General features: G+C 60.0%; 55 protein-coding genes and 1 pseudogene. 36 read left to right on the top strand and 20 right to left on the bottom strand.

All coding sequences use genetic code 11. The features are described 5' to 3' along the window. Positions 1-53: 53 nt before the first annotated feature. Positions 54-623 carry an MFS transporter gene (locus VNZ65_RS06260; RefSeq protein WP_325667145.1) on the top strand — a complete coding sequence of 190 codons (570 nt, stop codon included), beginning with the start codon at positions 54-56 and terminating at the stop codon, positions 621-623. A gap of 78 nt (positions 624-701) precedes the next feature. Beyond that, complete coding sequence (gene lpdA / locus VNZ65_RS06255; protein WP_325667143.1) at positions 702-2,798, top strand: dihydrolipoyl dehydrogenase; 2,097 nt, start codon at positions 702-704, stop codon at positions 2,796-2,798. Positions 2,799-2,952: 154 nt separating this feature from the next. On the opposite strand, the gene VNZ65_RS06250 is transcribed toward lpdA, so the two are convergent. Both VNZ65_RS06250 and VNZ65_RS06245 read right to left on the bottom strand, forming a co-directional pair. Next, on the bottom strand, positions 2,953-3,435 hold the full coding sequence (locus VNZ65_RS06250) for a C40 family peptidase (RefSeq protein ID WP_325667141.1): 483 nt from the start codon (positions 3,433-3,435) through the stop codon (positions 2,953-2,955). A gap of 23 nt (positions 3,436-3,458) precedes the next feature. Next, positions 3,459-4,670 carry an acetylornithine transaminase gene (locus VNZ65_RS06245; RefSeq protein WP_325667139.1) on the bottom strand — a complete coding sequence of 404 codons (1,212 nt, stop codon included), beginning with the start codon at positions 4,668-4,670 and terminating at the stop codon, positions 3,459-3,461. Between the two features lie 388 nt (positions 4,671-5,058). Between VNZ65_RS06245 and VNZ65_RS06240 the strand changes: the two genes are divergently transcribed. Together VNZ65_RS06240 and VNZ65_RS06235 are read left to right on the top strand one after the other, a co-directional pair. Further along, positions 5,059-6,153, top strand: coding sequence for a hypothetical protein (locus tag VNZ65_RS06240; RefSeq protein ID WP_325667137.1), 1,095 nt, complete (start codon positions 5,059-5,061; stop codon positions 6,151-6,153). Next, positions 6,150-6,704 carry a hypothetical protein gene (locus VNZ65_RS06235; RefSeq protein ID WP_325667135.1) on the top strand — a complete coding sequence of 185 codons (555 nt, stop codon included), beginning with the start codon at positions 6,150-6,152 and terminating at the stop codon, positions 6,702-6,704. Before VNZ65_RS06240 ends, VNZ65_RS06235 begins: the two co-directional genes overlap by 4 nt. A 16-nt stretch (positions 6,705-6,720) precedes the next feature. Here the strand turns inward: VNZ65_RS06235 and VNZ65_RS06230 are convergent, their stop codons facing one another. Beyond that, complete coding sequence (locus tag VNZ65_RS06230) at positions 6,721-7,746, bottom strand: CDP-6-deoxy-delta-3,4-glucoseen reductase (protein ID WP_325667133.1); 1,026 nt, start codon at positions 7,744-7,746, stop codon at positions 6,721-6,723. 11 nt (positions 7,747-7,757) lie between these two features. On the opposite strand from VNZ65_RS06230, the gene VNZ65_RS06225 reads away from it, so the two are divergent. The 9 genes from VNZ65_RS06225 to VNZ65_RS06185 all read left to right on the top strand — a co-directional run bounded on the left by VNZ65_RS06225 (position 7,758) and on the right by VNZ65_RS06185 (position 16,315). After that, positions 7,758-8,672 (top strand): sugar nucleotide-binding protein, encoded by a 915-nt coding sequence (locus tag VNZ65_RS06225; RefSeq protein WP_325667131.1) that lies wholly within the window; start codon positions 7,758-7,760, stop codon positions 8,670-8,672. 180 nt (positions 8,673-8,852) lie between these two features. After that, positions 8,853-9,626, top strand: a complete 774-nt coding sequence (locus VNZ65_RS06220) for an ABC transporter ATP-binding protein (protein WP_325667130.1) — start codon at positions 8,853-8,855, stop codon at positions 9,624-9,626. Next, positions 9,623-10,642 carry an ABC transporter substrate-binding protein gene (locus VNZ65_RS06215; RefSeq protein ID WP_325667128.1) on the top strand — a complete coding sequence of 340 codons (1,020 nt, stop codon included), beginning with the start codon at positions 9,623-9,625 and terminating at the stop codon, positions 10,640-10,642. The genes VNZ65_RS06220 and VNZ65_RS06215 overlap by 4 nt, the downstream gene beginning before the upstream one ends. Before the next feature lie 55 nt (positions 10,643-10,697). Next, positions 10,698-11,471 (top strand): ABC transporter permease, encoded by a 774-nt coding sequence (locus VNZ65_RS06210; protein ID WP_325667126.1) that lies wholly within the window; start codon positions 10,698-10,700, stop codon positions 11,469-11,471. Positions 11,472-11,541: 70 nt separating this feature from the next. Continuing rightward, positions 11,542-12,369 (top strand): transporter substrate-binding domain-containing protein, encoded by an 828-nt coding sequence (locus tag VNZ65_RS06205; RefSeq protein WP_325667124.1) that lies wholly within the window; start codon positions 11,542-11,544, stop codon positions 12,367-12,369. A 184-nt stretch (positions 12,370-12,553) separates the two neighbouring features. Continuing rightward, positions 12,554-13,681 (top strand): branched-chain amino acid ABC transporter substrate-binding protein, encoded by a 1,128-nt coding sequence (locus tag VNZ65_RS06200; protein ID WP_061943281.1) that lies wholly within the window; start codon positions 12,554-12,556, stop codon positions 13,679-13,681. A 107-nt stretch (positions 13,682-13,788) separates the two neighbouring features. Next, a complete protein-coding gene (gene lhpH / locus VNZ65_RS06195; RefSeq protein WP_325667120.1) occupies positions 13,789-14,799 on the top strand; it encodes a trans-3-hydroxy-L-proline dehydratase in 1,011 nt (336 codons plus the stop codon). A 27-nt stretch (positions 14,800-14,826) separates the two neighbouring features. After that, a complete protein-coding gene (locus tag VNZ65_RS06190; RefSeq protein WP_325667118.1) occupies positions 14,827-15,744 on the top strand; it encodes a delta(1)-pyrroline-2-carboxylate reductase family protein in 918 nt (305 codons plus the stop codon). A gap of 76 nt (positions 15,745-15,820) precedes the next feature. Then, positions 15,821-16,315, top strand: coding sequence for a GNAT family N-acetyltransferase (locus VNZ65_RS06185; RefSeq protein ID WP_325667116.1), 495 nt, complete (start codon positions 15,821-15,823; stop codon positions 16,313-16,315). A 25-nt stretch (positions 16,316-16,340) separates the two neighbouring features. Here the strand turns inward: VNZ65_RS06185 and VNZ65_RS06180 are convergent, their stop codons facing one another. Further along, entirely contained in the window at positions 16,341-16,805 is a 465-nt protein-coding gene (locus tag VNZ65_RS06180) for a rhodanese-like domain-containing protein (protein ID WP_325667114.1), read from the bottom strand. A 425-nt stretch (positions 16,806-17,230) separates the two neighbouring features. On the opposite strand from VNZ65_RS06180, the gene glnA reads away from it, so the two are divergent. The 4 genes from glnA to ntrC all read left to right on the top strand — a co-directional run bounded on the left by glnA (position 17,231) and on the right by ntrC (position 22,330). After that, complete coding sequence (glnA, locus tag VNZ65_RS06175; RefSeq protein ID WP_061943267.1) at positions 17,231-18,646, top strand: type I glutamate--ammonia ligase; 1,416 nt, start codon at positions 17,231-17,233, stop codon at positions 18,644-18,646. Between the two features lie 210 nt (positions 18,647-18,856). Continuing rightward, on the top strand, positions 18,857-19,360 hold the full coding sequence (locus tag VNZ65_RS06170) for a DUF4124 domain-containing protein (protein ID WP_325667111.1): 504 nt from the start codon (positions 18,857-18,859) through the stop codon (positions 19,358-19,360). Positions 19,361-19,644: 284 nt separating this feature from the next. Continuing rightward, positions 19,645-20,727, top strand: a complete 1,083-nt coding sequence (glnL, locus tag VNZ65_RS06165) for a nitrogen regulation protein NR(II) (protein WP_325667109.1) — start codon at positions 19,645-19,647, stop codon at positions 20,725-20,727. 70 nt (positions 20,728-20,797) lie between these two features. Next, positions 20,798-22,330 carry a nitrogen regulation protein NR(I) gene (ntrC, locus tag VNZ65_RS06160; RefSeq protein ID WP_325667107.1) on the top strand — a complete coding sequence of 511 codons (1,533 nt, stop codon included), beginning with the start codon at positions 20,798-20,800 and terminating at the stop codon, positions 22,328-22,330. A 30-nt stretch (positions 22,331-22,360) separates the two neighbouring features. Here ntrC and VNZ65_RS06155 read toward each other — a convergent pair whose 3' ends face one another. Continuing rightward, positions 22,361-22,678, bottom strand: coding sequence for a helix-turn-helix domain-containing protein (locus VNZ65_RS06155; RefSeq protein ID WP_325667105.1), 318 nt, complete (start codon positions 22,676-22,678; stop codon positions 22,361-22,363). Continuing rightward, complete coding sequence (locus tag VNZ65_RS06150) at positions 22,675-23,016, bottom strand: type II toxin-antitoxin system RelE/ParE family toxin (RefSeq protein ID WP_325667103.1); 342 nt, start codon at positions 23,014-23,016, stop codon at positions 22,675-22,677. The genes VNZ65_RS06155 and VNZ65_RS06150 overlap by 4 nt, the downstream gene beginning before the upstream one ends. Positions 23,017-23,480: 464 nt before the next feature. Here VNZ65_RS06150 and VNZ65_RS06145 point away from each other — a divergent pair, with 464 nt between their 5' ends. From VNZ65_RS06145 to VNZ65_RS06115, 7 genes are all read left to right on the top strand, one after another. Then, on the top strand, positions 23,481-23,885 hold the full coding sequence (locus VNZ65_RS06145; RefSeq protein ID WP_325667101.1) for a hypothetical protein: 405 nt from the start codon (positions 23,481-23,483) through the stop codon (positions 23,883-23,885). Positions 23,886-23,978: 93 nt separating this feature from the next. Next, a complete protein-coding gene (locus VNZ65_RS06140) occupies positions 23,979-25,430 on the top strand; it encodes a bifunctional 2-methylcitrate dehydratase/aconitate hydratase (protein ID WP_325667099.1) in 1,452 nt (483 codons plus the stop codon). Positions 25,431-25,586: 156 nt separating this feature from the next. Then, entirely contained in the window at positions 25,587-27,479 is a 1,893-nt protein-coding gene (locus VNZ65_RS06135) for a propionate--CoA ligase (RefSeq protein WP_325667097.1), read from the top strand. 106 nt (positions 27,480-27,585) lie between these two features. Further along, positions 27,586-28,080: an arsinothricin resistance N-acetyltransferase ArsN1 family B gene (locus VNZ65_RS06130; protein ID WP_325667096.1), complete on the top strand. Its 495-nt coding sequence runs from the start codon at positions 27,586-27,588 to the stop codon at positions 28,078-28,080. Then, positions 28,077-28,979, top strand: coding sequence for an RluA family pseudouridine synthase (locus VNZ65_RS06125; protein ID WP_325667094.1), 903 nt, complete (start codon positions 28,077-28,079; stop codon positions 28,977-28,979). The genes VNZ65_RS06130 and VNZ65_RS06125 overlap by 4 nt, the downstream gene beginning before the upstream one ends. A gap of 47 nt (positions 28,980-29,026) precedes the next feature. Continuing rightward, positions 29,027-29,284 (top strand): hypothetical protein, encoded by a 258-nt coding sequence (locus VNZ65_RS06120; protein WP_325667093.1) that lies wholly within the window; start codon positions 29,027-29,029, stop codon positions 29,282-29,284. A 7-nt stretch (positions 29,285-29,291) separates the two neighbouring features. After that, positions 29,292-29,921: an esterase/lipase family protein gene (locus tag VNZ65_RS06115; RefSeq protein ID WP_325667092.1), complete on the top strand. Its 630-nt coding sequence runs from the start codon at positions 29,292-29,294 to the stop codon at positions 29,919-29,921. Between the two features lie 18 nt (positions 29,922-29,939). Here VNZ65_RS06115 and VNZ65_RS06110 read toward each other — a convergent pair whose 3' ends face one another. Together VNZ65_RS06110 and VNZ65_RS06105 are read right to left on the bottom strand one after the other, a co-directional pair. Next, the gene (locus tag VNZ65_RS06110; protein ID WP_325667091.1) at positions 29,940-31,247 is read right to left on the bottom strand and encodes an MFS transporter; all 1,308 of its coding nucleotides are present in this window, start codon (positions 31,245-31,247) and stop codon (positions 29,940-29,942) included. Beyond that, entirely contained in the window at positions 31,244-31,693 is a 450-nt protein-coding gene (locus VNZ65_RS06105; RefSeq protein WP_325667089.1) for a MarR family winged helix-turn-helix transcriptional regulator, read from the bottom strand. The genes VNZ65_RS06110 and VNZ65_RS06105 overlap by 4 nt, the downstream gene beginning before the upstream one ends. Positions 31,694-32,019: 326 nt before the next feature. On the opposite strand from VNZ65_RS06105, the gene VNZ65_RS06100 reads away from it, so the two are divergent. Further along, a complete protein-coding gene (locus VNZ65_RS06100; protein ID WP_325667087.1) occupies positions 32,020-33,579 on the top strand; it encodes a hypothetical protein in 1,560 nt (519 codons plus the stop codon). Positions 33,580-33,806: 227 nt separating this feature from the next. Beyond that, positions 33,807-34,574 (top strand): exodeoxyribonuclease III, encoded by a 768-nt coding sequence (xth, locus tag VNZ65_RS06095; RefSeq protein ID WP_325667086.1) that lies wholly within the window; start codon positions 33,807-33,809, stop codon positions 34,572-34,574. Between the two features lie 205 nt (positions 34,575-34,779). Here xth and VNZ65_RS06090 read toward each other — a convergent pair whose 3' ends face one another. After that, positions 34,780-36,303 carry a leucyl aminopeptidase gene (locus VNZ65_RS06090; RefSeq protein ID WP_325667084.1) on the bottom strand — a complete coding sequence of 508 codons (1,524 nt, stop codon included), beginning with the start codon at positions 36,301-36,303 and terminating at the stop codon, positions 34,780-34,782. A gap of 38 nt (positions 36,304-36,341) precedes the next feature. On the opposite strand from VNZ65_RS06090, the gene lptF reads away from it, so the two are divergent. Genes lptF through VNZ65_RS06075 form a run of 3 tightly spaced genes read left to right on the top strand, consistent with a single transcriptional unit; the run spans position 36,342 to position 39,025 of the window. Then, positions 36,342-37,481, top strand: a complete 1,140-nt coding sequence (gene lptF / locus VNZ65_RS06085) for an LPS export ABC transporter permease LptF (protein WP_325667082.1) — start codon at positions 36,342-36,344, stop codon at positions 37,479-37,481. Continuing rightward, positions 37,478-38,611 carry an LPS export ABC transporter permease LptG gene (gene lptG / locus VNZ65_RS06080; protein ID WP_325667080.1) on the top strand — a complete coding sequence of 378 codons (1,134 nt, stop codon included), beginning with the start codon at positions 37,478-37,480 and terminating at the stop codon, positions 38,609-38,611. Before lptF ends, lptG begins: the two co-directional genes overlap by 4 nt. Before the next feature lie 18 nt (positions 38,612-38,629). Next, a complete protein-coding gene (locus VNZ65_RS06075) occupies positions 38,630-39,025 on the top strand; it encodes a CbiX/SirB N-terminal domain-containing protein (RefSeq protein WP_325667078.1) in 396 nt (131 codons plus the stop codon). Positions 39,026-39,186: 161 nt separating this feature from the next. On the opposite strand, the gene VNZ65_RS06070 is transcribed toward VNZ65_RS06075, so the two are convergent. Continuing rightward, positions 39,187-40,086 carry a LysR substrate-binding domain-containing protein gene (locus tag VNZ65_RS06070; RefSeq protein ID WP_325667076.1) on the bottom strand — a complete coding sequence of 300 codons (900 nt, stop codon included), beginning with the start codon at positions 40,084-40,086 and terminating at the stop codon, positions 39,187-39,189. Between the two features lie 132 nt (positions 40,087-40,218). Between VNZ65_RS06070 and VNZ65_RS06065 the strand changes: the two genes are divergently transcribed. The 4 genes from VNZ65_RS06065 (at position 40,219) to VNZ65_RS06050 (ending at position 42,257) form a co-directional block, all read left to right on the top strand. Continuing rightward, positions 40,219-40,425 carry a DUF3563 family protein gene (locus VNZ65_RS06065; RefSeq protein ID WP_325667074.1) on the top strand — a complete coding sequence of 69 codons (207 nt, stop codon included), beginning with the start codon at positions 40,219-40,221 and terminating at the stop codon, positions 40,423-40,425. Between the two features lie 553 nt (positions 40,426-40,978). Next, positions 40,979-41,383 carry a hypothetical protein gene (locus VNZ65_RS06060; protein WP_325667072.1) on the top strand — a complete coding sequence of 135 codons (405 nt, stop codon included), beginning with the start codon at positions 40,979-40,981 and terminating at the stop codon, positions 41,381-41,383. 325 nt (positions 41,384-41,708) lie between these two features. Next, positions 41,709-41,915 carry a hypothetical protein gene (locus tag VNZ65_RS06055; protein ID WP_325667071.1) on the top strand — a complete coding sequence of 69 codons (207 nt, stop codon included), beginning with the start codon at positions 41,709-41,711 and terminating at the stop codon, positions 41,913-41,915. Between the two features lie 204 nt (positions 41,916-42,119). Further along, entirely contained in the window at positions 42,120-42,257 is a 138-nt protein-coding gene (locus VNZ65_RS06050) for a hypothetical protein (protein ID WP_325667069.1), read from the top strand. Positions 42,258-42,281: 24 nt separating this feature from the next. On the opposite strand, the gene cobA is transcribed toward VNZ65_RS06050, so the two are convergent. From cobA to VNZ65_RS06015, 7 genes are all read right to left on the bottom strand, one after another. Beyond that, the gene (cobA, locus tag VNZ65_RS06045; protein WP_325667067.1) at positions 42,282-43,067 is read right to left on the bottom strand and encodes a uroporphyrinogen-III C-methyltransferase; all 786 of its coding nucleotides are present in this window, start codon (positions 43,065-43,067) and stop codon (positions 42,282-42,284) included. 37 nt (positions 43,068-43,104) lie between these two features. Further along, positions 43,105-44,457, bottom strand: a complete 1,353-nt coding sequence (locus tag VNZ65_RS06040; protein WP_325667066.1) for a sulfate adenylyltransferase subunit 1 — start codon at positions 44,455-44,457, stop codon at positions 43,105-43,107. After that, entirely contained in the window at positions 44,457-45,392 is a 936-nt protein-coding gene (cysD, locus tag VNZ65_RS06035) for a sulfate adenylyltransferase subunit CysD (RefSeq protein WP_325667064.1), read from the bottom strand. The genes VNZ65_RS06040 and cysD overlap by 1 nt, the downstream gene beginning before the upstream one ends. Positions 45,393-45,439: 47 nt before the next feature. Then, positions 45,440-46,183, bottom strand: a complete 744-nt coding sequence (locus VNZ65_RS06030; protein ID WP_325667062.1) for a phosphoadenylyl-sulfate reductase — start codon at positions 46,181-46,183, stop codon at positions 45,440-45,442. Between the two features lie 2 nt (positions 46,184-46,185). Further along, positions 46,186-46,722: a DUF934 domain-containing protein gene (locus VNZ65_RS06025; protein WP_325667060.1), complete on the bottom strand. Its 537-nt coding sequence runs from the start codon at positions 46,720-46,722 to the stop codon at positions 46,186-46,188. Further along, positions 46,706-48,403, bottom strand: a complete 1,698-nt coding sequence (locus VNZ65_RS06020; protein ID WP_325667058.1) for a nitrite/sulfite reductase — start codon at positions 48,401-48,403, stop codon at positions 46,706-46,708. Before VNZ65_RS06020 ends, VNZ65_RS06025 begins: the two co-directional genes overlap by 17 nt. Positions 48,404-48,489: 86 nt before the next feature. Continuing rightward, positions 48,490-49,263, bottom strand: coding sequence for a sulfite exporter TauE/SafE family protein (locus VNZ65_RS06015; RefSeq protein ID WP_325667056.1), 774 nt, complete (start codon positions 49,261-49,263; stop codon positions 48,490-48,492). 244 nt (positions 49,264-49,507) lie between these two features. Here VNZ65_RS06015 and VNZ65_RS06010 point away from each other — a divergent pair, with 244 nt between their 5' ends. Beyond that, positions 49,508-50,449 (top strand): CysB family HTH-type transcriptional regulator, encoded by a 942-nt coding sequence (locus VNZ65_RS06010; protein WP_061943221.1) that lies wholly within the window; start codon positions 49,508-49,510, stop codon positions 50,447-50,449. 261 nt (positions 50,450-50,710) lie between these two features. Beyond that, positions 50,711-52,987, top strand: coding sequence for a CocE/NonD family hydrolase (locus tag VNZ65_RS06005; RefSeq protein ID WP_325667053.1), 2,277 nt, complete (start codon positions 50,711-50,713; stop codon positions 52,985-52,987). Between the two features lie 172 nt (positions 52,988-53,159). On the opposite strand, the gene VNZ65_RS06000 is transcribed toward VNZ65_RS06005, so the two are convergent. From VNZ65_RS06000 to VNZ65_RS05990, 3 genes are all read right to left on the bottom strand, one after another. Beyond that, positions 53,160-53,618, bottom strand: coding sequence for a hypothetical protein (locus VNZ65_RS06000; RefSeq protein WP_325667051.1), 459 nt, complete (start codon positions 53,616-53,618; stop codon positions 53,160-53,162). A gap of 133 nt (positions 53,619-53,751) precedes the next feature. Beyond that, the gene (locus VNZ65_RS05995) at positions 53,752-53,880 is read right to left on the bottom strand and encodes a hypothetical protein (protein WP_041742347.1); all 129 of its coding nucleotides are present in this window, start codon (positions 53,878-53,880) and stop codon (positions 53,752-53,754) included. A 151-nt stretch (positions 53,881-54,031) separates the two neighbouring features. Next, positions 54,032-55,627, bottom strand: coding sequence for an MFS transporter (locus tag VNZ65_RS05990; protein WP_325667047.1), 1,596 nt, complete (start codon positions 55,625-55,627; stop codon positions 54,032-54,034). Positions 55,628-55,820: 193 nt separating this feature from the next. On the opposite strand from VNZ65_RS05990, the pseudogene VNZ65_RS05985 reads away from it, so the two are divergent. Continuing rightward, positions 55,821-56,291: pseudogene (locus VNZ65_RS05985) on the top strand (hypothetical protein); the annotation flags it as partial.

Genomic DNA, 56,291 nt, shown 5'->3' with positions numbered 1-56,291 from the left:
GGGCACATTGTGCCCACCCTACCGGTCGTTTGGCAAACCGATGGAGAACAACTATGACTACCTGTGTCGTCGTTAAGAAAAATGGGCAGATCGCGATTGCGTCGGACTCGCTGGTGACATTCGGCGATACCCGCTTGTCGCACGCCTATGAAGTCAACAACAAGATCTTCCAGGTCGGCGAATCGTATATCACCCTGGCCGGCACTGCCGCCCATTTTCCGGTGATGCGCAAGCTGCTGACCGGCATGGGCGAAGACTGCAAGCTGACTAACCGCGAAGAGGTGTTTGAAACTTTTTCCAAGGTGCACGGGATCCTCAAGGACCAGTATTTCCTGAACACCAAGGAAGACGAGGACGATCCTTACGAGTCGTCGCAGATCACCGCGCTGATTGCCAATCCGTACGGTATTTTCGGCGTGTATTCATATCGCGAGGTGTTCAGTTTCGATCGTTTCTGGGGCATAGGCAGCGGCCGCAATTTTGCCCTGGGCGCGATGTATGCGGTCTACGAGCAGGATCTCAGCGCCCAGCGGATTGCCGAGATCGGCGTGCACGCCGGCGTCGAGTTCGATAAGAGTTCTGCCACGCCGCTGCGCATTCACAGTTTTGCAATGAAATCCTGAGCGGCGCACAAGGCATCGCCACATCACATACCACACACATATCTTCTTCCCGCGGGAAGAGAGCACGGAGCAAACGCTATGAGCATGGTTGAAGTCAAGGTCCCGGATATCGGCGACGTCAAAGAAGTTGAAGTTATCGAGCTGATGGTCAAGGTCGGCGATACGGTCAAGGTCGACCAGTCGCTGATCACGGTCGAATCCGACAAGGCCAGCATGGAAATCCCGTCGAACCAGGCTGGCGTCATCAAGGAAATCAAGGTCAAGGTTGGCGACAAGGTCAGCGAAGGTTCGCTGGTGCTGGTGCTGGAAGCCGCGGCTGCCGCAGCTCCTGCGGCAGCGCCGGTCGCAGCTGCCGCTCCGGCTGCTGCCGCGCCTGCGCCGGTCGCAGCCCCCGCAGCGCCTGCTGCGGCCGGCGTCGCCAGCACGATCGAAATCAAGGTGCCGGATATCGGCGACGTCAAGGAAGTCGACGTCATCGAACTGATGGTCAAGGCCGGCGATACGGTCAAGGTCGACCAGTCGCTGATCACGGTCGAATCCGACAAGGCCAGCATGGAAATCCCATCCAGCCAGGCCGGCGTCATCAAGGAAGTCAAGGTCAAGGTCGGCGACAAGGTCAGCGAAGGTTCCGTGGTGGTGCTGCTGGAAACCACCAGTGCTGCTGCACCTGCCGCTTCTGCTCCCGCCGCGCCAGCGCCGGCAGCAGCGGCCGTTGCCGCTCCGGCGGCCGCCAGTTTCGGCGGCAAGGTCGATGTCGAGTGCGATACCGTGGTGCTGGGCGCCGGTCCCGGCGGCTATACCGCGGCGTTCCGCGCAGCCGACCTGGGCCAGAGCGTGGTCATGATCGAGCGTTATCCTAGCCTCGGCGGCGTGTGCCTGAACGTTGGCTGCATCCCGTCCAAGGCCTTGCTGCACGCTGCCAAGGTCATCACCGAAGCGGAAGAAATGGCGCATTTCGGCGTCAAGATGTCGGCCCCGGAAATCGATATCGATGCGCTGCGCGGCTGGAAAGAAAGCGTCATCAAGAAACTGACCGGCGGCTTGAACGGGCTGGCCAAGGCGCGCAAGGTGCAGGTACTGACCGGCAAGGGCGCATTCAGCTCGGCTAACACGATCACCGTGGAAACCGCGGACGGTCCGAAGGTGGTCGGCTTCAAGAACGCCATCATTGCAGCCGGTTCCTCGGTCGCCAAAATCCCTGGCTTCCCGTACGACGATCCGCGCCTGATCGACTCCACCGGCGCGCTGGAACTGCGCAAGATTCCTAAGAAACTGCTGGTCATCGGCGGCGGCATCATCGGCCTCGAAATGGCTTGCGTGTATGACGCGCTGGGTTCCAAGGTCACCGTGGTCGAATTCGCCGACGGCCTGATCCCCGCCGCCGATCGCGATGTCGTCAAGCCGCTGCAGAAACGCATCGAGAAGCGCTACGAAGCGATCCACCTGAAGACCAAGGTGACCAAGCTGGAAGCCTTGAAAGAAGGTCTGCGCGCGACCTTTGAAGGCGCCGACAGCAACTCGCCTGCAGCACCGGAACCGCAACTCTACGATATGGTGCTGGTGGCAGTGGGCCGCCGTCCTAACGGCAAGGAAATCGCCGCCGAGAAGGCTGGCGTCATCGTCAACGAGCGCGGCTTCATCCCGGCCAACAAGCAGCAGCGCACCAACGTCGCGCACATTTTTGCCATCGGCGACATCTGCGGCGATCCGATGCTGGCGCACAAGGCCACCAACGAAGCCAAGGTAGCGGCGGAAGTGATCGCCGGCCACAAGGTGGAATTCGACGCCATGACGATTCCTTCGGTGGCATACACCGATCCGGAAATCGCATGGATGGGCCTGACCGAAACCGAAGCCAAGGCCAAGGGCATTCCGTTTGAAAAAGCCAATTTCCCGTGGGCGGCAAGCGGCCGCGCGCTGGCGATGGGACGCGACGACGGCATGACCAAGCTGTTGTGGGATCCGACCACCAAACGCATCATTGGCGCCGGCATCGTTGGCGTGAATGCCGGCGAACTGCTGGCGGAAACAGTGTTGGCGATGGAAATGGGCGCCGACCTGGAAGACCTGGCGCTGACCATCCATGCCCATCCGACCTTGTCGGAAACGCCGATGTTCGCGGCGGAAATGGGCCTGGGTACGATTACCGACCTGTTCATTCCAAAGAAAAAATAAGCAGGTGGCAGGGTGGGCACTCCGTGCCCACGCGGATCGCAAATTTTGCTGGTGTCATCTATCAGCATTCAGGATGGGCAGGGAAACCTGCCCATCCTACAAAAAAACGCCGCTCCGGTTTGCATCGGAGCGGCGTTTTATTGCTGGAAGTCGATCAGTCGAAATATCTGCGGACAGCTTCAAAGCGCGCCGCGTAATAGCTGTTGTCGAGCCGGTCGATGCGCACCTTGCCGTTGGTCGAGGGCGCATTGATGAAACGGCCGTCGCCAATGTAGATGCCGACATGCGAAAACGCCCTATGCATGGTGTTGAAGAACACCAGGTCGCCCGGCCGCAGTTCGGCCTTGGTGATGGGACGGCCCTGGCGCGCAATGTCGGCCGCGCTGCCGCTGACCTTGAGGCCCGCCGCCTGGCGGTAGACATAGCTGACCATGCCGCTGCAATCGAGTCCGGCTTCCGGATTCTTGCCGCCGAAGCGATAATTGGTGTCGATCAGGCCCAGCGAGTAGATGACGATATCATTCCCCTTATCGCTGATCGGCGTGTTGTCCTCAGAGCCGGGACGGACCGAACCGGTGCCGCCGCAGGCTGCCAGCAACAAAGCCAGGCAACAGATAAAGAGATTTCTGATCGTCATCAAGCACTCGCCTTTATTCAAACTTACTTCTTGATCTGGCTGATCACATCCGACAGCATGGCGATCATCTGGTCGATTTCCTCGATCGTTACATTCAACGAAGGCATGAAACGCAGCAGGTTTGGCCGCGGCGAATTCAGCAGCAGGCCGACCGGATTCAGGTCGCGCGCGATATCGACGATCTGCGGGCCGATGTCGCTGCCCAGTTTCAACGCCCGCAGCAAGCCTTCGCCGCGTTCGCCTTCGAGTCCGTGCTTCTCGGTCAGTTTCAGCAACTCGGCGCTCAGGTAAGCGCCCTTGTCTTTCACCGACTGCAGGAAGCCCGGCGCCAGCATGGTTTGCAGGACCGCGACGCCGACCGCCGTCATCAGCGGATTGCCATTGTAGGTGCCGCCCTGGTCGCCGGCTTCAAACACGGCAATCTCTTCGCGTGCCAGCAGAGCCGCCAGCGGCACGCCGCCGCCGATGCCTTTGCCGAGCGTCATGATGTCCGGTTCGATGCCCGACAGCTGATAGGCAAACAGTTCGCCGGTGCGGCCCATGCCCGATTGCACTTCGTCGACGATCAGCAGGATGCCGCGCTTCTTGGTCAGTTCGCGCAAGCCTTGCATGAACTCGCGGGTCGCCGGGATCACGCCGCTTTCGCCTTGCACCGGCTCCAGCATGACAGCCACGGTCTTGTCATTGATCAGCAGTTCGACGCTGGCGAGGTCGTTCAGTTCCGCTTTCGGGAATCCAGGCACCTGCGGCGCGAAAATCGTATCCCAGCCCGGCTTGCCGCTGGCCGACATGGTAGCCAGGGTACGGCCGTGGAAGCTGTGGTTGAAAGTGATGATTTCAAAGCGGTTCTGGCCGGCCGGGTTCGGATTCTTCTTGCCCCATTTGCGCGCCAGCTTGATCGCGCCTTCGTTGGCTTCAGCGCCGCTGTTGGCGAAAAACACGCGGTCGAAGCAGGAGTTGGCGGTCAGCAGCTCAGCCAGTTCTATCGATGGCGCATTGTAGAAAGCGGGCGAAGGATTGAGAATCTTCTTCGATTGCGCGACCAGAGCGTCCTGGATGCATTGCGGCGAATGGCCCAGTGCATTGACTGCCCAGCCTTGCAGGTAATCCAGATAGCGCTTGCCGGTATGGTCCGTCATCCACATGCCGGCGCCTTCGGTAAACACCAGCGGCGGGCGGTTGGTGATGTACATCAGGTCATTGACTGAATACTGCTTGAATTCCCGCTGTTCCATTCGATGGACTCCTAAAAAGGGCAAAAAAAAACCACAGGCATCGCCTGTGGCTTCGTGATCAGACAGCGTTCACGCGCACGGCTTACCTGGCAAAGGTAATGAAATATGGCGTCGCAAGAAGGTCTGGATCATGTTCATGACGCAAATATTAGGACTTTTTGTGTGGTGCGTCAAAAAGAATTTACAGACTTGTTGCAGGGCGTCGGCAGGGATGTCTCGAGCATCGCCTTCGACGCCGTTCTGGCTAGGATAGCAAGATTCTCAAAATAGTTCTTAAAAGCAATCAAATCTGATATCTTGCATTATTATGACTTTGATCATGGCGCTGCTGCATGCAGAAGTTCAAGGTGCAACGCCGCCGCTGTGACCCTATCCGAGGAGGTGCGATGTGACATTTCCACCTAGTAAAACATTGAAGTCCTCGCGGCCGCTGGCGATGCACCACCTGATGCTGCTGCAGGGGACGCAGTTCGCCTGGATAGGCCGCTCGGCCCTGGCGCTTGAGCGCAATGTCTGGAGCGGCGAGCCGAAGCCAGAATCAGCCGCACGTTCCGATCCTTTGTTTGCCATCGCCGACCTGTTCGAGCGCACTCCGCGCGGTCGCCTGAAAAGGGCAGACAAGCTGACCGTGCTGCTGGGTTATCCCTACGTGAAGCACGCGCTTTTGCCATGGCAAGCGGGCTTGGCCCAGTCTGCCGATTGGCAACGCTATGCCAACCAGGTGTTTGATGCGCAGGATGGCATTGCCAACCCGCGGCGCCAGGTGGTGGTCGATCCGGCGCCGTTTGGCCAGCCCCGGCTGGCGGCGGCGGCCGATGGCGCGCTGATAGAAGGCTTGCAGGCGCTAGCCAGGCTGCATAAATTGCGCCTGGTTTCTTGCGCCTCATTGCTGAGCTCCGCCGTGCAGCAGCACTGGGCCTTGCTGGAAGACGATTGCGTACTGAGTCTGCCGCAGCCGGATGCGCTCGAATGCCTGTTCAGAAAACAAGGGGTATGGCAAGGCGTCTGCGGCATGCCGGTCGCGCCGGATGCGGAATTGGCCGATAGCGTCGCCGCCGCTGCCATGCTGAGCAAGGCCACGGTCGCCACCGAGAGCACCGTTCCCTTGCTGGCGGTGACGCCGTTCCAGCATGTTGCAGGCCATGCGCAAGACTCCATGCATCCTGTGCGCTGGCTGGGGCCGGCGCATCCCTGGCTGGCTGGCGGCGGCAATGAGCGCTTGCACGGCCTGGCGCGCGGTCAGGCATGGGCCAGACCAGCAACTGCCGACGGATATGCCGCTCGGCAGACCGGCGCCAAGAGCGATGCCGGCGGCTACAAGTGGGGATACTGGACCGCGGACAATCTCATGGAGGAACAGTCAAAGTGCTATGGCGCATGGGGCAAGCAGGTATTGCGCCATCCCTTGACCTGCTCCACCTATAGCGTGATCTACTTCAGGCCGCGCTTGCCAGCTTCACGGCGGCGCAGGGAACTGCGATGAGCGATGCCGGCCGACACCTTCAGCTGAGAACGGCGGACGCCAGCCCGGTGCTGGATTTTGTGCAAGCGCAGGCGCACTCCCGCCTGCGCTTGCCGTTGCTGATGCTGACGGTTCTGGTGGCGGCTGTGCTGGCTTTGCAGGGAGGGCGCTGGTGGGCGCCAAGCAAAGCTGCTGCCGTCATGCCCGACAAATCCATGAAAATCCTGGCGGCCGAAAACAGCGGCAGGATGCCGGCGCCGGACAGCGATAGCGCTCAGTCGGCGGCAGAGCGTCAGGCGCTGATTGAAAGACAGGGCAAGCCGGTCGTGGCGGCGATATTGCCGGTGCGTGACAAGATGAGGGGCGAGATCGCATCGCGCCCAGGGCGGCGCCGGCCGCTGCCGCATGCGCCATCACGGGTGACGGTGGCAAGTGCGGAAATACCTGCCGGCCATGCCAGCGGGGAAGCGTTACCGGCAAGCGCAGAGCGGCGCGAACCGGAACCAGCGATCGCCATGCCCGAGGTGACGCTCAGGAGCCACGTGCGCTTGACAAGCGGGGCGCTTAATTAGGTGCAGGCAGTCCAGCTTATGCCGCCAGGTCTGCTTCCGACGTAAACGAATCCGCATAAAACTCTTCCGCCGGCAATTTGCACAGGGCGACAAAATCGCGCTGCGCCGATTCCACCACCACCGGTGCGCCGCAGGCGTAGACCTGGTATGCCGACAGGTCCGGGAAATCGTCGATCACGGCCTGGTGCACGAAACCGCTGCGGCCTTGCCATTGATCTTCCGGTCGCGCATTGGAGATGACCGGCACGAACTTGAAGTGCGGCAGCGTCGCCGCCCATTCCTGGCACAGCGCCATCATGTACAAGTCTTGCGGCCGGCGGCCGCCCCAGTACAAGGTGATCGGCCGTTGCGAGCCGGTGTGGGCGCATTGCTCGACCAGCGCTTTGATCGGTGCGAAGCCGGTGCCGGACGCTAGCAGCACCATCGACTTGTCCGAGTCTTCGCGCAGGAAGAAGGTGCCCATAGGCCCTTCAATACGCAGGATGTCGCGCTCTTTCAGGGTGCTGAACACCTGGTCGGTAAACAGGCCGCCAGGCATGTGGCGGATATGCAGCGTCAGATGCTCGTCCTTGTGCGGTGCGTTGGCCATGCTGTAGCTGCGGCGTTTGCCGTCGCGTAGGATGAATTCGAGGTATTGGCCGGCCAGGTATTGCAGGCGCTCATTGGCCGGCAGCTGCAGCGAGACAATGACGACGTCGTCGGCCACCTTGTCGATTTTTGCCACCCGGGTGGGCATTTTACGCACCGGGAATTCGCCGACGCCGGCTACTTCGCGTGCTTCGATGGTGACATCGGAATGCGGCGTGGCGCAGCAGAACAGGGCAAAGCCGAGCTGTTCTTCCTTCATTGGCAACGCTTTTTCCTGATGCGCGCCATGGCTGATCTCGCCTTCCAGCAGCTTGCCCTTGCATGAGCTGCAAGCGCCGTTCTTGCAGCCGTAAGGCAGGCCGACGCCGGCGCGTATCGCCGCGGTGAGAATGGTTTCACCTTCGTCGCAAGTAAATTGTCGGCCGCTAGGCTGAACCGTTATCTGAAAACCCATACAATCCTGTAATGAAAAACATAAATATAAAATCGCACCATGGCGACAGTATTGGCAAACCGCGTCTGCTGATTCTTGGCTGCGGCGACGTCGGATTGCGTCTATTGCCGCTGTTGCACCGCCGATTCCGTGTTTTCGCGGTCACCAGCCAGCCGGAGCGCTGCGCCGAACTGCGTGCCGCCGGGGCGATTCCGCTGGTGGCGGACCTGGATCGACCGTCGACGCTGGGGCGCCTGGCGCGTCTGGCGCAATTCGTCGTGCACTTGGCGCCGCCGCAGTCCGCCGGCGAAAAAGACCGGCGCACCCGCAATCTGGCCGCCATTTTACCTGAGCGCGCCACTCTTGTTTATATCAGCACTACCGGCGTCTACGGCGATTGCGGCGGCGCCCTGATCGACGAAACCCGCGGGCTGGCTCCGCACAACGGCCGCGCCAAGCGCCGTGTCGATGCCGAACAGGTGCTGCGCGCCTGGGCCCGGCGCCGCAATGGCCGTCTGGCGATCCTGCGCGTGCCCGGCATCTACGCAGCCAACCGCTTGCCGCTGGAGCGCCTGCACAAGGCAACCCCAGCCCTGAACGCCGAAGACGATGTGTATACCAACCATATCCATGCCGACGATCTGGCGCGCATTATCGCCGCCGCGCTGTTCAAGGCGGCGCCCCTGCGGATCTACCACGCCAGCGACGATTCACAGCTGAAGATGGCCGAGTATTTCGACCTGGTGGCCAAGGCCTTCGATCTGCCGCCGCCGCCGCGCTTGCCGCGCGCCGAGCTGGCGCAGGCGGTGTCGCCGATGCTGCTGTCGTTCATGTCGGAATCGCGCCGTCTGCAAAACCAGCGCATCAAGCTGGAGCTGGGGGTACGGCTGCGCTTTCCTGACGTTGCGGCGGCTTTGCCGGCGCTGGCTGCGGAGCGGAAAATCTAGCCAGGCGGTTAAAATTTGCGCCCATGTGAAGGTTTTATATCTGTTTTTCGCATAAGCATAGAAGTTATAAGTTGTTGTAAGGCGGAAAATTGACCGATAAAGTGAAAAGTAAATAAAAAATCCACTTTATATGCGCTTGCCGACTAAGCGGCGCTGCAACGCTACCGGTCGCCGCTTCCCATGAAATTATCTTTTAAGCATGTCAACAAGCAGTTTTCCGGCTTGCCGGTGATTGCTGACTTCAGCCGCGAAATCGAAGAGGGTGAACTGGTCGCGCTGGTCGGACCTTCCGGTTGCGGCAAATCGACGCTGCTGCATCTGGCTGCCGGTCTTGGCGCTCCCAGCAGCGGCGCGGTGCTGGCCGATGGCGTCAGCATCAAGGGTCCGCATCCGGAACGCATGCTGATGTTCCAGGAAAATGCCTTGTATCCGTGGCTGACGCTGGAGGCCAACGTGGCGCTGGCGCTGGAGCTGCAAAAAGTCAGCAAGGCCGGCGCCCGCCAGCAGGCGCGCGACTGGCTGGCCAAGGTCAGCCTGCAAGGTTTCGAAACCTACTATCCGCACCAGGTGTCCGGCGGCATGCGGCAGCGGGCGGCGCTGGCGCGCGCTTTCATCAGCCAGCCGAAAGTGTTGTTGCTGGACGAGCCGTTCGGCGCCCTCGATGCCTTGACCCGCATGACCTTGCAGGACTCATTGCGCCAGCTGATCCGGGAAGAGCGGCCGACCGTGCTGCTGGTCACGCACGATGTCGACGAAGCCTTGTTCCTGGCCGACCGCATCCTGGTGTTCAGTCCGCGTCCGGCCACGGTGCTGCGCGAGTTCAAGCTGAACCGGCATGAGAAGACCCACGATCTTTCCGAATTCGCCGCCACCCGGCGCGAGATTCTTTGCCTGCTCGGGATTCACGCGGAGCAGGACGCATTCGCAAAAAAACTTGAGGATATCGCTGCATGAGATTCATACATTTTGCCAACGTCAGGTCCAAAACCTTATTACTGCTTCTGGCGCTCCTGCTGGCGCTGGCAGGTCAAGCCTCGGCCGCGGAAAAATTCAAGATCGGCTACCTGCGCGTGATGGACGATGCGCAGGCGATCGCCGCTTTCGAGGGTGGTTTTTACAAGAAGCATGGGCTGGATGTCGAGCTGATCGAATTCAAATCCGGCACCGATCTGATCAAGGCCATTGTCGGCGGCCAGCTGGATAGCGGCGTGCTCGGCTTCACCAATGCCGCGGCCTGGGCTTCCAAGGGCGCCGACCTGAAAGTGGTGGCGGGCGCCCAGCACGGCTATCACGCGCTGGTGGTGCGCGAAGACAGCGGCATCAAGGATGTCGCCGGACTCAAGGGACGTACCCTGGCCTCGCAGGCGGAAGGCAGCACCGCCGACGCTGTCCTCAAGGGCGTGACGCTGAAGAACGCCGGCCTCAAGGCCGACGATGTCAACATCCTTGGCGTCAGCCCGCAGGTGGCGGTGCAGTCGCTGGTCGGCAAGCGCGTCGATGCCGCCTTCCTGTTTGAACCGCAGGCCAGCATTGCGAAACTGGTGGCGCCGGTGAAGCAGATCTATGAAGTCGGCGAAGTCTGGCCTTTCCCTTGCATGGTGGTGATCACTTCCGGCGAGACGCTGGCGAAACGGCGCGAGGCAGTCTGGAAATCGCTGGACGCGCAGCGCGAGGCGATCAACCTGCTGCAAAAAGATCCTGCCGCGGCATCCAAATTGATCGCCGGCTATTTCATTGCCGACCCGACGCTGAAAACCCTGAAGCACGGCGATCTGCCGCGCGAGACGGTGATCAGCGATGCGATCAAGAGCCAGACCTTCAGCGCCGTGCTGACCACCAAGGAACTGGCGCGCATGCAGGAACTGGCAGATATCCTGCAGCAGCAGGGCTCGCTGAAAACACGCGACGGCAAGCCGTTCAACGTCAACGCGATCATCGATCTCGACTGGCAAAAAGACCGCAAGCTGTGAGCTGCGCAGCAGCTAAGAATTTCTTTCAACAACGTCGTATTGTTCTGGTTCATCTATGAGTACTCACAGCCGGCTGCTCGGTTACCGCAAAAAGCTCGCCATGCTGCTGGCCATCGTGTTCATCTTCCTGCTGTGGCAGATCGCTGCCTGGTCGCTGCCGGATTTCCTGATGCCGGGTGTGCTGCCGGTATTGGGACGCTTGTGGCAAGAGGCGCAGACGCCGGAATTCCGCACCGCCTTGTGGGGCAGCCTGACCCGCCTCGGCGGCGGCTATGCGGCGGCCATGCTGTTCGGCATCGGCTTTGGCCTGGTCGGCGCGGTGCTGTTCTTCTTCCGCGAGGTGTTGAAATCGGCCATCATCATCCTGCAGTCGATTCCGTCGATTGCCTGGGTGCCGCTGTTCCTGATATTGATGGGTTTCGGCAATCTGCCGATCATGGTGGTGGTGGCGCTGGCGGCGTTTTTCCCGGCTGCACTGAGCGTCATGAACGCCACTGAAAGCGTGCAACAGGTGCATGTCTCGGCGGCGCGGGTGATGGGCGCAACGCGCTGGGACATGCTGAAGCGGGTCTATCTGCCGGCGGTCATGCCGGAGCTGATCACCGGCGCCCAGCTGGCGTTCGGCAATGCCTGGCGCGCGCTGATTTCGGCCGAGATGCTGATCGGCTTCGGCAAAGGGCTGGGACGGACCCTGGCTTATGCCGGCGAAACCGCTGACATGGTCGGCGTCATGACCAACATCTTGGCGATTGCGATCCTGGCGGCGCTGATCGACCAGTTAGTCCTGGAAAACCTGAAGCACCGGGTGTTGCGCTACCAGTACGTCTGACGGCGCCTGGCTGACTTCCATGAAAGGCTTCTGTCCTCGCGTCGCGCTTTTCTTGTTGCTGGTTTGCGCCTTGCAAGCAACCGCGGGCGCGGCGAGCTTGCAGCAGATCCGGCAGCGCGGCACATTGCTGGTCGGCGTCAGCCATGTCGCGCCGCCTTATGTTGCCGGCGCCAAGTACCGCACTCAGGAAAGTTTCGACCAGACCGTGGCAGCGGACCTGGCCCAGCGCCTCGGCGTGCGCCTGAAGACGGTCGCGCTGACGGAACAAAACCGCCGCCAGGCGCTGGCGCAAGGGCAGGTCGACCTGCTGCTGCTGAGTCTGACGGATACCGAGGCAGCTGCTTTGCGCGCCAGCGCCAGCCTGCTGCCGACCGCCTACCAGGCCGGTCCCAAACTGATCATGCGCAACGACACCGACATCAAGCGCCTGGCGCAACTCAAGGGACGCAACGTCTGCCTGGCGCAAGGCAGCGCCTATGCCGGAACCATGACGGCCAATTACTCCGCGCGAGAAAAAATCTACCCGGCGCCAGCCGATGCCTTGCTGGCGCTGCGGACCGGCGTCTGCGATGCTGCGGTGCATGACGACGCCGTCCTCAACGGCATGCTGACGCTGCCAGAGTGGAAAAAATTTTCCGCCAGTTTGCCGCTCAAGGCGATGCCGGTGCGGCTGACCTTTGCGCTGCGGCCGCAAGATGATGAACTGCGCGCTTATCTGCAAGGACTTAACCGAGAGTGGGGCAGCAGCTACTGGCCGGCGCAGCAAAAAAATGGATCAACGACGTCGCCTTCGAAGTCTACCTGGACCAGAACGTCCCCGACTGCCACTGAATTTCATTCAGCCGGCACTTCACTGCAAGCAGCCGATTTATTTCCCATTGCCCCGGATAGCAACTAAAATCCAGGCTAGATCGCGTCTTTTTTCCATCGAATCTACGGAGAAGCCGTCGCATAAAAGAATTTAATGTGGCGGTGTCCCTGCTAGGATTCGATCTGCAAGAGCCGTCCCCGGACTCCCACGCCTAACGATGGGTGCCGTTATTAAAAAAACATTATATTAAAGACAGACGAAAGGAAAAGCCATGTACGCACGGACCAAATTGATGATGGTGTTGTTGGCAGCATTCCCAGCGCTCGCGATGGCGCAGGAGACACAAGAAGTAAAAATCGGCTTCAGCAGCCCGCTGACCGGTCCCCAGGCATCTGCCGGCCGCGATAACCAAGGTGGTCTGGCCATGGCGATCGACAAGCTGAATAGCCAGGGCATGGTCATCGGCGGCAAGAAAATCAAGTTCGTAGCGCAAATGGAAGACGACCAGGCGGATCCGCGTGCCGGCGTCGCCGTCGCGCAAAAGCTGGTCGACATGGGCGTCAAGGCGGTGGTTGGTCCCTACAATTCGGGCGTGACGATTCCTGCTTCGCGCGTGTATAACGATGCCGGCATCGTCATGGGCACCGTGGCTTCTAATCCAAAAGTGACTTTGCAAGGCTTCCACTCGGTGTTCCGCGTGGCAGCCAGCGATAGCCAGCTGGGCGGCAAGATGGCGTTGTACGCAGCCAAGGAACTGAAGGTCAAGACAGTCTCGATCATCGATGACCGCACTGCCTACGGCCAGGGTCTGGCGGAAGAATTCTCGAAGGTCGCCAAGGCTAACGGCATCAAGGTGCTGGGCAACGATTTCACCAACGACAAGGCGACCGATTTCACCGCTATCCTGACCTCCATCAAGGCCAAGAAGCCGGATGCGATCTTCTTCGGCGGCTACTCGCCACAGGGCGGCCCTATGATGCGCCAGATGAAACAGCTGGGCGTGAACACCAAGTTCCTCGGTGGCGATGGCATCTGCGCACCGGAAATGGGCCGTCTGGGCGGCGATGCGATTACCGACCAGGTGTACTGCACCCAGGGCGGCGCCTTGCTGGACAAGCTGGCTTCCGGCAAGACTTTCGCAGCGGACTACCAGAAGCGTTACAGCCGTCCTGCCGAAACCTATGCCGCTTCGTTCTACGACGGCATGATGGTGATCGCCCAGGCGATGAAAGACGCCAACTCGGTCGATCCTAAGCAATACGCCGCAGCGCTGGAAAAGATCCACTACAAGGGCGTTGCCGGCGTGTATGAGTTTGACGCCAACCACGACCTGAAGCAGTCGCCAGTGACGGTATATCGCTTCAAGGCTGGCGCGCCTGAAGCGCTGACCAGCTACTAAGCATTGCAGGGGCCGGATGCGTTACGCGCATCCGGCCCGTTTTTCTTCTGGGGCTGGCGCGCCATGTCGCCGGCCATGCAATTCTTTTCCGTTTTCCAAACATTCCCATGCTAAGTTACACACGCACCATTCACACGGTCGATGCCCACACCGGCGGCGAGCCGCTGCGCATCGTGATTTCGGGCTTGCCGCCGGTGCCGGGCAAGACCATTCTTGAACGCCGCAGCTGGCTCAAGGCGCAGCGCGACGATGTGCGCCAGTTCCTGATGAACGAGCCGCGCGGCCATGCCGACATGTACGGCGCCTATCTGCTGCCGCCGGTCACCGAAGCCGCGGATTTCGGCGTGATCTTCATTCATAACGAAGGCTACAGCGACATGTGCGGGCATGGCATCATCGCGCTGGGCAAAGTGCTGGTCGAGCTGAATCATGTCGAGCGCACAGTGCCGCTGACACGCATCGGTTTCGATACCCCGGCCGGTTTCATCGAAGCCCAGGTCGAGTGGGACGGCCAGCGCGCCGGCGCGGTCACCTTCCGCAATGTGCCGGCCTTCATCTATCAGCGCGACGTCGAAGTCGAGACGCCGAGTTTCGGCAAGATCACTGGCGACATCGTGTTCGGCGGCGCTTTCTATTACTACATGAACGGCGACCAGGCCGGGGTCCGGATCAAGCCTGAGCAGGTGCGCCAGCTGATCCAGCTGGGCGCGGAAACCAAGCAGGCAGTCAAGGACAAGGTCAAGATCCAGCATCCGCTCGAACCAGGCCTCGATACCCTGTACGGCACCATCGTCGACGGCGCGCCGAACGATCCGGCGGCGGACCAGGCCAATGTCTGCATCTTCGCCGACCGCGAAGTGGACCGCTCGCCGACCGGCACCGGCACCTCCGGCCGCGCCGCCCAGCTGTTCCTGCGCCAGAAGCTGGCGCTGAATCAGACACTGGTCAACGAAAGCATCGTCGGCAGCTGCTTCCGCGTGCGCGTGACCGAGACCGCCAAGGTGGGCGAGTTCGACGCCGCCATCACCGAAGTGACCGGCAACGCGCATATCATGGGCTTCAACCAATGGGTGCTGGAAGACAGCGATCCGTTTCCGCAAGGTTTCTTCTTGCGTTGATCTCATTTAAGGATGGACGACAGGCCAATGCAGATTTTCGACGCTGAACAAACCGCAGTTGCGCTGCCCTATGCAGAACTGGTGCCGGCGCTGGTCAAGGTCGCGCAGCAGCTGCGCGAAGGCAAGATCAACGCGCCCGAACGCATGGTGGTGGAAATCGACAAGGCCAGCGTGCTGCTGTGCATGCCGGCGGTTGCCGCCGACATCGGCATGACCAAGCTGATCACCGTACACGCCAACAACGCCCAGCATCAGTTGCCGGCGATCCAGGGCGAAGTGGTGGTGTTCGACGCCGCCAGCGGCCGCCGCCTGGCGCTGTTGCACGGGCCTACCGTCACCGCGCGCCGCACCGCGGCAGTCAGCCTGCTCGGCATCGAGGCGCTGCTGCCGCGCAAGCCGCAATCCGCGCTGCTGATCGGCACCGGCGTCCAGGCTATCGCCCACTTCGATGGACTGGTTGATTACTTCGGCGTCAGCGAATTCTGGATCTCTGCCCGCGACATGGCCAAGACTCAGGCTTTTTGCGATGTATTGCAGCGGCGTCATCCACAGATCAAGATCGCTCCGCTGGCCGCCGCGGCACTGGCCAGCGAGCTGCCGCATACCGATCTGGTGATTGCCCTGACCACTTCGCGCACAGCGGTGATCCCGCCGCATATCGCGGCCGATACGCTGGCGATAGGCGTCGGCGCCTTCAAGCCGGACATGGTGGAATTCCCGGTCGAGCTTTTGCACAGCCGCACGGTAGTGGTCGACTGCCTGGCCGGCGCCAGGCACGAAGCCGGCGACCTGATACAGGCGCAGATCGATTGGAGCAAGGTGCGGGAATTGCCAGACATACTGGCGCATGGTTTTGTCCAGCAGCCGCTGCTGCCGGTCTACAAGACCGTGGGTCAGGCGGCGTGGGACCTGGCGGCGGCACGGGTAGCGATTACCTCTTTGTGATCCGCGCTGCTTAACGTTCTACAGGAATCACCGCAACACCGGCCGGCGCCGGACAATACTCAATGAGGATACGAAATTGATTCGTGATGCGACTGCTGCCGATTGCATGAGCCTGACCGCCTTGTCGATACAGGTCTGGCTGCACACCTACGCCACGGAAGGCGTCAGCGACGATCTTGCGCGCGAAGTGCTGTCCACGTTTACACCCGCCTATTTCGACGATCTTATCGACGACCCGGATTACCGTCTGTTCGTCGACGTCGATGAGGAAAATCTGCTCGGCTACATCCTGCTCGATCTGGATTCGCCATGCGAGACAGGAAATTACGGCGGCGTCGAAGTCGATACACTCTATGTGCAGGAGCACTTTCATGGCCGCGGCATAGGCCGGGCGCTGCTGGACCATGCCATACAGAACGCCGGCGCGCGGCTGTGGCTGACGGCATGGGCCGGCAATATCCGGGCCCTGGGTTTCTACAAGGCTTATGGCTTCGCTGACATCGGCATGACCTGGCACGAGTTTGAAGAGCAGAAGTACGAGAACCGCATCCTGGCTTTGCAAAAATCCTAGGCCGGCGTGTCGCCAGCCTGAGTCCTTATGCGCCCATCCAGGGCAAACCGGCCTTGCACCAGCCGTTGACGTTCTTGCGGTGGCCGTTATTGTCTTTGTCGCCCTCGAAGCCTTCCAGGATATTGAAGCAGTTGCTGTAGCCATGTTCGGTCGCCAGCTTGGCCGCATGCTGCGAGCGCACGCCGGAACGGCACAGGAATAGCAGCGGCGTGCCTTTTTCCGCGATCTGCGCCAGTTGCGCCAGGAAGTCCGGATTCTGTACGCCGCCCGGATATTGCGACCACTGCACCGCTGCATGCTGGACGTTCTGGATCGCGACGCGGCCGACCCAGTCGCGCTCGGCATTGGTGCGCACATCCACCAGCATCACTGCCGGTTCCGCTTCCAGCAAGGCAAAAGCCTCGCCCGGCGTTACGGCGCCGGCGTAGGGAAGCTGGTCATTCTGGCCGCGCTGCCGGGCGGTGGTGAGGAGTTCGCTGCTGGTGGCCATGGTGTTTCTCCTGAAGTTGCTGGTTTATCAAGTGGTAGCTTTGCATTCTGTCCGGCCGCACCAAAATTGCGCAAAACAAGAATCTATCGCCATGTTTGCACGAAAACGGTGCTATCAATAGGCGGCGCACCGATATGGTGATTTGCTTTTATTGTAATAATACGGCCAACAGCTCCCAAAAACACTGAATTCAGCCTTCCGAACAAGCAAATTACAATACCGACTATCGGCGGTTTCGTGAAAGGACGGTGGCATGGATTCTGCTATCATCCTGCCTGAGTTCTGGTCGTACTGAGTTGCTGTCCGGTCATAGTTTCTCACTACCTGTTCATGATGTTACTGCGACGCTGAGTTTGCGCGCAACAGATCCTGGACCGGTGCGCACAATTCACTCGCAATACTTTCATATTCCTTAGGAGATTCACATGGCAATGACGGCCGCAGAAGTCTTGAAAATGGCAAAAGACAACGAAGTCAAATTCGTTGATTTTCGCTTCGCTGACACCAAAGGCAAGGAACAGCACGTAACTGTCCCGGTCTCTCATTTCGATATCGACAAGTTCGAATCGGGTCATGCATTCGACGGTTCTTCTATTGCTGGCTGGAAGGGTATTGAAGCTTCCGACATGTTGCTGATGCCGGATCCGAATACTGCGAACATCGATCCGTTCATGGAAGAAACCACATTGTTCATGCAATGTGACGTCATCGAGCCATCCGACGGCAAGGGCTACGACCGCGATCCGCGTTCGATCGCCAAGCGCGCGGAAGCCTACCTGAAATCGTCCGGCCTGGGCGACACCGCTTACTTCGGTCCAGAACCAGAATTCTTCATTTTCGACGACGTCCGCTGGGGCGCCGACATGTCCGGCTGCTTCGTCAAGATCGGTTCGGAAGAAGCATCGTGGAGCACCGGCGCCAAACTCGAAGGCGGCAACACCGGCCATCGTCCAACCGTCAAGGGTGGCTACTTCCCAGTGCCGCCAGTCGACAGCTTCCAGGACATGCGTTCGGAAATGTGCCTGATCCTGGAATCGCTGGGCATCCCGGTTGAAGTGCATCACCACGAAGTGGCCGGCGCCGGCCAGAACGAAATCGGCACCAAGTTCTCGACCCTGGTCGAGCGCGCCGACTGGACCCAGAACCTGAAGTACGTGGTCTGGAACGTGGCTCACACCTACGGCAAGACAGCTACTTTCATGCCTAAGCCTATCGTTGGCGACAACGGTTCCGGCATGCATGTGCACCAATCGGTCTGGAAAGACGGCAAGAACCTGTTCGCCGGCGACGGCTATGCCGGCCTGTCGGAATTCGCGCTGTTCTACATCGGCGGCATCATCAAGCACGCCAAGGCGCTCAACGCGATCACCAACCCAGGCACCAACTCGTACAAGCGTCTGGTTCCAGGCTACGAAGCACCGGTCAAGCTGGCTTACTCGGCGCGCAACCGTTCGGCTTCGATCCGTATTCCGCACGTGGCCAATCCAAAGGGCCGCCGTATCGAAACCCGCTTCCCGGATCCACTGGCTAACCCGTACCTGTGTTTCTCGGCATTGCTGATGGCTGGTCTGGATGGCGTGCAGAACAAGATCCATCCAGGCGAAGCAGCATCGAAGGATCTGTACCATCTGCCGCCGGAAGAAGACAAGCTGATCCCTACCGTCTGCGCTTCGCTGGAAGAAGCACTGGAAGCACTGGACAAGGATCGCGAGTTCCTGACCCGCGGCGGCGTATTCAGCGACAGCATGATCGATGCTTACCTGGACCTGAAGATGCAAGAAGTCCAACGCTACCGCATGACGACGCACCCGATCGAATTCGACATGTACTATTCGGTATAAGCCGATGCATTAAACCTGGCGGCTGGCCTTGCGCATTACGAGGCTGAGCGGCAAGATAAAAGGACAGGGGATTTCCCTGTCCTTTTTTTATGCGCCGTTTTTCTATCGCGCCGCCATAAGTAATAATATGCAGGATGGTTTGTCATAAGAAGTTTCTTGACATAAACTAGCGACTCCATTGAATTGCAAAGACTATCTATGAAGCGTCTCATGTTGCGTTTTTCCCCGGGATTTCTGCTGCTGGCCGCCGTCAGCATGCTTGGCAGCGTCGCCCATGCCGAAAGCGAAGTGTTTCTGTGCGTGGACCAGAACGGCGTCAAGGAATACAAGAATACCGGCGACACCAAGGGCTGCAAGCGCGTCAGCCTGCCGCCGCTGACGGTGACTTCGTCCGGCGGCGGCAATAAGGCGCCACGCGAAGCGGCTGCCGGCAAGCCGGCGGCATCGACGCCGACCGATTTTCCGAAGGTGGACAACGGCACGCAAAAGGCGCGCGACAACGATCGCCGCCAGATCCTGCAGGATGAGTTGAGGAATGAACAACAGCGTCTGGCTGATCTCAAGAAGGACTATAACGACGGCACGCCAGAGCGCCAGGGCAACGAGAAGAACTACGCTAAGTACCAGGAACGCGTGGCGTCGATGAAAGACGATATCTCGCGCAGCGAGAAAAACATCGATGCGCTCAACCGGGAACTGTCCAATCTCAAGTAGTGCCAGCGCATGGTATCAACTTTGCTTAGTACATAAGGCCGCCATCGCGGCCTTTATTTTTGCCTATCCGGTTTAAGATAGAGTTGGGCCGGATGCACCATATTGTGGCAATCCGGCATATTACACACCGACATCGCTTACAAAGCTTGTTATGCTCGGAAAATGCACCATTTCAAACACCAAGATACTTCCCGTGACAGAGAGGCATTGTGCCTTGCTGCCTGCCAGCGCGTCTGCTGCAGGCGGCGCCAGTCGGAATCAGGTCTTTTCATGAGGATGCCCGGATGCCAATAAAATCCGTCGAACGGAATGTGCTGGCCAGTCTCGATCTTTTGGCGTCGGCTGTGCTGGTGCTGGATCCGCAGGCGCGCCTGGTGTTTGCCAACGCCGCCGCGGAAAACATGCTGGAGAGTTCTTGCCGCTTGCTGAAGCAACAAACGCTGTCGGACCTGTTCCTCAACCCGGAGCAGCTGCTGGCGATTTTCCAGCAGGCGCTCGAGCACCAGTTCGACGATTCGCGCCAGGACCTGATCCTGGAGCGGGTGGGGCGCGAACCCCTGTGGGTCGACACCATCGTCACCGCGCTCGACAATTCCGAGATGCCGGTGCTGATCGAGTTGCGCGAGAATGTGCAGCAGCTCAAGCTGGAGCGCGAGGAGCGCCTGATCGACCAGAGCCAGGTCAACAAGGAACTGGTGCGCAACCTGGCGCATGAAATCAAGAATCCGCTGGGCGGCATCCGCGGCGCGGCGCAACTGCTGGAACTGGAGTTGCCGGAGCGTCACGTCAAGGAGCTGCGCGAATACACCCAGGTCATCATCAAGGAGGCGGACCGCCTGCAGACCCTGGTCGATCGCCTGCTGGCGCCGCACCGGCTGGCGCAGATCGTCGGCGACGTCGACATTCATGAGGTGTGCGAGCGGGTGCGCAGCCTGATCGTCGCCGAGTTTCCCAGCGGTCTTACCATCAAGCGCGATTACGACCTGTCGATCCCGGAATTTCGCGGCGACAAGGAGCAGCTGATACAAGCCATCCTGAATATCGCCCACAACGCCGCGCAAGCCTTGAGCGAACGGATCAAGGCCGGCGACGCCGAGCTGGTTTTCCAGAGCCGGGTCGTGCGTCAGGTGACGCTGGCCAAGGTGCGTTACCGGCTGGCACTAGACTTGCATATCACTGACAATGGACCCGGCATCCCGGCCGAGATCCAGGAGCGCATTTTCTATCCGCTGGTATCGGGGCGCGACGGCGGCAGCGGCTTGGGCTTGACGCTGGCGCAGACCTTTGTACAGCAGCACATGGGCGTCATCGAATGCGAAAGTCGGCCGGGATACACGGATTTCAGAATTCTTATACCACTGCCTTGAAGCCTGTTCCTGCTCGGAGAACAAATGGCTTACCCGGTAAGTGTTTAGCGTGGCATAAAGAGAAAAAATCATGAAACCAATCTGGATTGTTGACGACGACGAATCGATACGATGGGTGCTTGAAAAAGCGCTGGCCCGCGAGAATCTGACGACCAAGAGTTTTTCCAATGCGCGCGACGCGATTGAAGCGCTGCAGACCAATACGCCGCAAGTGCTGGTGTCCGACATCCGCATGCCGGGCGCCTCCGGCCTTGAGCTGCTGCAAACCGTCAAAGCCAAGTTTCCTGGTGTGCCGGTGATCATCATCACCGCATTCTCCGATCTGGATTCCGCGGTGGCGGCCTTCCAGGGCGGCGCCTTCGAATACCTGGCCAAGCCGTTCGACGTCGACAAGGCGGTCGAACTGATACGCCGCGCGCTGGAAGAGAGCCTGCGCGAAGCGAATGTCGAGCAGGCCTCGGCCGAGACGCCGGAAATCCTCGGCCAGGCGCCCGCCATGCAAGACGTGTTCCGCGCCATCGGCCGCCTGTCGCAATCGAATGTGACCGTGCTGATCACCGGCGAATCCGGCACCGGCAAGGAGCTGGTGGCGCGCGCGCTGCACAAGCATAGTCCGCGCGCGGCGCAGCCGTTCATCGCGCTCAACACCGCGGCGATTCCGAAAGACTTGCTGGAGTCGGAATTGTTCGGCCATGAGCGCGGCGCCTTCACCGGCGCCCAGGCATCGCGCCGTGGACGCTTCGAGCAGGCCGAAGGCGGCACCTTGTTCCTCGATGAAATCGGCGACATGCCTTTCGATCTGCAGACGCGCCTGCTGCGGGTGCTGTCCGACGGCCATTTTTACCGCGTCGGCGGCCACCAGTCGCTGAAAGCCAATGTCCGCGTCATCGCCGCCACTCATCAGAACCTGGAAACCCGGGTGCGCGAAGGCTTGTTCCGCGAAGACTTGTACCACCGCCTGAACGTGATCCGGCTGCGCCTGCCGAGCTTGCGTGAGCGGCGCGAAGACATCCCGATCCTGACCCGCTACTTCCTCAGCCAGAGCGCCAAGCAGCTGGGCGTGGAAAGCAAGCGCGTCTCGGACAACGCCATGCGTTTCATGAGCGGCCTGGAATTGCCTGGCAACGTACGCCAGCTGGAAAACCTCTGCAACTGGATCACCGTGATGGCGCCAGGCCAGACGGTGGAAATCAAGGACTTGCCGCAGGACCTGGTGAGCGGCCGCGAACAGGGCACGCAGCTGGAAAGCCCGGCGCACCGGCCGGTGGCTTTCGATCCGCACTTTTCAGCCTCAACCTCAGGCAGCGGCGTCGCAGTCGCGTCCTATGCAGAAGCGGCACCGCCAGTGATTCCCGCGCAGGCTGCCGGCGAAAAGCAGAGCTGGATCAGCTTGCTGGAAACAGAAGCGGCAAGCATGCTCAGCAACGGTGACGCCGACGTGATGGATGTGCTGGGCCGGCAGTTCGAATCGGCTTTGATCAAGATCGCCTTGCGCCATACCCATGGCCGCAAGAACGATGCCGCGGTACGTCTTGGCATAGGTCGCAACACCATCACGCGCAAGATCCAGGAGCTGGGGATCGCCGGCGCCAAGGACGATTGATGATATCGGCGCGCTAGCGTGTAGTGTTTTTTACTTCACTATATGTAGCGCGCGTTTCAGCTCCCTCAGCGCGGCAAGCGGATAGAGATGCGATGTGCCGACGATGGACGAAACGGCGACTTTCCCCTGTTTGCAATAGCGGCGAAAGGTTGCGATCGATACGCCTAGATATTCTGCCGCTTCATCCGCCGTGAATTCGCTGTCCTGCAAATCGCCGAACAGTTCCGCATGGCTGAGATTGTCGCCATTGGAAAAGGCGCGCCTGGCAATCAGAGAGAAGAATTTTTCCCGTTCTTGCGAGGGCATCTGCTGCAAGCTCCTGAAAAGTGTTTCAGCTGTCTGGGTCATTTGTACCATCCATTCGTTCTTAAATAAGCCTTCAGATCATCGTAGAAATTTTCGTGCGTGCCCAGCTTGTAAAAATCGATGAATAGAAAATCTGGGGAGCGATGTTCAGCTCTGTTTCCCGCTGGTCGAGCCGGAACGTGATACGCCATCAGATATTCCTGCGTCTTATGTTTGAATTTGTGAACATGGATCCCCATCAGGTCGCCATTCTTGGCTGTGCCGATATCCGGCTTCGCACACACCCGTAGCGTTTCATCTTCAATCACAGCCTGGAAAGGCTTGTGCTGTTTCTTCACAAAGGCGGAAAAGGGTTTCCTGTAATTCGGCAGATAGAGCATGGAGATAGCTTATATTTATCAATTATGATACAGATCGCTATCAGTTTCAAGCGTCAGATATAGAGGCACATTGGCAAGCGCTCGTTTTTCAAAACTGATTCAATGGGGAGTGAGGATGCTGCTCTATGTTAAAGAGTGCGGAGAGTTGCGGGATTAAGGGAACTCGTAAGCTGGAAACGCCGGAATGAAATGTCGGTTTCTGCTTGAGTTTGCACCGCGATGACGCGATTGCCAGCCCGTCCTGGCTGGCGGGCACATTGCCGGGTAAGGCATCGATAGCAAGATTATTCGTCCATCTACGGTTATGTGGCTCAAGAAGCTTTAAAATTTGTCCCGATTGGCAAACGCAAATGCCGCCTGTGGTCAAATTGGCAATGCAGGCGAATGAGCTAGCCAACTGGTGGCTGCGTCGCTGTTTCTGCGATGCAGCCTATGCTTACTTATTGCCTGAGGGCAGGGACCACATGATCGCTCGTAACTACCTGAATTACCGTATTGCTTCCGCCTTGACGCTCACCGCCTTGCTGGCGGCTTGCGGTTCCAGCGTGCCGCTGGCCGACACCAAGCCGGAACCGACTTTGCCGAACCTGCTCAAGCTGGAACCGACGCCGTCGGCGAATCTGCTGACCGGCAATTTCTTCTGCGAGCTGGGTAATCGGGTCGATCTCGCCAGCGCGGCCGCCGACGGCAGCGTCAAGCTGACCTGGAAAGGCCGCAATTATCCGATGACGACGGTCAGCACGACCACCGGCGCAGTGCGCCTGGAAGACAAGGCCAGCGGCCTGGTATGGATACAGATCCCGGCCAAGTCGATGCTGCTCAACTCCAAGCTCGGCCAGCAGCTGGCGAACGAATGCAAGCTGCGCTGATGGCCTGAACCGGCAAGACCTTCGGGTTGGGAGTATAGATAGAAGCATTGCAGTTCCTGGTTCGCCGTGTTGCTGTTGACCTCAAGGAAAATAATGTCGGCTCCCATTTCCAACGTCCGCCCGAAGTACGACCAGGTGCTGGTCGATATCGTCGACTACGTCACCGGATACAAGATCACTTCCAAAGTGGCGTACGACACCGCGCGCAACTGTCTGATCGATACCCTGGGCTGCGGCCTGGAAGCCCTGGAATACCCGGCTTGCAAAAAACTGATGGGTCCGGTCGTCCCCGGTACGGTGGTGCCTAACGGCGCCAAGGTGCCGGGTACCCGGTTCCAGCTCGATCCTGTCCAGGCTGCCTTCAATATCGGCGCCATGATCCGCTGGCTGGATTTCAACGACACCTGGCTGGCGGCTGAATGGGGGCACCCCTCGGACAACCTGGGCGGCATCCTGGCGACGGCCGACTGGCTGTCGCGCAACGCCATTGCTGCCGGCAAGAAGCCGTTGAAGATGAAAGACGTGCTAAGCGCGATGATCAAGGCGCACGAAATCCAGGGTTGTATGGCGCTGGAGAATTCCTTCAATAAGGTCGGCCTCGACCACGTAGTGCTGGTCAAGGTCGCCTCGACTGCCGTAGTGGCCGAAATGATGGGCCTGGCGCGTGAAGAAATCCTCAATGCGGTATCGCTGGCCTGGGTCGACGGCCAAGCGCTGCGCACTTATCGCCACGCGCCGAATACCGGCTCGCGCAAATCCTGGGCTGCCGGCGATGCGACCTCGCGCGCGGTGCGCCTGGCGCTGATCGCCAAGAGCGGCGAAATGGGTTATCCATCCGTGCTGACCGCCAAGACCTGGGGATTCTACGATGTCCTGTTCAAAGGCCAGCCGTTCAAATTCCAGCGCAAGTACGCATCGTACGTGATGGAAAACGTGCTGTTCAAGATTTCCTTTCCGGCTGAATTCCATGCGCAGACCGCGGTGGAAGCTGCCATGACCCTGCATGCCGCACTGGCCAAGGCCGGCAAATCGACGGACGAGATCAAGAAGATCACCATCCGCACCCACGAAGCCTGCATCCGCATCATCGACAAGCAAGGCCCGCTCAACAATCCGGCCGACCGCGATCACTGCATCCAGTACATGGTGGCGGTGCCGCTGATTTTCGGCCGCCTGACCGCTGCCGACTACGAAGACAGGATCGCCGCCGACCAGCGCATCGATGTCCTGCGCGGCAAGATCGTTTGCGTTGAAGACAAGGCCTTCACCAAGGATTACCACGATCCCAAGAAGCGTTCGATCGCCAATGCCATGACAATCGAATTCAAGGACGGCAAGAAGCTCAAGGAAGTGGTGGTCGAATATCCGATCGGCCATGCGCGCCGCCGCGAGGAAGGCATCCCGCTGCTGGAAGCCAAGTTCAAGGTCAACCTGGCGCGCCAGCTGTCGGTCAAGCAGCAACAGAAGATCCTGGCAGTCTCGCTGGATCAGAAGACGCTGGAAGGCATGGCGGTCAACGAATATGTTGACCTGTATGTGATCTAAAAAACGTCCTGCTTTGACGGGGCGCAATTGCGTTTGCAAGAGGACGCGTAGGGTGGGCACTTGTGCCCACGCGGAAGGTCGATCATATCGAGGAGCCGATTCCGCGTGGGCAGTTTCCTGCCCACCCTACAATTTCAAAAAAAACGAGGAGACAGAATGAGTTTCGCCACCTTTTACCAGCGCTCGATCGATGAGCCCGCTGCGTTCTGGACCGAGCAGGCGCGCCGCATCGACTGGCATCATCCATTCACGCAAGTGCTGGACGACAGCCGGCCGCCGTTCACCAGGTGGTTTGTCGACGGCGCCACCAACCTCTGCCACAACGCAGTCGACCGCTGGGTGGCGACGCGCGGCGAGCAGCCGGCCCTGATCGCGATTTCCACCGAGACCAATACCGAGAAGACTTATTCTTTCCGTGAACTGCATGCGGAAGTCCAGCGCATGGCCGCCATCATGCAAGCGCTAGGCGTCGGCCGTGGCGACCGCGTGCTGATCTACATGCCGATGATTGCCGAGGCCACCTTCGCCATGCTGGCTTGCGCTCGCATCGGTGCCGTCCATTCGGTGGTGTTCGGCGGCTTTGCCGCGCACAGCCTGGCGAGCCGCATCGACGACGCCACGCCGAAACTGATCGTCTCTGCCGATGCCGGTTCGCGCGCCGGCAAAATATTGCCTTACAAGGGTTTGCTGGACGAAGCGATCAAGCTGGCGCAGCATAAGCCGGCGCAGGTCTTGCTGGTCAACCGCGGCCTGGCGCCAATGGCAATGGTGGCCGGCCGCGATCTCGATTATGCCGAGCAGCGCCGGCTGCATATGGACGCCAAGGTGCCGGTGACCTGGCTGGAATCCAACGAAGCTTCCTACATCCTGTACACCTCCGGCACCACCGGCAAGCCCAAGGGCGTACAGCGCGATGTGGGCGGCTATGCGGTGGCGCTGGCGACGTCGATGGATACCATCTTTTGCAGCAAGGGCGGCGGCACGTTTTTCTGCACCTCGGACATCGGCTGGGTGGTCGGCCATTCCTACATTGTTTACGGTCCCTTGATCGCGGGCATGGCGACCATCTTGTATGAGGGCCTGCCCATCCGTCCGGACGCCGGCATCTGGTGGAGCATCGTCGAGAAATACAAGGTCACGCGCATGTTTTCCGCGCCGACGGCGATCCGGGTGTTGAAAAAACAGCCGCCCGAACTGATGCGGAAATACGATCTGTCATCCTTGCAGGCGCTCTACCTGGCCGGCGAACCGCTCGATGAAAGCACGTCCAGCTGGATTTCCACGGCGCTGGGCGTGCCGGTGATTGACAACTACTGGCAGACGGAATCGGGCTGGCCGATCATGACCATCGCCAAGAATATCGAGAACAAGCCGAGCAAGCTGGGTAGTCCCGGCCTGCCGATGTACGGCTATAAGGTGCGCTTGGTGAACGAATCCACGGGTGAGTTGTGCGGTGCCAACCAGAAGGGCGTGGTGGTGATCGAATGGCCGCTGCCGCCCGGCTGCCTGCAAACCATCTATGGCGACGACCAGCGCTGTGTCGCCACTTATTGGGCGACGTCGATGCCGGACAGCGGGCTGCCAGCCTATTCGACCTTCGACTGGGGCATCCGCGACGAGGATGGCTATTATTTCATTCTCGGCCGCACCGACGATGTCATCAATGTCGCCGGCCACCGGCTCGGCACGCGCGAAATCGAAGAAAGCATTTCCAGCCATCCGAATGTGTCCGAGGTGGCGGTGGTTGGCGTCGAGGACAAGCTGAAGGGGCAGGTGGCGGTGGCTTTCGTGATTCCCAAGGCGGCGGAAAGCAGCGCCGAAGGGCGAGCCCGGCTGGAGGCGGAGATCATGCGCGTGGTGGACCAGCGGCTCGGCAGCGTCGGCCGGCCGGCGCGGGTATATGTGGTCGGCCTGCTGCCGAAGACCCGCTCCGGCAAGCTGCTGCGCCGCTCCATACAGGCGCTCTGCGAAGGACGCGATCCCGGCGACCTGACCACGATCGAGGATCCGGCTTCGCTGCAGCAGATCAAGGATGCCTTGCGCGGCTGAGCACATGACACTGGTGCCATGGCCGGGATTTCATCAATGTGGCGACGGGGATGAGGGTATGATGGGGGATCAGCTCCTGTAACCTGCTTTTATATCCATCCCAGCCATGACGCACATCATACGCCCGGCCACCATTGCCGATGCAGCAGCTATTTGCCATATCTACAATCCCTACATCCTCGACACCGTCATCAGCTTTGAAACCGAACCGGTGACGGCCGAGCAGATGCGCCAGCGCATCCTCGACATCACGGCCAACCTGCCTTGGTTGGTGTGTGTCGAGGGCGACGAAATCCTGGGTTACGCCTACGCCACCAAATGGCGTGCGCGCGCCGCCTACCAGCACGCAGTGGAAAGTTCGGTGTATCTGTCGCCGCTGGCCGCCGGCAAGGGACTCGGCAGTGCGCTGTACCGCGCGCTGATCGTCGAGCTGGAAAAACTGCCGGTGCATACGGTGATCGGCGGCATCGCCTTGCCTAACCCCGCCAGCGTCGGTCTGCATGAAAAAATGGGCTACGTCAAAGTCGCGCATTTTGCCCAGGTCGGCAAGAAGTTCGACCGCTGGATCGATGTCGGCTACTGGCAGCGGGTATTGCGATGAAGCAGGCGCCGCCACCGCTACCGCCCCTGCCGGTGGTCGACGGCGTGGCGCCCAGCTATCTGTGGCTGCCGGTAGAAAGCTGGCCGGACCTGTTGACGTTCCTGGTACAGCGTTTCCCGGCGATCTCCAGCACGACCTGGATAGAAAGAATGGCACGCGGTGAAGTAGTCGACGGCAAGGGCGCGCGGCTGGCGCCGGACAGCCCCTACCGCCGCGGCAGCTGCATTTTCTACTATCGCGAGCTGGATGCCGAAACGCCGATTCCGTTTGAAGAAACCATCCTCTATCAGGATGAACGGATACTGGTGGCCGACAAGCCGCATTTCCTGCCGGTGACCCCGAGCGGGCGCTTCCTGCACGAGACTTTGCTGGTGCGACTGAAAAAGAAAACCGGCCTGACGCAGCTGACGCCGATCCACCGGCTCGACCGCGAAACCGCCGGCGTGGTGATCTTTTCCCACGACATCGCCAGCCGCGGCGCCTACCAGTCGCTGTTCCAGCAACGGCTGGTCGACAAGACTTATGAAGCGTTGGCGCCGACCCGCCCGGAGCTGGCATTGCCGCTGGTGTATCGTAGCCGCATGGTCGACGGCACGCCGTTTTTCCGCATGCAGGAAGAAGCCGGCGAGGCCAATTCGGAAACCCGCATCGAACTGATCGAAGTGCGGCAAGACTGCAGCCTTTACCGCCTGCAGCCGCTGACCGGCAAGAAACATCAACTGCGTGTACATTTGGCGGCATTGGGGATACCAATCATCAACGATGCCTTTTATCCGGATGTCTATCCCTGCAAGGGCGACGACTGGTCGGCGCCGCTGAAACTGCTGGCGCGCGAAATTGCTTTCATCGATCCGCTGGACGGCCGTCAGCGCCGCTTCGCCAGCCAGCGCCAACTTTGAGTCAAACAAGGAATTGATACGCAGATGAGCAATATCAGGAGAACGCAATGAGATCAACCCGAGCCACGGCGGCGGTCGAACGTCTCAATGCCCGCAGCAGCGAAGTACGGTATTCGATGGTGCGCACCGCGGAAGAGTTGTTTTACCTGACCCAGAACGCCGGCTTTGACGCGCCCATCAAGCTGAGCGACGCGCTCGAGCTGGATGACTTCGTGCGCTTCGTCAACGCTTACGGCCCGCAAAAACCGAAGCGCATCAGCAAGCTCGATGTCGCTTTTGAAAAGCAGTTGAAGAAAAAAGAATAGCCATGCCATGAGCACTCAAGCCGACAGCAAAGTGCATGCGATCCTGGTGCACGGCATGGGCCGCACTCCGGTCTCGATGCTGCTGCTGTCCAGGCGCTTGCGGGCGGCTGGCATCACTACCCATCTGTTCGCTTATTCGGCTGCCTTTGAGCGCTGGCAATCCTGCCTGGAGCGCCTGCGCAAGTTCATCGTGCAGCGCACCGGCGACGAGCGTTTCATCATGGTTGGCCATTCGCTTGGCTGCGTGCTGACGCGCGGCGTCTTGCCAAAGCTGGAGCACGCACCGGACATGGCTTTCCTGCTGGCGCCGCCGACCCGCGCTTCCAGCTATGCGATCAAGTTGTCGCGCTGGCGCCTGTTCCGTTTGCTGACCGGCGAAATGGGGCAGCTGCTGGCCAGCCAGGAGTTCATGGACAGCCTGCCGCCGCCAACCATTCCATTGCACATGTATGCCGGCATCAAGGGGCCGCGCGCCAGCTGGATGCCGTTCGGCGACGAGCCCAACGACGGCATCCTGTCGGTCGGCGAAGTGCAGCTGGGCACGCTGCCGCTGCATCTGCTGCCAACCATACACACCGTCATCATGAACTCGCGCCAGGTGGCGCGCGATATCGTGGCCACCGTCCAGCATTCCTAAGCTCACCACGTTGCAGCGTTAGCGCGCCGGCACCGGAATCCCGGGAATCAGGTCGCCGCCCGCCTGATGGCCTTTGATGCGCAACACCAGTATGGCGGCGATGATGCAGGCCGCGCCTATCAGCATCGACGACAAGGTATAGCTGCCCAGGCTGTTGCGCAGCGAACCCGCCAGCATGGTGGCGCTGGCAGCGCCCAGCTGGTGGCCGGCGACGATCCAGCCGAACACGATAGGCGCCGCCAGGCGGCCGAACACATCGTTGGCCAGGCGCACGGTCGGCGGCACGGTGGCGATCCAGTCGAGGCCGTAAAACAACGCGAACACCGGCAAGCCGAAATAGCTGAGGCCGAAGGCGTGCGGCAAGAAAATCAGGGCGATGCCGCGCAGGCCGTAGTACCAGAACAGCAGCACGCGTGGATTGTAGCGGTCCGACAGCCAACCCGACATGGTGGTGCCGACCAGGTCCAGCATGCCCATCGCAGCCAGGATGCTGGCGCCGCCCACGGCGGAAATGCCATAGTCGCCGCACATGGCGATGAAATGCGAACCGATGTAACCGTTGGTGCTCATGCCGCAAATGAAGAAGCTGAAAAACAGCAGCCAGAAGTCGCGGATCTTGACCGCCTTGCCCAGTGCGCCAAAAGCGATCGACAGGGGATTCTTGCCCTTGCTGACGGCGTCCGGCGGCAATTCGTCATGCTGGCCGTAACGCTTCAAGCCGATATCCTGCGGCCGTTCCGGCAGGAAGATCGCTACCAGCGGAATCGCCAGGGCCGCCACGCTGGCCACCAGGATCGCCACCGAACGCCAGCCGAAATGCTCGACCATATAGGCCATCAGCGGCAGGAACACCATCTGGCCAGTGGCCGAGCTGGCGGTCAGCAAGCCCATCGCCAGCCCGCGCCGCGTCTCGAACCAGCGGCTGACGATGGTCGCCGCCAGGGTGTTGGCGGCGACACCGCTGCCGGCGCCCACCAGGATGCCCCAGGCCAGCACCATATGCCACGGCATCGTCATGAAGGTGCTGGCAAACGTCCCCGCCGCCAGCAGCACCAGCGCGCCCAGCACGATAGGGCGGATGCCGTAGCGCTGCATGGCCGCCGCCGAGAACGGCCCGATCAGGCCGTACAGCGCGATATTTACCGAAATGACGAAGGAAATGGTGGTGACGGTCCAGCCGAACTCGTGTTCGAGCGGCAGTATCATTACCGACGGCGTGGCGCGGATGCCGGCCGCTGACAGCAGAACCAGGAAGATGATGCCGACGACTATCCATACGTAGCTGAAACGCAGGCGCGCCATGATGGCTTGGATGGTGGTGTTCATGGGATGGCGTGCTCGTGTTGTTCGAACTTGTGGTTAGCGGTGTCGACCAGATTCATCAAGGCATGATGCGTCTCGTCGCCCAGGATTGCATCGATTTCGTTTTGCGCCTTGCGCCAGTTGGGCATGGATTTTTGCCACTTGTCGCGCCCGGCGCTGCTCAGGCGGACACCGAAGGAGCGTTTGTCGGTCAGCATTTCCAGCGGCAGGTCGACCGTCTCGATCCAGCCGAGCGTAATCAAGGGCTTGAGGGTGCGGCTCATGGTGCTGCGGTCCATCCCCATGTTGCCGGCCAGCGGGATGGCGCCGATCGGCCCGTATTTGCCTATCCTGGCCAGCAGGGAGTACTGGCTGATGGTCAGTTCATCCGCCGCAAGATGGTGATCGTAGATATTGGTCATCTTGCGCGTGAGCTGGCGCAGGGTGGAACAGCTGCATTGGCTTTGCATGGTTTACCTGTTTATTTTGTATATACATCGATGCATATGCATAATATGGATGGGGCGCGCGCTTGTCAACTCGACTGTTGTAATTTGAGCGCTTGGCATTGTGTGTGGGAGAGGGGGCGAAGTGCCGGCGTGGCGGAGCCGCTAGCTGTGTGCTCCGGATTGCACTTATAAATAGGGAAGAATTCGAGTTTGGTGAAAATGGCAATGCCCGGATCCGATGCGCGCGCCACCTGCGATAACTGCTAATATAAAAGCCGTATCGCGGTCCGATTGTGAGCCGTCTCGACTTTGTTTACCCGACAGAACGCGTAGAAAGGGGAGCCTTCATGAAGGATGTATTGCAGGCACGCGCTAGCGAACCAGTTCGCGCCAGATCGCATGCCGCCACGGCAGTCTCAGTGAAGCAAGATGCGGCCTTCGTCGATAATCACCCGCTCGGCGTCGCCCAGCGCAAGCTCGCCGAATCCATGGCGCACAGTCCGCGCGCCGTCCTGCAGAACGCCATCAGCAACGATATCCATCAGGGCCCGCGCATGCAGGCGCAGCGCCAGCAGATGCGCGGCATATCAGCTGTGGGCGCGCCTGCTGTCCAGCGCGCGGAAGCGGCGGGGCGTGACCTGTCTGCGCAGGGCAATGCGGCAACTCTGCGCCGTGCCGCCATGTCCGGGCGGCTGAGCTCGGAACAAATCAACATGCGGCCTGCGCAGCAAGCGCTTTCCGCTGCCGACCTGACGCAACTGGCCGCCGCAACCAAAAGCATGGTCAATCCGGCCAGCCAGCCCATCGCCGATGCGCTGGCAGCGGGCTCGGCAGCGGTCGCCGGGGACGTGATCGCGATGAGATCGCCGGCTATCGGCGACGGTTCTGCGCAGGCCGTCGCGCGCGGCGTCTCCGCCTTGCGGCCAAAGGCTGCGGCCGTTGAGGTAGCCGGCAACCAGTATCGTGTCATGGCGCGTTTGAATCCGTGGATTCAGGTCGCCGGCGGCGTGATCACCAGCATGAACACGACAAATCATCATATGACGCCCCCGGCAGGGGCTGGATGGCAATTCGTCACTTATCCAAATCTCACGGCAGGCGGGGTCGACATCAGTAATCGTTCGGTCATCGTCGGCCAGCCTTGGGGGAGCGGCGGTGGCGGTGGTGGTGTCAGTAGTTTTACCGTGCCCAGCGCAACCTTTGATCCAACGAGCGTGCCTTCGAGTTTTCATAGCCTGCCGCATGACCGCCTGCCCAGCCTTCCCTCCGGCCATGCCTGGACTGGCGGTGGCAGCACGGCGACGCCGTACGTGCCGATGCGCGATCCGCTCGTGGCTCCCTCATCGCCCGGCTATGATGTCGACGCCGAAGACATCGGCGGACGGCTGGTCTACAGCTCGTATCAGCGCGATCCTACGCCGATCAACCCGGGTGGCACGCGCGTGCTGAGCGGCTATGCCGAGGTGGCGCAGTCGGGCCACACCTACTCAGGATCGCGCAGCTACCCAATGACAACCAACTCATTTGCCGATCCAGGCGGCGCCCGCTACGGCCGAGGCCATGTTGTCGATCACGCGGACGGCAGCCACGCGACCACCACCTCGCTGCAAAATTACGTGCCGGAAGATCCCGATTTCAATTCGGGCGCGCGCAACCACATGGTGCAAAGCATCCGGCCTAGCGGCGGCTATTATCAGGCAAGGTACGACTACCCAAGTGCCCCGACGTACACCATCGGTGGGGCGCCTATCCCCTCGGTTGAGCACTTCCAGACCGTCCCTAGCGGCGGCACCAGAGAATACGCTGCGGTGGATAACCAGAATTATCCGGCAGATCGGCATCGTATTGCAGTCAATCCTTACCTCCAGCCTCCCACCACCAGCTTCCCCCAGCCTCAATGGTTTTGAGCGTGCGCTCTTGGGTCTGTCATGCCTGGCCCACTGCTGGCGGCGGGCCGCGGTCGGTGCCGCCCATGCTGCGAAAAGTAGCCAAGCATGGCCAACACCCGCCCCGGCCGGGCAGCTGGTGCGGTAACATCGCTAGCTGCTACCAAATGGGTAGCCAGGTGGGTAGCCAGAGCTGACCAAGGCGTCAGATATCCGCCGAAACCCGCATCAGATAAGGATTTTTAATAATGCTCAAGATAGCAACCTGGAACGTCAACTCCCTCAAGGTGCGCCTGCCGCAAGTGCTGCAATGGCTGACCGACAACCCGGTCGACATCCTGGCCCTGCAGGAAACCAAGCTCACCGACGATAAATTTCCCGCGGCTGAAATCGAAGCCGCCGGCTACCACGTGGTGTTCAGCGGGCAGAAAACTTATAACGGCGTGGCGATCCTGTCGCGTCACCCGATCACCGATGTGGTCAAGAACAACCCGCTCTACGAGGATCTGCAGCAGCGCATCATTGCCGCCACCATCGATGGCATCCGGGTAGTGTGCGCCTATATTCCCAACGGCCAGGCGCCCGATACGGAAAAATACCAGTACAAGCTGCAGTGGCTGGATGCCTTGCATGACTGGCTGGACGGCGAGCGCCGGCAGCATGCCAAGCTGGTGCTGCTGGGCGATTACAACATCGCCCCGGAAGACCGCGACGTCCACGATCCGGCCGCCTGGGTAGGGCAGAACCTGGTGTCGCCGCCGGAGCGGGCGGCGTTTGCGCGCCTGCAGGCGCTGGAGCTGACCGATGCTTTCCGCATGTTCGAACAGCCGGAAAAGCTGTTCAGCTGGTGGGATTACCGGCAGATGGGATTCCGCCTCAACCGCGGCATGCGGATCGACCATATCCTGCTGTCGCCGCCGCTGGCGGCGCAATGCACGGCTTGCGTGATTGACCGGGTGCCGCGCAAGTGGGAGCAGCCGTCGGACCACGCGCCGGTGATCGCTACGCTAGGCTAAATAAGGTAGGGTGGGCACATCGTGCCCACGCGTGAATTCACTCGATGCAAATGCCTGTTTCCGTGCCGTGCGGGCCTGTGCGCCGGTTTTTGCGGTCACGCGTGGGCACAAAAAACGTGCCCACCCTACGTGTACGGCGCAGAAATAAAAACGGGGTGTTGGCAGTTATGCCAACACCCCGTTTCCCATGCTGTCTACCGAATGATTACTTGGCCGCAGCTGCGCGGTTCATCAGGAAAGTGGTCAGCAAAGCGACCGGACGGCCGGTAGCGCCTTTGGCTGCGCCGCTCTTCCATGCCGTGCCGGCGATGTCGAGATGGGCCCATGTGTATTTCTTGGTGTAGCGTTCCAGGAAGCAGGCTGCGGTGATGCTGCCGCCGGCCGGGCCGCCGATGTTCGCCATATCGGCAAAATTCGACTTCAGCTGTTCCTGGTAGCTGTCTTCGATCGGCATGCGCCAGGCGGTGTCGCCGGTCGCCTTGCCGGCGCTCAGCAACTCGTTGGCCAGGGCGTCATGGGCGCTGTCGTGACGAGTGAACAGGCCGGAATTGTGGTGGCCGAGGGAGGTCACGCAAGCACCGGTCAGCGTTGCGATATCGACCACGGCGGCCGGTTTGAAGCGTTCCACATAGGTCAGGGCATCGCACAGCACCAGGCGGCCTTCGGCGTCGGTGTTGAGGATCTCGATGGTCTGGCCGGACATGGAGGTGACGATATCGCCTGGCTTGGTCGCTGTGCCGGAAGGCATGTTTTCCGTGGCAGGGATGACGCCGATGACGTTCAGTTTCAGCTTCAGTTCAGCGATGGCGCGGATGGTGCCCAGCACCGAACCGGCGCCGCACATGTCGTACTTCATTTCGTCCATGCCGGCGCCGCCCTTGAGCGAGATGCCGCCGGTGTCAAAAGTGATGCCTTTGCCGACCAGGACGGTCGGGGCATCCTTGGCTTTGCCGCCGAGGTGCTTGATGATGATGAATTTCGGCGCTTCGCCGCCGCCGCGCGCGACCGACAGGAAACTGCCCATCTTCAAGGCTTCCAGCTGCTTGCGGTCCAGTACTTCGACCGACAGCTTGAATTCCTTGGCCAGTTTCTTGGCGGTGTTGGCCAGGTAGGTCGGGGTGCAGACGTTGCCAGGCAGGTTGCCCAGTTCCTTGGTCAGGTCGATGCCGTTGGCCAGGGCCAGGCCTTCAGCCACGGCGTCCTTGGCGGCAGCGGCCTTGGCCGGGGCGACCAGGAATCCAATTTTCTTGATGCTGGGTAATGTTGTCTCTTTTTTACTTTTCAGGGTATCCGAGCGATAGCTGTTCTCACGCAGCACCAGGATGGTGTTGCGGACCGACCATGCCAGGTCGCGTTCCGGCGTTTGCTTGGCCAGGCCGTCGAACGGCAGCGCCAGCAGGGCGTCGTTGCCGCCCAGGGTCGCGATGACACGCGCCACGCACAGGGCTGCCATGGACATGACCTTGTCGCTCAGCTCGCCGTCCGGGCCAAGACCGATCAGCAGGACGCGCTCGGCGGCGACGCCGGCGACTTTGCGCAACAACAAGGTGGAGCCTGGTTTACCGGAAATATCTCCGGACTTTAGTGCAGCAGTGATTTCACCAGATTTGTCAAGAGCTTGCGCTTGTGGCGACAGTTTCTTGTTTTCATAGATCCCGACTGCGATACAGCCGGCTTTCAGAGAGGCAATTGAGGTTTTTGCGTCAATGGTTTTTATGCTAAAGTCCATCACTTACTCCTTTTTTTGATCCGCAATTATATTCCCCAATGATCTTTCAGCGCGCACTCCGACGCGAATTAATTAGCACTGCCGGCGCAGTTTTCACCACGCTCTTCACAATTATCGTCACGGTAATGTTGATCAAGATTCTGGGACAAGCAGCCGGAGGCCAGATTGCGTCCCAGGACGTGGTCGCGCTGATTGGTTTTCAGTCCCTCAATTACATGCCGATCCTGCTGATCCTGACCGGCTATATTTCGGTGCTGCTGGTGGTCACGCGCAGCTACCAGGATTCGGAAATGGTGGTCTGGTTCGCCTCCGGCCAGAGCCTGGTGCGCTGGGTCCGGCCGGTGCTGGAATTCGGCTTGCCGATCATTATCCTGACTGCCATCCTGAGTTTCGTGGCGACGCCCTGGGCCAATAACCAGAGTGCGCAATACCGCGAGCGTTTTGAAAAGCGCGAAGACATCTCTAGGGTTTCGCCCGGCAAGTTCCAGGAATCGGCCGCCGCCAACCGCATCTTTTTCGTCGAGGGCATTTCCGGCGACAGCACCAAGGTCAAGAACGTCTTCGTGAATACCCAGCAGGAAGGCAAGAACAGCATCGTGGTGGCCAAGGAAGGCAACCTGGAAATCGACAAGAACGGCGACAAGTTCCTGATTCTGTCGAAAGGGCGCCGTTATGACGTCCTGGCCGGCAAGAACGAATTCCGCCAGATGGAGTTCGAGCGCTACGGGGTGCTGGTGGCCAGCAACTCGCAGGCCGAGAATGGCGACCGCTCGGCGCAAGCCTTGCCGACCGCGGACCTGCTGAAGGACCGCAACGGTTTCAACCTGGGCGAATTGCTGTGGCGCCTGTCGCTGCCTCTGATGGCGCTGTGCCTGATGCTGCTGGCGATACCGCTGAGCTTCGTCAATCCGCGCGTGGGCCGTTCCGCCAGCTTGCTGATTGCGCTGCTGCTGTATGTTTCCTATAGCAACGTCACCAGCATTTTCCAGGCTGCGGTGGTGCAGGGGCGCTGGTCCTTCATGCTGGCCTGGTGGCCGATGCATCTGATCGTGCTGTTCATCGTCGGCCTGCTATTCATGTGGCGCCTGAACGTCAACAGCCGCTGGCATCCGCTGGTGATGTGGTCTGCAGTCAAGCATGCACGCCTGCTCAAAACTAAAAAATCGGCGGCGGCATGAAGGTATTGCAACGTTACTTTACTGCCGAGATCGTCCGTTCGGTCTTGTTTACGCTGGCGGCGTTCCTGGCGCTGTTCGCGTTCTTCGATCTCACCACGGAACTGAAATCGGTCGGCCATGGCGGCTACAAGCTGCAGCATGCTTTCCTCTTTGTCATGCTGGGCTTGCCCAGCTACGCCTATGAACTGATGCCGATCGCGGCGCTGATCGGCACCATCTACACCTTGTCGCAATTCGCCGCGCGCTCCGAGTTCACCATCATGCGCGTGTCCAGCATGTCGACCATGATGACCGCCAGGATACTGATCAAGATCGGCTTGATATTCGTCGTGGCGACCGTGCTGATCGGCGAATTCGTTTCGCCCAAGAGCGCCGAATTTGCCGAAAAGCTGAAGCTGCAGGCCAAAGGTTCTTCGATCTCGCAGAAGTTCAAGACCGGCTTGTGGAGCAAGGATGTGATCCGCACCGACGGCACCAGCGGCGATATCATCGGCTCGCGCTTTATCAACATCGGCGAGATCAAGCCGGACGGCCAGCTGGTCGGCGTCAAGCTGTATGAGTTCGACCGTAGCCTGCACATGACCGCGCTGATCCAGGCCGCCCATGCCGACTACCAGGGCCAGCACGTCTGGCGCCTGGGCGATGTGGTGCAGACCGATTTCGTCAACGGCACGTCGACCGAAGACATCACCACGGCGATCGCCACCAAGAAATTCCCCAACAAGGACCTGGTGTCCGAAATCACGCCGGAGATCCTGTCGGTCCTGTTTGCCGATCCAGACCATATGTCTGCCTACAATCTGTGGGCCTATTCCAAGCATCTGGCAGAAAACAACCAGCACAGCGAGCGCTACGACATCGCCTTCTGGAAAAAGCTGGTGTACCCGTTCTCGGTATTCGTGATGATGGCGCTGGCCTTGCCGTTCGCCTACCTGCATTTCCGCACCGGCGGCGTCAGCCTGAAGATCTTTACCGGCATCATGATCGGCGTCAGCTTCCAGCTGGTCAATACACTGTTCTCGCATCTCGGCTTGCTGAATACCTGGCCGCCGTTTTTTACCGCGGCCTTGCCCAGCACCTTGTTCCTGCTGATTGCGATCGGCGCCCTGTGGAAGATCGAGCGGCAGTAGCGGCGCTCGAACCAGTTCATGTCACACCCATCTCCGGCGCCGCATCAAGCGATTATCCTGTTTGCCCATGGCGCCCGGGATCCCTTGTGGGCGACGCCGTTTGAAGCCTTGCAGCAGCTGATCGAACGGCAGCGGCCGGAACTGCGGGTCGGCCTGGCCTTCCTCGAACTGATGCAGCCGGATTTGCCCGGACTGCTGCAGAAACTGGCAGCGGAAGGCATCAGCGAAGTCAGCGTGGTGCCGGTATTCCTCGGCCAGGGCGGCCATGTGCGGCGCGATCTGCCGGCCCTGATCGCTCAGGCGCAGCAACTGCATCCGCAATTGACGATCACCGTAGCGCAGGCGGTGGGTGAGCAGCCGCAGGTGCTGGCTGCGATTGCCGGCTATTGCGCGGCTACCCTGCCGAAGCCCTGATACTAAGGCCCCGTTAGAAAATAAGTTGGGCATTTGGGCAGCCGTAGCCGGCGCGCTGCTGCCGCTGTTACATTCGCCACCGCTTGCAGTGCTCGCACTGCGGCGCGGCGGGCGCCTTGCTTCGCATCCAGCTACGGCCACCCAAATGCCCAACTTATTCCCTAACGGACCCTTACCGACGTTTCCCTGCCCTTGGCCTGCAGCCAGGCGATGAAATTGGCCAGTACCGGATCCTGCGGGCTGGCGCGGAACAGCAGATGAAATCCCTTGTCCTGCAGGCGCAAGTCGGGAAATGGCGGTAGCAGGCTGCCGTGCGCGAGATCTTCTTCCATCAGCGCCAGTGAACCCATGGCCACGCCGAGATCGGTGAGCGCCGCCTGCAAACTCAAAAAGAAATGTTCATAGATCGGGCCCGGCAGCTGGCCCTTGACCGGCACGCCGGCTTCGCCAAACCAGCGGGTCCAGGTTTCCGAACGGCTTGACAGGTGCAGCAGCGATGCCTGCAGCAAATCTTGCGGACGCTTGAGCGGATGCTGCTGCAGGTAACGCGGCGACGCCACCGGCGTCAGCACGTCGTCCAGGAAGCGTATCGATTCGTGGTCGGCCCTGTGCATCGGGCTGCGCCGTATCAAGACATCGAATGGCTCCTTGAGCGCCGCCACCGCCACGGTCGACGTGGTGACGCGGATTTCCACCCGCGGATTGTCGATCTGGAACGACGACAGCCGCGGAATCAGCCAGCGCATCGCCATCGACGGCGTGCAGCTGACGCGGATGATGCGCAGCTTGCCGGTATTCAGCAATTGCTCTGCCCCCAATGCAATGCGGTCCAGCCCGGCTTTGACATCGGTAAAAAACAGCCGCGCCGCTTCGGTTGGCTGCACCCCGCGCTGCTCCCTGGTAAACAGGGTGACGCCGAAGTGCTGTTCCAGCAGCTTGATCTGCTGGCTCACCGCGCTGTGCGTGATGTGCAGTTCGGCAGCCGCCAGGGTCAGGCTGCCGGTACGCACCACGGCTTCGAATACGCGCAGGGGCTTGAGCGGCGGGAGTCTGGTTGTCATGTTAAATAAACTTATATTTCGGATAGAAAATACGGCTTTCAGTCTAATCTTGATCGGCCTATTCTACAAGTATCGCTCCTATGGAAATAGCTTCCAAGGGGAAGTTTTTGATGTTTCTATTTGGAGTCCTGCATGTCATTATCCGATAAATTTTCTAATATTAAAACCTTCTGGAAGCAGGCTGCCTCCGGCACCGGCATGACCCTGCCGGAGGCGGAGCAAGCCTATCTCGCCGCGGCTGCCGACCATCAGGATCTGGAGCGGCGCATGCAGGTGCTGGACTGCCGCCATGGTTCGGTCTTGCACACGCTGCGGGTGTTGCGGGCCGGCTCTTACTGAGCCGCATGCGCTTGTGCGCGGCGCCGAAGTTTGCCGGGATTTCCTGGCTGTTGCGAATTTGTTGGCAACGCATAAAATCTGGCGGATGTAAAGTCATTTACTTGACAGAATAGCCAGTAAGAAATATAATCTTGGTATTGCATTGTATGGAGGTCCATATTTTGGACAGTTGTTCTAGTAGTAGCGGTGGATGGGTCCTCGGCCCGGCACATTACGCATAGTCTTTAGCAGACCTCCTTCGTCCGCTGCAGCTTGCGTATTTGCGAGCTGTAGTATCGTCAAATGTTATCGCCGGGTTTTATACCTGCTTGCGCGGTAAACGTCTTGGCAAAGTTGTAGCAGAGAATGCCGCAACGATACTCCCATCCGTGTTTTGTAGTACCGATTGTTCGTGCCGCCATCCGGCGGATTGCGTACGGCCGTGTATTTCCGATCCTGGGTTTTTCCGGGCTTGGCGTTTCCCTGCGCATCTTGCGGGTGAGGCGCACAGCTCGGCGCCCCCAGCCGGGTACGCATAGCCGGCAGGAACAACGGAAGTGGGAAGGAAATCGTCATGCCATTCAACAAACTGCATGCATTTTTTAAAAAACATCGTTCTTCGTTCGCCGCCTCGCAAGAGGATCAGGGCTCCGCTTTGCCGTATCGCATCGTGACCACTTGCCGCAGTTCGGAAGTGGCGCATCTGGAAAATCTGATGCGCAAGCTGCTGGCGAACTATGACGTCACGCACCAGGCCAACGAGCCTGCGGTGCAGACTAACCTGACCGCCATCACGGTGGAAGTGAAGTGTTCGGTGCGCGAGCGTGCCGGACTGGTGCAGCTGGTGACCCGCCTGGCGCAGGAAATCAGCGTCCGCAGCGTGCGCTGGGAAAGCATTCCCCAGCGCTCCGCACGGGTGGCAAAGCCTGCCTATGAACCTTCCACGCGCGGCGGCAGTCCAACGGTACAAGCGGCTTGATCAGGCTTGATCTGGCAATTTTGAATCAGGAGTTTTTGCAATGGACTGTCCCAGTTGTCCGGCTCACCGGACCAGAAATTCAGAAACACACATAGATAAAGCAATTGTCTGCTTGCAGTTGCCTGAAGCGGCCTAGCTATCCTCACATTTCCCGTGTCGGTTGGCCAGGCTGTTCAGCTTGCAATCGACTGGCGGAGCATCTCTCTCACCGTCGCTGTCATGCGTGCCTCTAGCGGTACGTAGCACAATCGCTTTCCATATTGAACGCAGCTGCGCCGATGCGATCGCTTATGCGACGCCTGTGCGGCAAGCATGAAGAGGTGAAATGATGACTATCAAAACCCTGCTGGGTCTGGCATCCGGCAAACAGAACAAAGTAAACAAGGGCGGCAACTGGACTTTTGGCTGGTCGCCCAGCCAGGCTTCGGCGCTGTCCGACAACGGCAGACAAGCCAAGCCCAGCACCGCTTCCAGCGACCGCGCGGTCGGCATGTACGGTGTGCTGGCGACACGCAGCGGCAGCGGCCGCTAAACAATCGAAACAATAGTAATGAAGATGTGAAGGGCATCTCTGCCGCCAAGTCATTGGCGGCGGGGCTGTTCTTATTTGAAAGCGCATCCCGGTAACGCTGCATTAGTGTCAGCGCAGGCCGGCAGCGCCAGAATCAAAGGAAATACCGCAGGTAAGGAGTCAACAATGAAATGGGAATTTTTGAATAAAAGAATAGCAGTATTCTTGGTATTGACCGTAGCAGCCGTCGGCCTGGTCAGCTGGATCAATGTCTTGTCGCCGGAAGACCGGCTGGACCAGCCCGGCCCGGTCCTGCAAAAAGCACTGGCGTCGGAAGCGCACGCCAAGCCTGTCGTTCGTTAACGCTATAGTGGCCGCCGCTCTCCCTCAGGCCGCGTTCCTGGCCTTGGCAGCCTCCGGCTGATCGCCGGCAAGCTGCTGGTCCGCGCGGCTGGCCAGCGCCTCGCCTATCATCACCAGCACCGGACCTTCGCATTGCTGCAAACCTTGCTCCAGCTGATCCAGGTGCAGGCGCAGGATGCGCTGATTGTCGCGGCTGCAGTTTTCCACTACCACTACCGGCGTTGCAGCCGAGCGGCCTTGGGTCAGCAAGCGCTGCGCGGTGGCGGCGGCTTCGCGGCCGCCCATGTATTGCACCAGCGTGTCGCAGTTCGGGATATTCACTTGCTCCGATTCGCCTGGCGCGGTGCTGGAAGTAAAGAACGCCACGCTGCGCGCGACGCCACGCTTGGTCAGCGGCTGCTGTGAAGCGGCGGCGGCGGCCAGTGCGGCGCTGATGCCGGGCACTACTTCAACCTCGATGCCGTGCTTTTCCAGCGCCCGCAATTCTTCGTCGGCGCGGCCGAACAGCATCGGATCGCCGCCTTTCAAACGCACCACTACGGCATATTTGCGGGCATTATCGACCAGCTGCTTGTTGATGAACTGCTGTGCGGTAGAGAGCTTGCCGCAACGTTTTCCGACCGCGATCTTCACGGCTTGCGGGCACAGCGCCAGCATGTCTTCCGTCACCAGCGCATCGTGCAGCACGACGTCGGCCTGCGCCAGCAAGCGCGCGCCGCGCACCGTGATCAGATCGGCGGCGCCAGGGCCGGCGCCGATCAGATAGACTTTGCCATAAGAGGCTTGAGCGCTGGCGTGAGTGGCTTGCATGGCGTGTTCCGGTACGTGGGTGAGGGTTGGCGTTGGCTCAGTCGAGGCGGATCATGCCGGCGGCGACGGTCTGGTGCGTGACTTCGTCGATCAGAATGAAGGCGCCGGTAGCGCGGATCTCATCGTAGGAATCGGCTGCGATGGCTTGCTGCAGATTGAGCGAGACGCTGGCGATGTCGTTCAGTTTCAGCGATTCCGCCGGGCGCCGCTGCTGGGTATTGATATCGAGCAGCGTATCGATCTTGGTGATGCGGGCAGCGGTTTGCTTGGTGCTGTGCTTGAGCCAGTACTTGCGGCGCAGGTCGAGCGCGTCTTCCGACAGCCAGCAGAGGTCGGCGTTGACGGTCTTCAGCAGAGCCGGGGCGCGTTCCACCGAGGTCAGCATGTCGCCGCGCGAAATGTCCAGGTATTCTTCCAGCAGCAAGGTAACCGACTGGCCGACCGCGGCCGAGGGCAGCGAGCCTTCCAGCACCAGGATGTCTTTCACGGTGGCGCTCTGGCCGCTAGGCTGCACGATCAGCTTGTCGCCCTTGCTGACCTTGCCGGCTTCGATGCGGCCCATGTAGCCGCGGAAATCGTTGGCTTCGTGGCCATTGTGGCGCGCCACCAGCTGCACCGGGAAGCGGAACGGTTCGTCATGCGATTCGTCGTAGACGCTGAGCGATTCCAGCAGTTCGATCAGGGTCGGACCCTTATGCCAAGGCATCTTGTCGCCGGCTGCCACCACGTTGTCGCCGGCCAGCGCCGACAGCGGGATCGGGCGCACATCGCGCAGGCCGAGCTGTGTGGCGAATTCCAGGTAGGCAGCGACGATGCGGTCGTACACGCTCTGGTCATAATTCACCAGATCCATCTTGTTGACCGCCACCACCACGTGCTCGATCTGCAGCAGGTGCGCGATGGTCGAGTGGCGCTTGGTCTGCGTCAGCAGTTCAACGCTGCCGTCGTCGCCCAGCTTGACCTTGGAGACGTCGATCAGGATGATCACCGCATCGGCGGTCGAGGCGCCGGTCACCATGTTGCGGGTGTACTGTTCGTGGCCAGGGGTGTCGGCGATGATGAACTTGCGCTTCGGCGTGGCGAAGTAGCGGTAGGCGACATCGATGGTGATGCCTTGCTCGCGTTCGGCTTCCAGGCCGTCGGTCAGCAGCGACAGGTCGATGGTGTCGCCGACCGTGCGCTTGTGCTTGGCGCGCGACATGGCGTCCAGCTGGTCGGCGAAAATGCCCTTGCTGTCGAACAGCAGGCGGCCGATCAGGGTGCTCTTGCCGTCATCCACCGAGCCGGCGGTAATGAAGCGCAGCAGGCCGCGTTCCTGGCCGCGTGCTTGTGGTGCAGCGCTGCTGTCGATGTTCAGGTTACTGTCCAAGTTACTAAGCACGGCGTCCATCAGAAATATCCTTCTTTTTTGCGTTTTTCCATCGAGGCTTCCGAGGTCTGGTCATCCATCCGGGTGGCGCCGCGTTCGGTAATCTGGGTCACCGCGGTTTCGGCGATGATGGCTTCCACTGTCGCCGCATCGGAGGCCACCGGGCAGGTGCAGGAAATGTCGCCGACTGTGCGGAAGCGCACTTCGCGGGTTTCCACCACTTCGCCTTCGCGCGCCGGGGTCAGGTCGGTCAGCGGCACCAGCAGGCCGTTGCGCGGAATCACCTGACGCTGATGAGCGAAATAGATCGGCGGCAGTTCCAGTTTTTCACGGGCGATGTATTGCCAGACGTCGAGCTCGGTCCAGTTGGAGATCGGGAACACGCGCATGTTTTCGCCCGGGTGCACGCGGGTGTTGTACAGGTCCCAGAGTTCCGGGCGCTGGGCCTTCGGATTCCATTGGCCGAATTCGTCGCGGAAGGAAAAAATGCGTTCCTTGGCGCGCGCCTTTTCCTCATCGCGGCGGGCGCCGCCGATGCAGGCGTCGAACTTGTGTTCGGCGATGGTTTCCAGCAGGGTCACGGCTTGCGCCGCATTGCGCGAATCGGTCTGCGGATTGCGCAGGCGCACGGTGCCGCGCTTGATCGAATCCTCGACCAAGCCGACGATCAGGCGCTCGCCCAGTTCCGCCACGCGCTTGTCGCGGAAGGTGATCACTTCGGCGAAGTTGTGGCCGGTATCGATATGCACCAGCGGGAAAGGAAATTTGCCGGGACGGAAAGCTTTTTCCGCCAGGCGCAGCATCACCACCGAATCCTTGCCGCCGGAGAACAGCAGGGCCGGATTGCTGCATTCCGCCGCCACTTCACGCATGATGTGGATAGCTTCCGATTCCAGCCAGTCGAGATGACGGTTGGCGGCCTGGTCCAGGAAAAATTTTTCAACAACTGTGTTCATAGCGGTTCTTGTCATTTGATATAGCGATGATGAAGCAATAAGCGGTATCAAGCGTTCTGCTGCGAGACGGCTTTGATGCGTATCAGTTTGCCGTCCACCACGTGCAGGCCGCATTCCTTGGATTCCGGATTTTCCCACCACCAGCGGCCGGCGCGCACGTCTTCGCCCGGTTGGATGGCGCGTGTGCAAGGTTCGCAGCCGATGGATGGATAGCCCTTGTCGTGCAGCGGGTTGTACGGCACCTTGTTGCTGCGGATGTATTGCCAGACGTCGTCTTCCGACCAGTCCGCCAGCGGATTGAACTTGCTCATGCCATGCGCTTCATCATGCTCTTGCACATGCAGCTCGGCGCGCGTCAGCGACTGCGCCCGGCGCTGTCCGGTGATCCAGGCCTTGTTGCCGGCCAGGGCACGGTTGAGCGGTTCGATCTTGCGGATGCGGCAGCATTCCTTGCGCATCTCGACGCTGTCGTAGAAAGCGTTCAAGCCATTCTGTCCGACATAGGCAGCCACCGCTTCCGGTTGCGGCCGGTAAGGCGTGACCTCGTAATCGTAGGTTTCTCTGATGCGGTCCAGCATGCCCAAGGTTTCCGCATGCAGGCGGCCGGTTTCCAGCGTGAAGATGGAAATCCTGTCTTGCAGCTGGCCGCGCAGGATGAGGTCGGTCAGCACCATGTCTTCGGCCGCCAGGCTGGAGGCGAATACCGCCGGCGTATATTCGGCGGCGATTCTTTCCAGCGTCGCCTTGGTGGCCGCCACCAATTCCGGCAGGGAGGGAGTCGGGCTGCTCATGATCAATCCTGGCTGACGGCTTGGCGGTTCACACGGCGGAACAAGGGTGTTTTCTCGTCCCACGAAGTCTGGTATTTTTCGGTGAAATCGGTGAGGCCCTTGAGGGCGTCATGGATGTTCTTGTCGGCGCGTACCGCAAAAGCATCGAAGCCGACCCGCTGCATGTAGAACAGCTGGTCGCGCAAGACGTCGCCGATGGCGCGCAGCTCGCCGCTGTAGGCCAGGCGCGTGCGCAGGTTGTAGGCGATCGAGTAGCCGCGGCCGTCGGTAAATTTAGGGAAGTCGACCGCCACCACGGCGAAATGCGCCAGATCTTCCTTCAGCACGTCGGCCTGGGCATCGCTGCTCAGCCACACGCCGACAGGCGTACGGTCCTGCAGCTGCGCGCGCTGGGCTTGCCAGACGCTGAACGGCACGATCACCTTGCCGGCCGGGATGCTGACGCTTTCGCTGGTCTCGCCTTCTTGCAGGCGCAATACGCTCCAGTCGTCGCCGACCACTGCACGGTTCTTGATGATTTCATTAGTAGACACAAGCATCCTCCCCATGGGTGTAACCGGTCGGGATCGGACTGGCGTAGACGTATTCCTTGAACGGCGCAACGCCGAGACGCTGCACGGTATCGATAAACAGTTCTTCTTCGTGGCGCTGCTTCACATACACATCCAGCAAGCGCTCGATGACCACCGGCATCTGCTGCGCCGAGAACGACGGCCCGATGATCTTGCCGATGCTGGTGTTGTTGCCCTGCGCACCGCCGATCGACACCTGATACCACTCGGAGCCATCCTTGTCGACGCCGAGGATGCCGATGTTGCCGACGTGGTGGTGGCCGCAGGCGTTGATGCAGCCCGAAATGTTCAGTTCGATCTCGCCGATGTCATGCTGGAAATCGAGGTTGTCGAATTTTTCGGCAATCGCTTGCGCGATCGGGATCGATTTGGCGTTCGCCAGCGAGCAGAAATCGCCGCCCGGGCAGCAGATGATATCGGTCAGCAGGCCGATGTTTGGTGTCGCCAGGCCTTGCGCCTTGACTGCCTGCCACACCGTGAACAGGTCGCTCAGCTTGACGTCGGCCAGCACCAGGTTCTGTTCGTGGGTGATGCGCACTTCGCCGAAGCTGTACTGGTCGGCGAGGTCGGCGACAAAGTCCAGCTGGGCGGCAGTGATGTCGCCCGGCGGCACGCCGGTTTTCTTGACCGACAGGATCACCGCGGCATAGCCGCTCACCTTGTGCGCCTTGACGTTGCGCAGCAGCCAGTTGGCGAAGCCCTTGTTTTCCGCTTTGTGCGCCTCGAAATCGGCATCGCTGGCAGCCAGGGTTTCGTACGGCGGCGGTACGAAGTACTGGGCGATGCGCTGCAGTTCTTCGACGGTCAGCGTCGCCGGGCCATCCTTGATGTCAGCCCATTCGGCTTCCACCTGGCGGCCGAATTCTTCGGCGCCGAGCGCTTTCACCAGGATCTTGATGCGTGCCTTGTACTTGTTGTCGCGGCGGCCGTGCTGGTTGTAGACGCGCAGGATCGCTTCCAGGTAAGTCAGGGCGTGCTGCCATGGCAGGAATTCGCGGATCACGCTGCCGATGATAGGCGTGCGGCCCATGCCGCCGCCGACCAGGAAGCGGAAGCCGACTTCGCCTTCTGCGTTCTTGACCACGTGCAGGCCGATGTCATGCACCGCCGTGGCGGCGCGGTCCTGTTCGGAACCGCTGATGGCGATCTTGAATTTGCGCGGCAGGAAAGCGAATTCCGGATGGAAGGTGCTCCATTCGCGGATGATTTCGGCGTACGGACGCGGATCGATGATCTCGTCGGCGGCGACGCCAGCCAGTTCGTCGGAAGTGGTGTTGCGGATGCAATTGCCGGAAGTCTGGATGGCGTGCATTTCCACCGTCGCCAGTTCCGCCAGGATGTCCGGCGACTGTTCCAGGTTGATCCAGTTGAACTGGATGTTCTGGCGGGTGGTGAAATGGCCATAGCCGCGGTCGTAAGTGCGGGCGATATGGGCGAACATGCGCACCTGGGCCGAGGCCAGCATGCCGTACGGCACGGCGATCCGCAGCATGTAAGCGTGGCGCTGCATGTAGAGGCCGTTCTGCAGGCGCAGCGGCAGGAATTCTTCTTCCGTCAGTTCATCCGACAAACGGCGGCGTACCTGGTCGCGGTACTGCGCCACCCGTTCCTTGACTATCTGGTGATCGTATTGATCGTAGCGATACATCTTCGTCTTCCTTATGGGTTGTGGCTAGCTGCGCCACGCCTTTGCAAAGTTCCAAAACGGATACGGGAGCCGCAAACCGCGGCTCCTTAATAAATCAGTTTCACTGCGACGCTGGTCAGCGTTACGGCCAGGAGGCCGCGCAGGAATTTTTCCGGCACCGAGCGTGCGGCCAGCGAACCGAGCGTGATGCCGGGCACCGAACCCAGCAGCAGCGAACCCAGCAAGTTCCAATCGATCGATCCCAGCCACCAGTGGCCGAGCGCGGCGATGGCAGTCAGCGGCACCGCGTAGGCGATATCGGTGCCAGCCACTTCGGCCGGCGACAGGCGCGGATACAGCAGCACCAGGATAGTCGCGCCGACGGCGCCGGCGCCGATCGACGACATGGTGACCAGCGCGCCCAATGTCAGGCCGGCGACGACGGTGGCAATGGTCAGGTTCTTGCCTTGCAGCTGTTTTTCCGGATGGGCGTTCAGCCACAGCTGCAGCTTGCCCTTGAACAGCAGGGCAACCACGGTCAGCAGTACGGAAATGGCGATCGAGTAACGGATGACCTGGCCGATTTCATTGCTGATGCCGCCTAGATATTTGAGGATCAGTGCCGTGCCGATGGCGGCGGGCAAGGCGCCCAGCGACAGCAGCTTGACGATATCCCAGCGCACGGTTCCCTTGGAGCGGTGCGCGACCGTACCGGCAACCTTGGTCACTGACGCAAACGCCAGGTCGGTGCCTACCGCCACACTTGGATGGATGCCGAACAGCAGGGTCAGCAAAGGCGTCATCAGCGAGCCGCCGCCGACACCAGTCAATCCCACCAACAATCCGACGGCAAAACCGCTCACTACATAAGAAACAGTCATATCACCTCGTACTAAACACCTCGAATCGTAATAAACTTCGCATATATGTCCAACTACAGACTATTTATTTGCTTATATGCGTATTTGATATATGTAAATACAGGGAGCGCGCTTGCCGGTGGCGGGACTTTGAGTGTAGCAGGGAGTGATAGGGGTAGATAGTTGCTGGGATGAAATGATGGTTTCATCAATCTCCCGGTGTGTGCTGGACAGATTCTTATTAAAGAAAAAACAAGGAAAATTCATGAATCTCCATCAGTTCCGCTTCGTCCGCGAGGCGGTGCGCCAAAATTACAACCTGACCGAGGCAGCCAAGGCGCTGTATACCTCGCAGCCGGGCGTCTCCAAGGCGATCATCGAGCTGGAAGAAGAACTGGGTGTTGATATTTTCACACGGCACGGCAAGCGCATCCGCGGGCTGACCGAGCCGGGCCGGGCGGTGCTCAAGTCGGTCGAGCTGATCATGCAGGAAATCGATGGCCTCAAGCGCATCGGCAACGAGTACGCCGCGCATGACAGCGGCAGCTTCACGATTGCCACCACGCATACCCAGGCGCGCTATGCCTTGCCGAAAGTGGTGCAGGCGTTTACCCAGAAATTCCCCAAGGTGCGGTTGTCGTTGCTTCAGGGTAATCCTAAGCAGGTGGCCGACATGGTGCGCAACGACCAGGCCGATCTGGCGCTGGCCACCGAAGCCATCGTCAATGCCGACGGCCTGGTGACCTTGCCTTGTTATCAATGGGAGCATGTGGTGGTGGTGCCGCCCGACCATCCCTTGCTGCAGTCGAAGGCGATCACGCTGGAAGAAATCGCCGCCTTTCCCTTGATTACCTACGACAGCGCCTTCACCGGCCGGACCAAGATCGATCATGCGTTTTCTTTGCGCAACCTGAAGCCGGACGTCTTGCTGGAAGCCATCGACGCCGACGTCATCAAGACCTACGTCGAACTGGGCATGGGAGTCGGCATCATCGCCGGCATGGCGTTCGATGCCGAGCGCGACACCGGCTTGCGTTCGATCCCGGTCGGCCATCTGTTCGGCACTAACATCTCGCGGGCGGCAGTCAAGCAGGGCGCCTACCTGCGCAGCTATGTGTATACCTTCATCGAGCTGCTGGCGCCGACCATGAACCGCAAGCTGATCGAGCAGGTGATGAACGGCGAGAAAGACATGTACGAGCTGTAATCCAGCTGGTAAAAGAGAAAAGGGCAACCGCGACGGTTGCCTTTTTTTATGTTGTAGTCCGGCACGGGCCAATCTTGGAAGTGAAAGTTCTTCCATAAGTCCATCGCAGCGAACCAAGTGAAGTAAAACTGTGAGCAGGGCAGACAGCACTCTCGCGACACGATGCGCAAAGGAGGCATCTGCATAATATTGTGTACTATCAACATTTTGGCATGTTGCCCAGTGTCGGGTGACTATCGGCCTGATAAGGATACTTTAAGCATGCGATCAATTGTTTTTGCTTTATTGCTGTTGGTGCCGGTTTCAGAAGCGTATGCCCAGACATTTGATTTGCCGCCCGCGACAATCGGCAATGAAGCGGAACTGGATAAAGCGATGCCCAAGCTGGCCGAGCAAGTGCTGGCCGTCTACCAGAATAGCGACCGCGATACCTATCTGGACAATCTGTTCCGTCTGCAATTGGTGGCGGGCCGTTATGCGCAAGCCGGTGCGACCCTGACTGCATTGCATGAGATCAGAAGCGACGGCAAGGGCACGACTTCGGCGCTGAACGTCATGCCCTACGAGATCTATGTCAGGGCCAGAGTCATCGAAGCGGAAAGTAAATTATCGTTCAGCGCCGCTTACGCGCAGGCGTTTCGTGCGACCGTGGGCGCGCTCGACGACATCACGGCGGCGAAATTGAATGACTCGATCGGCTCGCCGCAGGAGCCCTACGGTCCGCGCCTGGACGAAAAGCAAGCCGATCTGCGCGCTGCATTGAGCCGCCAAAAAGCCGTCGCTGCAATCGAATTGAGCGATGCGCTGGATCTGCTGCGCAAGTACGAAGCGGAGCGGTCGTTCGCAAGCTATTACCTGCTGACCGATAGCTTGGTCGCGGAAGATGATCTTCGGCGCTATGTAGTAGAGGACGGCATTCTGGTACCGACGCCCGATGGCGCCTCCGTTTCCACGCTGCTGATGCGCCCGCGTAATGCGACGGCGCCGTTGCCGACGCTGCTTGGCTTCACGATTTACGCAAATCAGGCATGGAGCATGGAGGATGCGCGCATAACTGCCGCGCACGGCTATGCCGCGGTCGTGTCTTACACGCGTGGCAAGGGAAACAGCCACCAGGATCCGGTGCCTCTGGAACATGACGGCGCCGACGCCAGCGCCGTGATCGACTGGATCAGCAAGCAGGCTTGGAGCGATGGCCGGGTTGGCATGTACGGCGGCAGCTATAACGGCTTTACCCAATGGGCCGCCGCCAAGCATCTGCCAACGGCACTGAAGGCGTTGATGCCATCGGTGACCATGGCTCCCGGCATCGATTGGCCCAAGGAAGGCAACGTCTACATGAATTTTGCCTACAGCTGGCTGCCCTACGTGATGAACAACAAGACATTGGATCAGGAACATTACGACGACCAGGATCGCTGGAGCCGCTTGAACAAGACATGGTATCGCGGCGGCCAGGCATACCGCGAACTGGACCGTATCGATGGCACGTCCAACCCGGTCTTTCAGCGCTGGCTGGATCATCCGGACTACGATGCTTATTGGCAGGCGCTGATCCCTTACCGGCAAGAGTTCGCGCAGATCAATATCCCGGTGTTGACGACCACGGGCTACTACGATGGCGGTCAGATCGGTGCGCTTTACTATTTTAACGAGCACAACAAATACAACGCGCATGCCGAGCATTACCTGGTGATTGGTCCCTATAACCATATCGGCGCACAACGCAGTGCCTGGCAGGTCTTGCGCGGTTACCAGATCGATCCGGTTGCCCGCATCGAGATCAGCTGGGGACTCCGTTATCAATGGTTTGACTATGTCTTTCGCGGCGGTCCCAAGCCTGTATTGCTGCAGGATAAGGTCAATTACGAGGTCATGGGTGCGAACGTTTGGAAGCATGCGTCCTCTGTCGCCGCAATGGGCAATGGCAAATTGCGCTTCCATCTAAGCGCAGCGAAGGCGGGAGACACCTATCGCCTGAGCCGGAAAGCCAGCAGCGGCAACGCCTTCGTGACTCAGAAGGTCGACTTTACCGATCGAAGCGACGTCGATGAGTCCGGCCCCAGCCTGATCATCGAAAAAACCGTGGACAAGCGCAACGCGATCGTGTTCGCCAGCGATCCCATGCAGCAGGCGACGGAAGTTAGCGGCTTGTTTTCAGGGCAACTAGATTTCGCAGCCAACAAGAAAGACATGGACATCAACGTGGCCTTATACGAACAGATGGCCGACGGCAGATATTTCCAGCTTTCGTGGTTCATGGCGCGCGCCAGCTACATCAAGGATCGCACGCGGCGCCAATTGCTGCTGCCAGGCAAACGGCAAAAACTGTCTTTCACCAATGGCCGTACAACGAGCCGGCTGTTAGCTGCGGGAAGCCGGCTTGTCGTTGTGCTGAGCATCAACAAGCAGCCGAATGTCCAGATCAATTATGGTTCGGGCAAAGACGTGAGCGACGAAACGATTGCCGATGCCGGCAAGCCGCTGCAGATCAGCTGGTTTGGAGGGAGTTATATTGACATCCCGATCGCGAAATAGGAATTTCAGATGAGGAAATGGCCGAAATTCTTCAATCTCTGATCGGGAACAAGTAGTTATGAAAGAACTGCGAGCGCTTGCTCTACACCGGCGCGCAGTTCTTTCCATCTTGCATTCCTGGCACTCTTGCTCAGGAAATCGCAAGCGCATCGCTAACGCTTAACCTGAATGATCAGTAACCGGCGTCGCGCATTGCGTCTTCAGTCGCATGCTTGGCCATTTCGATGCGATGCATGGCGTGCTGCTGCAGACCGAACACGCGTGGATCGTCCTCACGCTGGGCGACATCGCTGCGCGCGCGTTCCAGCGCTTCTACCGCGTCATGCAGGCGGCCGCGGCGGTCCGGGCGGGCATCCGGGCGTTCTTCATGATAGACATCCTTGCCGACGTCGGCGCCGAGCTGGGTGATTTCGCGCGTGGCGGCATCGATCTCGGACAGGGCGATCTGCTCGTTGCGACCCATGACCCAGTTATCGCCAGGACGATGGTCGATCAGCCAGCGCGCTACGTGCAAATCTGCCAGCGCGTGCAGATAGGCGCCGTGATGGCCGGGTTCGTCGGCTTGCGCCGCAAGCGGCACTACTGCCGGCGCCAGCAACAGGGAAAGGACGAGTTTGTGGATCAGTTTCATAATGGCTCCGTGTTTATTTTTGTATGGCAATGTATTCGATGGGAAATTCAAATCTGATGCATTTTAGAATTTCCGATCGGCAATTATACCGACGTCCCCGCATTGTTTAAGTGCGCTTACCTTTACTTACTACTTAGTAGCGGTCGTAAGGATGGTAGTAGTGCGGACGGTAGTAGCCGGGGCCGATTGGCGCCACGATACAGCCGCTCAGCAAGGTGCTGAGGATGGTGCCAAGCACCAGTGAGGCAATGAGCTTTTTCATGATGTGTCCTGAGTGAAGTGAGTTACCAGGACTTCAGAATGCCACCGACACACTGATACAGGTGCTTCGAGACGGTGTGAGATGTAACGCTTTGTGAGGTAGTGTTTAAGCCTGGAATGCAGAGCGGGCAGGCCCGCTCTGCGCCGCTTGCTTACTCGGCGACCGCGCCGGCTTCGGGTTTGATGTGCAAGGTAATCGGCGGCACTTTGCTCACTAGCCAGAGGGCGATGCCGGTGACCACGACCGCCAGGCCGACGCCCATGTGGATAGATCCGATCAGCGCTTCGCGCGCGGCTTCCAGCAGCAACTGGCCCTGATGGCCGGCGCTCGCCAGCTGCGCCAGCACCGTGGTCTGGGTCTCATGGCTGATGAGGATTTGCGGATCGGCGAAACTGCTGAACCAGGCATCGGCTTTCTGTTCCGCCAGCGCCTGCCGCACGCTGCCCGCATACATGTGATTGATCAGGGTGCCGATGATGGCGGTGCCCAGCATGCTGCCGATCATGCGCAGCGATTGCATCAGCGCGGTGGCGATGCCGAGGTGTTCGCGGCCCGCTTCCTGCTGGATGAAGATGGTCAGGTTGGGCAGGATGAAACCCAGCCCGAGGCCGCCAGTCAGCATGAAGCCGGCGATCACGCCATGCGAGGTCCAGCGGTTGGAAATCACCACGCCCAGGCAGGACAGCGCCAGCAGGCTGAAGCCGATGTAGAGCATGATGTTGGGATTCTTCAGGCGCGGAATGATGCGGCCGTTGGAAATGCTGCCGACCATGATGCAGGCCACCAGCGGCGTGATCAGCAGCCCGGCTTCCTGCGGCGACAGGCCGAAGCCGCCCTGGTACAGCAGCGGCGCATAGAACATCAGCGAAAACATGGAGAAGCCGCTCAGCACCGACAGCAGGAACAGGATCGATAATTTGGGATCGAGCAGCAGGTCGAAAGGCAGGATAGGCTGCGGCGTGTGATGTTCCCATTTCCACAGTGCGACGAAGCTGACGATGCTGGCCGCCAGCAGGCCCAGCATCGTCAGCGACAAGCCGTGCTTGGGCAGCATCTCCACGAACAGCTGCAGGCAGCCGAGCGAGGCGGTGATCAGCAGCGCGCCCGGCCAGTCGAGGCGGATCTTGGCGTCCGGATGGGTATGGCGCAGATGCGGCAGGTATTTATAGACGAAGAACAGCGACAGCACGCCGACCGGCAGGTTGACATAGAACACCCAGCGCCAGCCCCAGTACTGGGTCAGGAAGCCGCCCAGCGACGGCCCGACCGCGGTGGCGATGCCGAACGCGGTGCTCATCAGCACTTGCCAGCGCAGACGCACGTGGGCGCCCGGGAACAGGTCGGGAATGCAGGCAAACGCGGTGCCGACCAGCATGCCGCCGCCTATGCCCTGCAAACCGCGCGCGATTACTAGCCACAGCATGCTGTCGGCCATGCCGCACAGGATGGAGGCGGCGGTGAACAGGATGATGGAGACCAGCACGAAGGGTTTGCGGCCGTAGAAATCGCCCAGGCGGCCAAAGATCGGCACCGTGATGACCGAGGTCAGCAGATAGGAAGTTGCGACCCAGGCGTACAGCTCAAAGCCCTTCAGTTCGGCGACGATGGTTGGCAGCGCGGTGCCGACCACGGTCGAATCGAGCGCCACCAGCATCACCACGAAGGCGATGCCCAGCATGGCAAGCAATGATTCACGGAAGGGCAGTACCTGGTCGCTCGAATGCGCGGAGGCAGAATGGATGGCCATATGATTGTTTTATCGGCGGAGTCGCCGGTTGGTGGAACAGGGCATGAAAATCTGTGATTGATTGCCGCAAGGCAAAGCAGGATACGGATGGATACTTATTGCGAAGACAAGATGATACGCCCCTTGGCAGGTTTCTGCTGCGCGCCGCCAGAGGCACTTATAATCACCCCCCCAATCCGCAGTAAAGCAAGCGATGAAAAAAACAGACAACAAGGCGCTCAACGTCGTCGAACAGCACGGCCAGGCCAGCCTGTCGCCCGCGCAGAAAAGCTTCAATGCGCTGCTCAGGAAACTGGAGACTGAACGCCAGCTGCTGGCGGCATGGCAGGAAGTGATTCCCTTGCACCAGCAGTACTACGTCAGCCAGTACCAGCCGCTGATGCGCAGCTACCACGCGCTGGTGGCGCAGCTGGTGCGCCTGCTGGACGATGCCTACTCGGCGAAAGGCCTGAGCCGGCACGACCAGGAAAAAATCAGCCACATCATTTGCTCCGTCGGCGCCGCGATCATAGGCGACAGCGATGCCGCGGATCTGAAACGGATCTACCGGATGCACGGCGGCGCCGATGCCGACGTAGCGGAAGGACAGCAGGAGGACCTTGCGGAATCCGGGCAGGAGGCCGATAGCGACTCCGATGCGTCGGCTGAACAGCAACGTGAACAT

Source organism: Collimonas sp., from assembly GCF_035566555.1.
GTDB lineage: Bacteria > Pseudomonadota > Gammaproteobacteria > Burkholderiales > Burkholderiaceae_D > Collimonas.
The sequence above is the reverse complement of the archived record's forward strand: the minus strand, read 5'-3'. Positions and strand labels throughout refer to the sequence as shown.

Coding starts and splice junctions, on each gene's coding strand:
- VNZ65_RS06250 (WP_325667141.1), bottom strand. CDS start 3,435: ATGACGATCAGAAATCTCTTTATCTGTTGCCTGGCTTTGTTGCTGGCA.
- VNZ65_RS06200 (WP_061943281.1), top strand. CDS start 12,554: ATGTACGCACGGACCAAATTGATGATGGTGTTGTTGGCAGCATTCCCA.
- VNZ65_RS06230 (WP_325667133.1), bottom strand. CDS start 7,746: ATGGGTTTTCAGATAACGGTTCAGCCTAGCGGCCGACAATTTACTTGC.
- VNZ65_RS06120 (WP_325667093.1), top strand. CDS start 29,027: ATGAGATCAACCCGAGCCACGGCGGCGGTCGAACGTCTCAATGCCCGC.
- ntrC (WP_325667107.1), top strand. CDS start 20,798: ATGAAACCAATCTGGATTGTTGACGACGACGAATCGATACGATGGGTG.
- VNZ65_RS06015 (WP_325667056.1), bottom strand. CDS start 49,263: ATGACTGTTTCTTATGTAGTGAGCGGTTTTGCCGTCGGATTGTTGGTG.
- VNZ65_RS06110 (WP_325667091.1), bottom strand. CDS start 31,247: ATGAACACCACCATCCAAGCCATCATGGCGCGCCTGCGTTTCAGCTAC.
- VNZ65_RS06150 (WP_325667103.1), bottom strand. CDS start 23,016: ATGCTCTATCTGCCGAATTACAGGAAACCCTTTTCCGCCTTTGTGAAG.
- VNZ65_RS06090 (WP_325667084.1), bottom strand. CDS start 36,303: ATGGACTTTAGCATAAAAACCATTGACGCAAAAACCTCAATTGCCTCT.
- VNZ65_RS06145 (WP_325667101.1), top strand. CDS start 23,481: ATGATCGCTCGTAACTACCTGAATTACCGTATTGCTTCCGCCTTGACG.
- VNZ65_RS06210 (WP_325667126.1), top strand. CDS start 10,698: ATGAGTACTCACAGCCGGCTGCTCGGTTACCGCAAAAAGCTCGCCATG.
- VNZ65_RS06065 (WP_325667074.1), top strand. CDS start 40,219: ATGTCATTATCCGATAAATTTTCTAATATTAAAACCTTCTGGAAGCAG.
- glnL (WP_325667109.1), top strand. CDS start 19,645: ATGCCAATAAAATCCGTCGAACGGAATGTGCTGGCCAGTCTCGATCTT.
- VNZ65_RS05995 (WP_041742347.1), bottom strand. CDS start 53,880: ATGAAAAAGCTCATTGCCTCACTGGTGCTTGGCACCATCCTCAGCACC.
- VNZ65_RS05990 (WP_325667047.1), bottom strand. CDS start 55,627: ATGGCCATCCATTCTGCCTCCGCGCATTCGAGCGACCAGGTACTGCCC.
- cobA (WP_325667067.1), bottom strand. CDS start 43,067: ATGCAAGCCACTCACGCCAGCGCTCAAGCCTCTTATGGCAAAGTCTAT.
- xth (WP_325667086.1), top strand. CDS start 33,807: ATGCTCAAGATAGCAACCTGGAACGTCAACTCCCTCAAGGTGCGCCTG.
- VNZ65_RS06130 (WP_325667096.1), top strand. CDS start 27,586: ATGACGCACATCATACGCCCGGCCACCATTGCCGATGCAGCAGCTATT.
- VNZ65_RS06220 (WP_325667130.1), top strand. CDS start 8,853: ATGAAATTATCTTTTAAGCATGTCAACAAGCAGTTTTCCGGCTTGCCG.
- VNZ65_RS06225 (WP_325667131.1), top strand. CDS start 7,758: ATGAAAAACATAAATATAAAATCGCACCATGGCGACAGTATTGGCAAA.
- lhpH (WP_325667120.1), top strand. CDS start 13,789: ATGCTAAGTTACACACGCACCATTCACACGGTCGATGCCCACACCGGC.
- VNZ65_RS06190 (WP_325667118.1), top strand. CDS start 14,827: ATGCAGATTTTCGACGCTGAACAAACCGCAGTTGCGCTGCCCTATGCA.
- VNZ65_RS06000 (WP_325667051.1), bottom strand. CDS start 53,618: ATGAAACTGATCCACAAACTCGTCCTTTCCCTGTTGCTGGCGCCGGCA.
- VNZ65_RS06005 (WP_325667053.1), top strand. CDS start 50,711: ATGCGATCAATTGTTTTTGCTTTATTGCTGTTGGTGCCGGTTTCAGAA.
- VNZ65_RS06155 (WP_325667105.1), bottom strand. CDS start 22,678: ATGACCCAGACAGCTGAAACACTTTTCAGGAGCTTGCAGCAGATGCCC.
- VNZ65_RS06105 (WP_325667089.1), bottom strand. CDS start 31,693: ATGCAAAGCCAATGCAGCTGTTCCACCCTGCGCCAGCTCACGCGCAAG.
- VNZ65_RS06140 (WP_325667099.1), top strand. CDS start 23,979: ATGTCGGCTCCCATTTCCAACGTCCGCCCGAAGTACGACCAGGTGCTG.
- VNZ65_RS06235 (WP_325667135.1), top strand. CDS start 6,150: ATGAGCGATGCCGGCCGACACCTTCAGCTGAGAACGGCGGACGCCAGC.
- VNZ65_RS06115 (WP_325667092.1), top strand. CDS start 29,292: ATGAGCACTCAAGCCGACAGCAAAGTGCATGCGATCCTGGTGCACGGC.
- VNZ65_RS06040 (WP_325667066.1), bottom strand. CDS start 44,457: ATGGACGCCGTGCTTAGTAACTTGGACAGTAACCTGAACATCGACAGC.
- lptF (WP_325667082.1), top strand. CDS start 36,342: ATGATCTTTCAGCGCGCACTCCGACGCGAATTAATTAGCACTGCCGGC.
- VNZ65_RS06135 (WP_325667097.1), top strand. CDS start 25,587: ATGAGTTTCGCCACCTTTTACCAGCGCTCGATCGATGAGCCCGCTGCG.
- VNZ65_RS06010 (WP_061943221.1), top strand. CDS start 49,508: ATGAATCTCCATCAGTTCCGCTTCGTCCGCGAGGCGGTGCGCCAAAAT.
- VNZ65_RS06075 (WP_325667078.1), top strand. CDS start 38,630: ATGTCACACCCATCTCCGGCGCCGCATCAAGCGATTATCCTGTTTGCC.
- VNZ65_RS06170 (WP_325667111.1), top strand. CDS start 18,857: ATGTTGCGTTTTTCCCCGGGATTTCTGCTGCTGGCCGCCGTCAGCATG.
- VNZ65_RS06020 (WP_325667058.1), bottom strand. CDS start 48,403: ATGTATCGCTACGATCAATACGATCACCAGATAGTCAAGGAACGGGTG.
- VNZ65_RS06055 (WP_325667071.1), top strand. CDS start 41,709: ATGATGACTATCAAAACCCTGCTGGGTCTGGCATCCGGCAAACAGAAC.
- VNZ65_RS06125 (WP_325667094.1), top strand. CDS start 28,077: ATGAAGCAGGCGCCGCCACCGCTACCGCCCCTGCCGGTGGTCGACGGC.
- VNZ65_RS06215 (WP_325667128.1), top strand. CDS start 9,623: ATGAGATTCATACATTTTGCCAACGTCAGGTCCAAAACCTTATTACTG.
- lpdA (WP_325667143.1), top strand. CDS start 702: ATGAGCATGGTTGAAGTCAAGGTCCCGGATATCGGCGACGTCAAAGAA.
- VNZ65_RS06245 (WP_325667139.1), bottom strand. CDS start 4,670: ATGGAACAGCGGGAATTCAAGCAGTATTCAGTCAATGACCTGATGTAC.
- VNZ65_RS06030 (WP_325667062.1), bottom strand. CDS start 46,183: ATGAGCAGCCCGACTCCCTCCCTGCCGGAATTGGTGGCGGCCACCAAG.
- glnA (WP_061943267.1), top strand. CDS start 17,231: ATGGCAATGACGGCCGCAGAAGTCTTGAAAATGGCAAAAGACAACGAA.
- VNZ65_RS06100 (WP_325667087.1), top strand. CDS start 32,020: ATGAAGGATGTATTGCAGGCACGCGCTAGCGAACCAGTTCGCGCCAGA.
- cysD (WP_325667064.1), bottom strand. CDS start 45,392: ATGAACACAGTTGTTGAAAAATTTTTCCTGGACCAGGCCGCCAACCGT.
- VNZ65_RS06070 (WP_325667076.1), bottom strand. CDS start 40,086: ATGACAACCAGACTCCCGCCGCTCAAGCCCCTGCGCGTATTCGAAGCC.
- VNZ65_RS06025 (WP_325667060.1), bottom strand. CDS start 46,722: ATGCTTGTGTCTACTAATGAAATCATCAAGAACCGTGCAGTGGTCGGC.
- VNZ65_RS06260 (WP_325667145.1), top strand. CDS start 54: ATGACTACCTGTGTCGTCGTTAAGAAAAATGGGCAGATCGCGATTGCG.
- VNZ65_RS06180 (WP_325667114.1), bottom strand. CDS start 16,805: ATGGCCACCAGCAGCGAACTCCTCACCACCGCCCGGCAGCGCGGCCAG.
- lptG (WP_325667080.1), top strand. CDS start 37,478: ATGAAGGTATTGCAACGTTACTTTACTGCCGAGATCGTCCGTTCGGTC.
- VNZ65_RS06060 (WP_325667072.1), top strand. CDS start 40,979: ATGCCATTCAACAAACTGCATGCATTTTTTAAAAAACATCGTTCTTCG.